The 55,258-nt window shown below is 68.0% G+C and carries 57 protein-coding genes and 2 pseudogenes (1 of these 59 cut by a window edge); 44 read left to right on the plus strand and 15 right to left on the minus strand.

Going from position 1 to position 55,258, the window contains the following annotated elements:
- Positions 1 to 77 precede the first annotated feature (77 nt).
- The 13 genes and pseudogenes from AWC17_RS02480 to rplO all read left to right on the plus strand — a co-directional run bounded on the left by AWC17_RS02480 (position 78) and on the right by rplO (position 7,308).
- Positions 78 to 1,592 (plus strand): HNH endonuclease signature motif containing protein, encoded by a 1,515-nt coding sequence (locus AWC17_RS02480; protein ID WP_085164207.1) that lies wholly within the window; start codon positions 78 to 80, stop codon positions 1,590 to 1,592.
- A gap of 73 nt (positions 1,593 to 1,665) precedes the next feature.
- A pseudogene (locus AWC17_RS33260) lies at positions 1,666 to 1,819 on the plus strand (PPE domain-containing protein); the annotation flags it as partial.
- Positions 1,820 to 2,327: 508 nt separating this feature from the next.
- Positions 2,328 to 2,864: a DinB family protein gene (locus AWC17_RS02490; RefSeq protein WP_046185981.1), complete on the plus strand. Its 537-nt coding sequence runs from the start codon at positions 2,328 to 2,330 to the stop codon at positions 2,862 to 2,864.
- A 190-nt stretch (positions 2,865 to 3,054) separates the two neighbouring features.
- Entirely contained in the window at positions 3,055 to 3,423 is a 369-nt protein-coding gene (gene rplN / locus AWC17_RS02495) for a 50S ribosomal protein L14 (RefSeq protein WP_003403649.1), read from the plus strand.
- A complete protein-coding gene (gene rplX, locus AWC17_RS02500; protein ID WP_046185982.1) occupies positions 3,424 to 3,741 on the plus strand; it encodes a 50S ribosomal protein L24 in 318 nt (105 codons plus the stop codon).
- A complete protein-coding gene (rplE, locus tag AWC17_RS02505; protein ID WP_046185983.1) occupies positions 3,741 to 4,304 on the plus strand; it encodes a 50S ribosomal protein L5 in 564 nt (187 codons plus the stop codon). The genes rplX and rplE overlap by 1 nt, the downstream gene beginning before the upstream one ends.
- A 4-nt stretch (positions 4,305 to 4,308) precedes the next feature.
- Positions 4,309 to 4,494, plus strand: coding sequence for a type Z 30S ribosomal protein S14 (locus AWC17_RS02510; protein WP_007167851.1), 186 nt, complete (start codon positions 4,309 to 4,311; stop codon positions 4,492 to 4,494).
- A gap of 84 nt (positions 4,495 to 4,578) precedes the next feature.
- Positions 4,579 to 4,977 carry a 30S ribosomal protein S8 gene (gene rpsH, locus AWC17_RS02515; protein WP_046185984.1) on the plus strand — a complete coding sequence of 133 codons (399 nt, stop codon included), beginning with the start codon at positions 4,579 to 4,581 and terminating at the stop codon, positions 4,975 to 4,977.
- Between the two features lie 10 nt (positions 4,978 to 4,987).
- Positions 4,988 to 5,527, plus strand: a complete 540-nt coding sequence (gene rplF / locus AWC17_RS02520; protein WP_046185985.1) for a 50S ribosomal protein L6 — start codon at positions 4,988 to 4,990, stop codon at positions 5,525 to 5,527.
- 41 nt (positions 5,528 to 5,568) lie between these two features.
- Positions 5,569 to 5,937: a 50S ribosomal protein L18 gene (gene rplR / locus AWC17_RS02525; RefSeq protein ID WP_052742823.1), complete on the plus strand. Its 369-nt coding sequence runs from the start codon at positions 5,569 to 5,571 to the stop codon at positions 5,935 to 5,937.
- A 38-nt stretch (positions 5,938 to 5,975) separates the two neighbouring features.
- Positions 5,976 to 6,659, plus strand: coding sequence for a 30S ribosomal protein S5 (gene rpsE, locus AWC17_RS02530; RefSeq protein WP_046185987.1), 684 nt, complete (start codon positions 5,976 to 5,978; stop codon positions 6,657 to 6,659).
- Positions 6,656 to 6,871: a 50S ribosomal protein L30 gene (rpmD, locus tag AWC17_RS02535; protein ID WP_046185988.1), complete on the plus strand. Its 216-nt coding sequence runs from the start codon at positions 6,656 to 6,658 to the stop codon at positions 6,869 to 6,871. The genes rpsE and rpmD overlap by 4 nt, the downstream gene beginning before the upstream one ends.
- Entirely contained in the window at positions 6,868 to 7,308 is a 441-nt protein-coding gene (rplO, locus tag AWC17_RS02540; RefSeq protein ID WP_046185989.1) for a 50S ribosomal protein L15, read from the plus strand. The genes rpmD and rplO overlap by 4 nt, the downstream gene beginning before the upstream one ends.
- Here the strand turns inward: rplO and AWC17_RS02545 are convergent, their stop codons facing one another.
- A complete protein-coding gene (locus tag AWC17_RS02545; protein ID WP_046185990.1) occupies positions 7,309 to 8,235 on the minus strand; it encodes an LLM class flavin-dependent oxidoreductase in 927 nt (308 codons plus the stop codon).
- A gap of 39 nt (positions 8,236 to 8,274) precedes the next feature.
- On the opposite strand from AWC17_RS02545, the gene sppA reads away from it, so the two are divergent.
- Positions 8,275 to 10,047 carry a signal peptide peptidase SppA gene (gene sppA / locus AWC17_RS02550; RefSeq protein WP_085164211.1) on the plus strand — a complete coding sequence of 591 codons (1,773 nt, stop codon included), beginning with the start codon at positions 8,275 to 8,277 and terminating at the stop codon, positions 10,045 to 10,047.
- Positions 10,048 to 10,051: 4 nt separating this feature from the next.
- Here the strand turns inward: sppA and AWC17_RS02555 are convergent, their stop codons facing one another.
- The 3 genes from AWC17_RS02555 to AWC17_RS02565 are packed head-to-tail and all read right to left on the minus strand — an operon-like array spanning position 10,052 to position 12,864.
- Positions 10,052 to 10,966, minus strand: coding sequence for a class I SAM-dependent methyltransferase (locus AWC17_RS02555; protein WP_046186834.1), 915 nt, complete (start codon positions 10,964 to 10,966; stop codon positions 10,052 to 10,054).
- Between the two features lie 22 nt (positions 10,967 to 10,988).
- Positions 10,989 to 11,897, minus strand: coding sequence for a class I SAM-dependent methyltransferase (locus tag AWC17_RS02560; protein ID WP_046186833.1), 909 nt, complete (start codon positions 11,895 to 11,897; stop codon positions 10,989 to 10,991).
- A gap of 16 nt (positions 11,898 to 11,913) precedes the next feature.
- Positions 11,914 to 12,864 carry a class I SAM-dependent methyltransferase gene (locus AWC17_RS02565; protein ID WP_047322588.1) on the minus strand — a complete coding sequence of 317 codons (951 nt, stop codon included), beginning with the start codon at positions 12,862 to 12,864 and terminating at the stop codon, positions 11,914 to 11,916.
- Between the two features lie 97 nt (positions 12,865 to 12,961).
- Between AWC17_RS02565 and AWC17_RS02570 the strand changes: the two genes are divergently transcribed.
- Both AWC17_RS02570 and AWC17_RS02575 read left to right on the plus strand, forming a co-directional pair.
- Positions 12,962 to 13,729 (plus strand): SDR family NAD(P)-dependent oxidoreductase, encoded by a 768-nt coding sequence (locus tag AWC17_RS02570; protein ID WP_085164213.1) that lies wholly within the window; start codon positions 12,962 to 12,964, stop codon positions 13,727 to 13,729.
- Positions 13,726 to 14,958 (plus strand): zinc-dependent alcohol dehydrogenase, encoded by a 1,233-nt coding sequence (locus AWC17_RS02575; RefSeq protein ID WP_046185943.1) that lies wholly within the window; start codon positions 13,726 to 13,728, stop codon positions 14,956 to 14,958. The genes AWC17_RS02570 and AWC17_RS02575 overlap by 4 nt, the downstream gene beginning before the upstream one ends.
- Here the strand turns inward: AWC17_RS02575 and AWC17_RS02580 are convergent.
- Entirely contained in the window at positions 14,955 to 15,593 is a 639-nt protein-coding gene (locus AWC17_RS02580) for a class I SAM-dependent methyltransferase (protein ID WP_372517372.1), read from the minus strand. The two genes, AWC17_RS02575 and AWC17_RS02580, sit on opposite strands and share 4 nt — an antisense overlap.
- 74 nt (positions 15,594 to 15,667) lie before the next feature.
- On the opposite strand from AWC17_RS02580, the gene AWC17_RS02585 reads away from it, so the two are divergent.
- On the plus strand, positions 15,668 to 16,522 hold the full coding sequence (locus AWC17_RS02585; protein WP_046185941.1) for a helix-turn-helix transcriptional regulator: 855 nt from the start codon (positions 15,668 to 15,670) through the stop codon (positions 16,520 to 16,522).
- A gap of 10 nt (positions 16,523 to 16,532) precedes the next feature.
- Here AWC17_RS02585 and AWC17_RS02590 read toward each other — a convergent pair whose 3' ends face one another.
- The 4 genes from AWC17_RS02590 to AWC17_RS02605 are packed head-to-tail and all read right to left on the minus strand — an operon-like array spanning position 16,533 to position 20,138.
- Complete coding sequence (locus AWC17_RS02590) at positions 16,533 to 17,570, minus strand: NAD(P)H-dependent amine dehydrogenase family protein (RefSeq protein ID WP_046185940.1); 1,038 nt, start codon at positions 17,568 to 17,570, stop codon at positions 16,533 to 16,535.
- Positions 17,571 to 17,572: 2 nt separating this feature from the next.
- Positions 17,573 to 18,490: an MBL fold metallo-hydrolase gene (locus AWC17_RS02595; RefSeq protein ID WP_046185939.1), complete on the minus strand. Its 918-nt coding sequence runs from the start codon at positions 18,488 to 18,490 to the stop codon at positions 17,573 to 17,575.
- A complete protein-coding gene (locus AWC17_RS02600) occupies positions 18,490 to 19,152 on the minus strand; it encodes an L-fuculose-phosphate aldolase (RefSeq protein WP_276038114.1) in 663 nt (220 codons plus the stop codon). The genes AWC17_RS02595 and AWC17_RS02600 overlap by 1 nt, the downstream gene beginning before the upstream one ends.
- Entirely contained in the window at positions 19,149 to 20,138 is a 990-nt protein-coding gene (locus tag AWC17_RS02605) for an NAD(P)-dependent oxidoreductase (protein WP_046185945.1), read from the minus strand. The genes AWC17_RS02600 and AWC17_RS02605 overlap by 4 nt, the downstream gene beginning before the upstream one ends.
- Before the next feature lie 30 nt (positions 20,139 to 20,168).
- On the opposite strand from AWC17_RS02605, the gene AWC17_RS02610 reads away from it, so the two are divergent.
- Both AWC17_RS02610 and AWC17_RS02615 read left to right on the plus strand, forming a co-directional pair.
- Positions 20,169 to 21,530, plus strand: coding sequence for a xylulokinase (locus AWC17_RS02610; RefSeq protein ID WP_085164215.1), 1,362 nt, complete (start codon positions 20,169 to 20,171; stop codon positions 21,528 to 21,530).
- A 9-nt stretch (positions 21,531 to 21,539) separates the two neighbouring features.
- Positions 21,540 to 22,205, plus strand: a complete 666-nt coding sequence (locus AWC17_RS02615; protein WP_046184795.1) for a GNAT family N-acetyltransferase — start codon at positions 21,540 to 21,542, stop codon at positions 22,203 to 22,205.
- A 32-nt stretch (positions 22,206 to 22,237) separates the two neighbouring features.
- Here AWC17_RS02615 and AWC17_RS02620 read toward each other — a convergent pair whose 3' ends face one another.
- The gene (locus tag AWC17_RS02620; protein ID WP_046184794.1) at positions 22,238 to 23,146 is read right to left on the minus strand and encodes a class I SAM-dependent methyltransferase; all 909 of its coding nucleotides are present in this window, start codon (positions 23,144 to 23,146) and stop codon (positions 22,238 to 22,240) included.
- Positions 23,147 to 23,366: 220 nt separating this feature from the next.
- On the opposite strand from AWC17_RS02620, the gene secY reads away from it, so the two are divergent.
- From secY to AWC17_RS02660, 8 genes are read left to right on the plus strand one after another with little or no spacing between them, the layout of a single operon-like run.
- Positions 23,367 to 24,692 carry a preprotein translocase subunit SecY gene (gene secY, locus AWC17_RS02625; RefSeq protein WP_046184793.1) on the plus strand — a complete coding sequence of 442 codons (1,326 nt, stop codon included), beginning with the start codon at positions 23,367 to 23,369 and terminating at the stop codon, positions 24,690 to 24,692.
- Positions 24,689 to 25,234 (plus strand): adenylate kinase, encoded by a 546-nt coding sequence (locus tag AWC17_RS02630; protein WP_046184792.1) that lies wholly within the window; start codon positions 24,689 to 24,691, stop codon positions 25,232 to 25,234. The genes secY and AWC17_RS02630 overlap by 4 nt, the downstream gene beginning before the upstream one ends.
- A 2-nt stretch (positions 25,235 to 25,236) precedes the next feature.
- Positions 25,237 to 26,037, plus strand: coding sequence for a type I methionyl aminopeptidase (map, locus tag AWC17_RS02635; protein WP_046184791.1), 801 nt, complete (start codon positions 25,237 to 25,239; stop codon positions 26,035 to 26,037).
- Between the two features lie 52 nt (positions 26,038 to 26,089).
- Entirely contained in the window at positions 26,090 to 26,635 is a 546-nt protein-coding gene (locus AWC17_RS02640) for a sigma-70 family RNA polymerase sigma factor (RefSeq protein ID WP_082123064.1), read from the plus strand.
- Between the two features lie 41 nt (positions 26,636 to 26,676).
- Positions 26,677 to 27,405 carry an anti-sigma factor family protein gene (locus AWC17_RS02645; protein ID WP_141224429.1) on the plus strand — a complete coding sequence of 243 codons (729 nt, stop codon included), beginning with the start codon at positions 26,677 to 26,679 and terminating at the stop codon, positions 27,403 to 27,405.
- A gap of 9 nt (positions 27,406 to 27,414) precedes the next feature.
- On the plus strand, positions 27,415 to 28,617 hold the full coding sequence (locus AWC17_RS02650; RefSeq protein WP_046184788.1) for an FAD-dependent oxidoreductase: 1,203 nt from the start codon (positions 27,415 to 27,417) through the stop codon (positions 28,615 to 28,617).
- 23 nt (positions 28,618 to 28,640) lie between these two features.
- The gene (locus AWC17_RS02655; protein ID WP_046184796.1) at positions 28,641 to 29,207 is read left to right on the plus strand and encodes a DUF4389 domain-containing protein; all 567 of its coding nucleotides are present in this window, start codon (positions 28,641 to 28,643) and stop codon (positions 29,205 to 29,207) included.
- A complete protein-coding gene (locus tag AWC17_RS02660) occupies positions 29,204 to 29,830 on the plus strand; it encodes a class I SAM-dependent methyltransferase (RefSeq protein ID WP_046184787.1) in 627 nt (208 codons plus the stop codon). The genes AWC17_RS02655 and AWC17_RS02660 overlap by 4 nt, the downstream gene beginning before the upstream one ends.
- Here the strand turns inward: AWC17_RS02660 and AWC17_RS02665 are convergent.
- Together AWC17_RS02665 and AWC17_RS02670 are read right to left on the minus strand one after the other, a co-directional pair.
- Positions 29,817 to 32,216 carry an ABC transporter permease gene (locus AWC17_RS02665; RefSeq protein ID WP_244193463.1) on the minus strand — a complete coding sequence of 800 codons (2,400 nt, stop codon included), beginning with the start codon at positions 32,214 to 32,216 and terminating at the stop codon, positions 29,817 to 29,819. The genes AWC17_RS02660 and AWC17_RS02665 overlap by 14 nt on opposite strands.
- Positions 32,217 to 32,305: 89 nt before the next feature.
- Positions 32,306 to 33,001 (minus strand): ABC transporter ATP-binding protein, encoded by a 696-nt coding sequence (locus tag AWC17_RS02670; protein ID WP_046184785.1) that lies wholly within the window; start codon positions 32,999 to 33,001, stop codon positions 32,306 to 32,308.
- Positions 33,002 to 33,125: 124 nt separating this feature from the next.
- On the opposite strand from AWC17_RS02670, the gene AWC17_RS02675 reads away from it, so the two are divergent.
- The 5 genes from AWC17_RS02675 to AWC17_RS02695 are packed head-to-tail and all read left to right on the plus strand — an operon-like array spanning position 33,126 to position 38,092.
- A complete protein-coding gene (locus tag AWC17_RS02675; protein WP_085164218.1) occupies positions 33,126 to 34,871 on the plus strand; it encodes a thiamine pyrophosphate-binding protein in 1,746 nt (581 codons plus the stop codon).
- Entirely contained in the window at positions 34,852 to 35,499 is a 648-nt protein-coding gene (locus tag AWC17_RS02680; protein ID WP_046182366.1) for a hypothetical protein, read from the plus strand. The genes AWC17_RS02675 and AWC17_RS02680 overlap by 20 nt, the downstream gene beginning before the upstream one ends.
- A gap of 4 nt (positions 35,500 to 35,503) precedes the next feature.
- Complete coding sequence (locus AWC17_RS02685; protein WP_046182365.1) at positions 35,504 to 36,523, plus strand: 3-oxoacyl-ACP synthase III family protein; 1,020 nt, start codon at positions 35,504 to 35,506, stop codon at positions 36,521 to 36,523.
- Positions 36,523 to 37,578 (plus strand): pyridoxal phosphate-dependent aminotransferase, encoded by a 1,056-nt coding sequence (locus AWC17_RS02690; RefSeq protein ID WP_046182364.1) that lies wholly within the window; start codon positions 36,523 to 36,525, stop codon positions 37,576 to 37,578. Before AWC17_RS02685 ends, AWC17_RS02690 begins: the two co-directional genes overlap by 1 nt.
- 7 nt (positions 37,579 to 37,585) lie before the next feature.
- A complete protein-coding gene (locus AWC17_RS02695) occupies positions 37,586 to 38,092 on the plus strand; it encodes a MarR family winged helix-turn-helix transcriptional regulator (RefSeq protein WP_046182375.1) in 507 nt (168 codons plus the stop codon).
- On the opposite strand, the pseudogene mmsB reads toward AWC17_RS02695, so the two are convergent.
- The 3 genes and pseudogenes from mmsB to AWC17_RS02710 form a co-directional block, all read right to left on the minus strand.
- Positions 37,992 to 38,970: pseudogene (gene mmsB / locus AWC17_RS02700) on the minus strand (3-hydroxyisobutyrate dehydrogenase). The gene AWC17_RS02695 and the pseudogene mmsB sit on opposite strands and share 101 nt — an antisense overlap.
- A 10-nt stretch (positions 38,971 to 38,980) precedes the next feature.
- Positions 38,981 to 40,141 carry an isobutyryl-CoA dehydrogenase gene (locus AWC17_RS02705; RefSeq protein ID WP_046182363.1) on the minus strand — a complete coding sequence of 387 codons (1,161 nt, stop codon included), beginning with the start codon at positions 40,139 to 40,141 and terminating at the stop codon, positions 38,981 to 38,983.
- A 6-nt stretch (positions 40,142 to 40,147) separates the two neighbouring features.
- Positions 40,148 to 41,668, minus strand: a complete 1,521-nt coding sequence (locus AWC17_RS02710; protein WP_046182362.1) for a CoA-acylating methylmalonate-semialdehyde dehydrogenase — start codon at positions 41,666 to 41,668, stop codon at positions 40,148 to 40,150.
- 210 nt (positions 41,669 to 41,878) lie between these two features.
- Between AWC17_RS02710 and AWC17_RS02715 the strand changes: the two genes are divergently transcribed.
- The 12 genes from AWC17_RS02715 to AWC17_RS02770 all read left to right on the plus strand — a co-directional run.
- Positions 41,879 to 43,105: a flavin-containing monooxygenase gene (locus AWC17_RS02715; protein WP_082122870.1), complete on the plus strand. Its 1,227-nt coding sequence runs from the start codon at positions 41,879 to 41,881 to the stop codon at positions 43,103 to 43,105.
- Positions 43,106 to 43,135: 30 nt separating this feature from the next.
- The gene (locus tag AWC17_RS02720; RefSeq protein WP_046182361.1) at positions 43,136 to 44,476 is read left to right on the plus strand and encodes an FAD-binding oxidoreductase; all 1,341 of its coding nucleotides are present in this window, start codon (positions 43,136 to 43,138) and stop codon (positions 44,474 to 44,476) included.
- Positions 44,477 to 44,793: 317 nt separating this feature from the next.
- Positions 44,794 to 45,558, plus strand: coding sequence for a hypothetical protein (locus AWC17_RS02725; protein ID WP_372517373.1), 765 nt, complete (start codon positions 44,794 to 44,796; stop codon positions 45,556 to 45,558).
- Positions 45,559 to 45,612: 54 nt separating this feature from the next.
- On the plus strand, positions 45,613 to 47,370 hold the full coding sequence (locus AWC17_RS02730; RefSeq protein ID WP_046182360.1) for a thiamine pyrophosphate-binding protein: 1,758 nt from the start codon (positions 45,613 to 45,615) through the stop codon (positions 47,368 to 47,370).
- Positions 47,351 to 48,022, plus strand: a complete 672-nt coding sequence (locus tag AWC17_RS02735) for a hypothetical protein (protein ID WP_046182359.1) — start codon at positions 47,351 to 47,353, stop codon at positions 48,020 to 48,022. Before AWC17_RS02730 ends, AWC17_RS02735 begins: the two co-directional genes overlap by 20 nt.
- Positions 48,019 to 49,038, plus strand: a complete 1,020-nt coding sequence (locus AWC17_RS02740) for a 3-oxoacyl-ACP synthase III family protein (protein WP_046182358.1) — start codon at positions 48,019 to 48,021, stop codon at positions 49,036 to 49,038. Before AWC17_RS02735 ends, AWC17_RS02740 begins: the two co-directional genes overlap by 4 nt.
- Positions 49,038 to 50,081 (plus strand): pyridoxal phosphate-dependent aminotransferase, encoded by a 1,044-nt coding sequence (locus tag AWC17_RS02745; protein WP_046182357.1) that lies wholly within the window; start codon positions 49,038 to 49,040, stop codon positions 50,079 to 50,081. The genes AWC17_RS02740 and AWC17_RS02745 overlap by 1 nt, the downstream gene beginning before the upstream one ends.
- 306 nt (positions 50,082 to 50,387) lie before the next feature.
- A complete protein-coding gene (locus AWC17_RS02750) occupies positions 50,388 to 51,596 on the plus strand; it encodes an FAD-dependent oxidoreductase (protein WP_046182371.1) in 1,209 nt (402 codons plus the stop codon).
- Positions 51,589 to 52,692 carry a methyltransferase gene (locus AWC17_RS02755; RefSeq protein WP_046182356.1) on the plus strand — a complete coding sequence of 368 codons (1,104 nt, stop codon included), beginning with the start codon at positions 51,589 to 51,591 and terminating at the stop codon, positions 52,690 to 52,692. The genes AWC17_RS02750 and AWC17_RS02755 overlap by 8 nt, the downstream gene beginning before the upstream one ends.
- Positions 52,693 to 52,734: 42 nt before the next feature.
- Positions 52,735 to 54,174, plus strand: coding sequence for an NAD(P)-binding protein (locus tag AWC17_RS02760; RefSeq protein WP_046182355.1), 1,440 nt, complete (start codon positions 52,735 to 52,737; stop codon positions 54,172 to 54,174).
- A 33-nt stretch (positions 54,175 to 54,207) separates the two neighbouring features.
- Positions 54,208 to 54,756: an RNA polymerase sigma factor gene (locus tag AWC17_RS02765; protein ID WP_046182354.1), complete on the plus strand. Its 549-nt coding sequence runs from the start codon at positions 54,208 to 54,210 to the stop codon at positions 54,754 to 54,756.
- On the plus strand, positions 54,753 to 55,258 hold the 5' portion of the coding sequence (locus AWC17_RS02770) for a QcrA and Rieske domain-containing protein (protein WP_046182353.1). It continues 196 nt past the right edge of the window; only the first 506 of its 702 coding nucleotides appear in the window; the start codon lies at positions 54,753 to 54,755; its stop codon lies off the right edge, out of view. Before AWC17_RS02765 ends, AWC17_RS02770 begins: the two co-directional genes overlap by 4 nt.

The raw sequence follows: 55,258 nt of genomic DNA on the forward strand, positions 1-55,258 counted from the left end.
TGCTTTAGAAGCCTTGCCTAGCAACATATTTGGAGAATTCTAGGCCGCTAGTCCACTTAAGCAGATAAGCAGTACACATGTTCGAAGCAAAGGCCTCGTCGCCGGAGGTGATCGCCGGGTTTGATGAGGTGTTCGAGCGGCGGTATCCCTCGAAGACGGCGGAGTCGGCGGGATTCCTGGCCGAGGCCGGCGGATGCGTGCGTGCGGAGAATCGGGCGGTGGCCGGGCAGTTGGCCGCGATCGGGCGGTTGTTCGCCTATCGGCTGTCGCGGTGTGCTGAGACCGAGGACTGGGCGGTGGACACCGAGGCGGCGGTGGCGGCCGAGGTGGCCGCGGAGTTGCGGATCAGCCAGGGGTTGGCGGCCAGCCGGGTGCGTTATGCCCGGGCGCTGCGCGAGCGGCTGCCGCAGGTGGGGGAGGTGTTCGCCGCCGGGGACATCGATTTTCGGATGGTGGCGACGTTGGTGTTTCGCACCGATTTGATCACCGATGCCGAGGTGTTGGCGGCCGTGGACGCCACGCTGGCCGCCAAAGTGGGGCGGTGGCCGTCGTTGACCCGGGCCCGGTTGGCCGCCCAGGTGGACAAGGTTGTGGCGGGCGCGGATGCCGACGCGGTGCGCCGGCGCCGGGAACGCGCGGCGGGCCGCGAGGTTTGGATCGGCGATATGGGGGAGGGGTTGGCGCGCATCGAGGGCGCCCTGTTCAGCCCGGACGCCCACGCGTTGGATGAGCGGCTGAACGCGTTGGCGGCCACCGTGTGTGCCCATGATCCGCGCAGCCGCGAACAGTGCCGCGCCGATGCGTTGGGGGCCCTGGCCGGCGGGGCCGACCGGCTAGCCTGCCGCTGCGGAAGGGCTGACTGCGCGGCCGGCACCCGGCCAGCGGCCAGTCCGGTGGTGATTCATGTGATCGCCGAGCAGGCCACCCTTGATGGCGGCGCGGCGCCGGCCTCCGAACTCAACGCTGACGGGTTGATCCCGCCCGAGCTGATCGCCGAGTTGGCCGCGTCGGCCAGACTCACGCCGTTGGTCCACCCCGGCGACGCCCCACCGGAGAAGGGCTATGTGCCCTCCCAGGCGTTGGCCGATTTCGTGCGGTGCCGGGATTTGACCTGCCGCTGGCCGGGCTGTGACTGCCCGGCGGTGGCCTGCGACATCGACCACACCATCCCCTACGGCACAGGCGGTCCCACGCATGCCTCCAACCTCAAGTGTTATTGCCGCACTCATCATTTGGTGAAAACGTTTTGGGGCTGGAGCGAACAGCAGCTGCCCGACGCGACGCTGATCCTGACCTCACCGGCCGGGCGCACCTATGTCACCACCCCGGGCAGCGCGCTGCTGTTCCCCAGCCTGTGTCGGGCCACCGGCGCGATCGCGGCCCCCGAAGCCGACCTGGCGCCGGACTACTGCGGCCAACGCACCGCCATGATGCCGCGACGACGCCGCACCCGCGCCCACGACCGCGCCACCCGCATCGCCGCCGAACGCCGCCACAACCGAACGGCCCGCCAAGCACGCCAACAAGCAAGCCACACCACCCAATACCTGCCACGCGACGCCACTGGCGACGAAGACCCACCACCGTTCTAGTTCCGTTCGGCCTGAGCGCAACCAGAAGCGGTACCGTCGCGCCTCGGCGACCGTCTATATAAGGCCGTGACCGCAGCAGGCTCAGCAAATGGCCACCTCGGCCGGAAGCCGCCGCGACGGCATTTACCTCCGCGGCGGTGGTCAATCCCGCGCAGACCAGCGCTAACAGGACGCGGCTGGTGCAGTTGCTGGCCACCGACCGGTTTGGGAGCAGCACGGCGGCGATTCCTCTTAGGCGGGCCGGTGAAAGCGCCCGATTTGATGAGCTCTTCGAGCGGCTTTGGCGGTACGATATGTGCCTAATCTTGGAGAGCATGATCGTGAGATGCGTCGCTAAAGGTGTTGCGTTACTCGCCGTTTGCGTCCCGGCCGTCGGCGCGCCGGAGGCCGCGTTGGCCGACACCGTCGACCCAAACCACCTAGCTTCGGTGCAAAGCTGGCCGGACAACACATGCGGCGGCTTTTTTTCCTGGCACGTGATCAACGACTTGAAGGATGCTTCGATCCGCGCGACCGTGGCGGTTCAACGCAATAAGGGTACTGAGGAGTTCGACGATCGATACGTCTACAACCTGGCCCCTGGCACGTCGAGTTTTGTCTCGTGCAAAAGAATAACGGCTACTGACGGCCCTACTTCTTACGACGTAACCGCCTGGTTGGTGGGCGCAGAAAAAGCTTAGGAAACGGCCCACCGGCGACGAAGACCCACCACCCTTCTAGGTGGAAGATTGCTCCATGCCCGCGTCGCTGCCCCCGTTGGCTGACGAAGACCACGTCTGTGCTGCCTGTGGGTTGAGTTATTCGGACACTCGGGTCGACGACGCGGTCGGCGTCATCGCCGATCTGCCCGACGCCGTTCGGGAGGTGGTCTCCGCGATCTCGCCTGAGGTGCGACGGATACGGCCCGGTCCCGACGTGTGGTCGGTCGCCGAGTACCTCTGCCACCTGCGCGATGTCTACATCAGCTTCACCATCCGGCTGCACCGCGTCCGCACCGAGCACCGGCCCGCCCTGGAGCCGATGTTCAACGATCTGCGGGCCCGGCGCTTCCGGTACAACGATTGCGACGTCGATGCCACGCTCGACGAGCTGGCGGCCGCCGTGGCGGGCTTCCGCGACGAAGTCGCGCGCATCGGAGATCACGACTGGGACCGCACCGCGACCCGGTTGCCGGGCGAGCAGCGCACAGCCCGCTGGTTCGTGCGCCAGGCGATGCACGAAGGTGTGCACCACCTGGGCGATATCCGGAGAATCGGAGAAACGGCTCCTTGAACCCGCCTCGGCCGCGAATTTGGCTCTGAGCTGGTCGTCCCCTAGACTCTAGGGGTTGCCTTGGGCAGACCTCGGCCGGTGCGAATCGGCCCCGCGTGCCCTTCGGTGACAAAGACCGCGCATGTCAGGTTTTTTTGGTGGGCTGTGGCTTGCCTCCTGCCGTGCACACGTAACCAGGTCAGGAGATCGAGTGATTCAGCAGGAATCGCGGCTGAAGGTCGCCGACAACACCGGCGCCAAGGAGATCTTGTGCATCCGGGTGCTCGGCGGTTCGTCGCGACGCTACGCCGGCATCGGAGATGTCATCGTCGCCACCGTCAAGGACGCCATTCCCGGGGGCAACGTCAAGCGTGGGGATGTCGTCAAGGCCGTCGTGGTACGCACGGTCAAGGAGCGTCGCCGCCCGGACGGCAGCTACATCAAGTTCGACGAGAACGCCGCGGTGATCATCAAGCCCGACAACGACCCGCGCGGTACGCGCATTTTCGGCCCCGTCGGCCGCGAACTGCGTGAGAAGCGGTTCATGAAGATCATCTCGCTTGCCCCGGAGGTGTTGTAAATGAAGGTCCGCAAAGGCGACACCGTCTTGGTCATTGCCGGCAAAGACAAAGGGGCCAAGGGCAAGGTCTTGCAGGCCTACCCGGAACGCAACCGGGTGCTGGTCGAGGGCGTCAACCGGATCAAGAAGCACACCGCGATCTCGAGCAACCAACGCGGAGCCCAGTCCGGCGGAATCGTCACCCAGGAAGCCCCGATCCACGTCTCCAACGTGATGGTGGTCGACTCGGACGGTAAGCCCGCTCGCGTCGGTTACCGGGTCGACGAGGAAACCGGCAAGCGGGTCCGCATCTCCAAGCGCAACGGCAAGGACGTCTGATGACTACTGCAGAGAAGGTTCAGCCGCGCCTGAAAGAGCGCTACCGCAACGAGATTCGTGATTCGTTGCAGCAGCAGTTCGGCTACGCCAACGTCATGCAGATCCCGACCGTGACCAAGGTCGTTGTCAACATGGGCGTCGGCGATGCGGCGCGAGACGCGAAGCTGATCAACGGCGCGGTCAGCGACTTGGCGGCGATCACCGGGCAGCGGCCGGAGATCCGCAGGGCGCGCAAGTCCATCGCGCAGTTCAAGCTGCGTGAGGGCATGCCCATCGGCGCCCGGGTCACCCTGCGGGGGGACCGGATGTGGGAGTTCCTCGACCGTCTCACCTCGATCGCGCTGCCGCGTATCCGCGACTTCCGCGGGCTTTCGCCCAAGCAGTTCGACGGTGTCGGCAACTACACGTTCGGGCTGGCCGAGCAGTCGGTATTCCACGAGATCGACGTGGACAAGATCGACCGGGTCCGCGGCATGGACATCAACGTCGTCACCTCGGCGACGACCGACGACGAAGGACGAGCGCTGTTGCGGGCCCTCGGCTTTCCCTTCAAGGAGAACTGAGCAGATGGCGAAGAAGGCACTGGTCAACAAGGCCGCACGCAAGCCGAAGTTCGCGGTGCGCGGCTACACGCGCTGCAACAGGTGCGGCCGCCCGCGCGCGGTCTTCCGCAAATTCGGCCTGTGCAGGATCTGCCTGCGCGAGATGGCGCACGCGGGCGAGCTGCCCGGCGTGCAGAAGAGCAGCTGGTAACAGCCAGGACCCCAAGACCAACCCAAAACAGGCGCGCGACAGGCCCGGACCGGGAACCACCGCGAGGAAGGTACCAACGCTGTCATGACCATGACGGACCCAATCGCAGACTTCTTGACACGTCTGCGCAACGCCAACTCGGCGTATCACGACGAGGTGACGTTGCCGCACTCCAAGATCAAGGCCAACATCGCCCAGATCCTCAAGACCGAGGGCTACATCAGCGATTACCGGACCGAAGACGCTCGGGTGGGCAAGTCGCTGATCGTTCAGCTCAAGTACGGCCCGAGCCGGGAGCGCAGCATCGCCGGGTTGCGGCGAGTGTCCAAGCCCGGTCTGCGGGTGTATGCGAAATCCACCAACCTGCCGCGCGTTCTCGGCGGCCTGGGCGTGGCGATCATCTCGACCTCCTCGGGCCTGCTGACCGATCGTCAGGCAGCCAGACAGGGCGTGGGCGGCGAAGTCCTCGCGTACGTGTGGTGAGGGAGTAGACATGTCGCGCATTGGTAAGCAGCCGGTTCCGGTTCCCACCGGAGTCGACGTAACGATCGAGGGCCAGCACGTCTCGGTGAAGGGGCCCAAGGGCAGCCTGAATTTGACGGTCGCCGAGCCGATTGCGGTGGCGCGCAACGACGACGGCGCGATCGTGGTCACCCGCCCGAACGACGAGCGGCGCAACCGCTCGCTGCACGGGCTGTCGCGCACCCTGGTCTCCAACCTGGTCACCGGCGTGACCGAGGGGTACACCACCAAGATGGAGATCTTCGGAGTCGGTTACCGCGTGCAGCTCAAGGGCGCCAACCTCGAGTTCGCGCTGGGCTACAGCCATCCTGTGGTTATCGAGGCGCCCGAGGGCATCACGTTCGCGGTCCAGTCACCGACGAAGTTCTCGATCTCCGGGATCGACAAGCAAAAGGTCGGCCAGATCTCGGCGAACATCCGCCGCCTGCGCCGCCCCGACCCGTACAAGGGCAAGGGCGTGCGCTACGAGGGTGAGCAGATCCGCCGCAAGGTCGGAAAGACAGGTAAGTAGTCATGGCGCAAAAACAAGCTGACACCGCCGCGCGAAAGCCCGTGGGGCAGAGCGTATCCGCAACTCGCCGGGTCTCTCGGCTGCGTAGGCATGCCCGGCTGCGCAAGAAGGTCACGGGCACCCCGGAGCGCCCGCGGCTCGTCGTCAACCGATCCGCACGACACATCCACGTGCAACTGGTCAACGACGAGAACGGCACCACGGTGGCCGCCGCCTCTTCAATCGAGGACGACGTGCGCGGGCTGCAGGGTGACAAGAAGGCCCGCAGCGTGCGGGTGGGCCAATTGATCGCCGAGCGCGCCAAGGCCGCCGGCGTCGACACCGCGGTGTTCGACCGCGGCGGGTACACCTACGGCGGACGGATCGCGGCGCTGGCCGACGCCGCACGCGAGAACGGATTGAGTTTTTAGATGATCGAGACCTCGAACAAGACTGGAAGGACCGCATAATGGCGGAACAGTCGGCCGGCGGGCAGGGCGCCCCAGACAGCCGCGACTCGCGCGGTGACCGCGGTGACCGCGATAGCCGCGGTCGGCGCGATGGTGGCGGGCGTGGTGGCCGCGACCGCGACGGCGACAAGAGCAACTACCTCGAGCGGGTCGTCGCCATCAACCGTGTCTCCAAGGTGGTCAAGGGTGGTAGGCGCTTCAGCTTCACCGCACTGGTCATCGTGGGCGACGGCAACGGCATGGTCGGCGTCGGCTATGGCAAGGCCAAGGAAGTTCCGGCCGCCATCGCCAAGGGCGTGGAGGAGGCGCGCAAGAGCTTCTTCCGCGTGCCGTTGATCGGCGGCACCATCACGCACCCGGTACAGGGTGAAGCGGCCGCCGGCGTGGTCCTGCTGCGCCCGGCCAGCCCGGGTACCGGTGTGATCGCCGGCGGCGCGGTGCGTGCGGTGCTGGAATGCGCTGGGGTCCGCGACATCCTGGCCAAGTCATTGGGCAGCGACAATGCGATCAACGTGGTGCACGCCACCGTCACCGCGCTCAAGCTGCTGCAGCGTCCCGAGGAGGTGGCCGCCCGGCGCGGACTGCCCATCGAGGACGTCGCCCCGGCCGGAATGCTGAAGGCGCGCAGGGAAAGCGAAGCGCTGGCCGCCAGTGCCGCGCGAGAGGGAACGGCACAGCAATGAGCCAACTGAAGATCACCCAGGTGCGCAGCACCATCGGGGCCCGTTGGAAGCAGCGGGAGAGCCTGCGCACCCTGGGCCTGCGGCGGATCCGCCACTCGGTGATCCGTGAGGACAATCCACAGACCCGCGGCCTGATCGCGGTGGTCAACCACCTCGTCGAGGTGGAGCCGGCCGAGGCGCAAGCCGCCGGGACCGGAGGGAAGAAGAAATGACGATCAAGCTGCACGACCTGAAGCCCGCGCCCGGCTCGAAGACCGCCCGCACCCGAGTCGGTCGCGGTGAGGGCTCGAAGGGCAAGACGGCCGGCCGCGGTACCAAGGGCACCAAGGCGCGCAAGAATGTGCCGGCCACTTTCGAAGGTGGGCAGATGCCGATTCACATGCGGCTGCCCAAGCTCAAGGGATTCCGGAATCGGTTCCGCACCGAGTACGAGATCGTCAATGTCGGTGACATCAACCGGCTGTTCCCGCAGGGCGGTTCCATCGGCGTGGACGAGTTGGTGGCCAAGGGCGCGGTCCGCAAGAACGCGTTGGTCAAGGTCCTCGGCGACGGCAAGCTGACCGTCAAGGTCGACCTGACCGCGCACAAGTTCAGCGGCAGCGCCCGCGAGAAGATCACCGCCGCGGGCGGATCGGCCACCGAGCTCTGATCAGCCCAGCCGCGGAATGACCTCCGCGGCAAGGCGTTCCATCTGCTCGCGGTTCTCTCCGACGTCGACGCCGACGGGATTCAGCAGCAGGTACTCGGCGCCGGCGTCGATCACCTCACGCAGCCCGCGCACGACGTCGTCGGGTGTGCCCGAAACCGGAACGTCTTCGACGCCCGGCATCTTGCCGTAGATGCGCCGCAGCCCGGCGAGCACTCGCTCGCGGGCCCGCGCCTCGTCGTCGTCGACCATGAGGTAGACGCGTTTGCCGATGGTGAAATGTGCCTGGTCCTTTCGCTGTTCGTCGAGTTCACGGCGCACCACGGTGACGGCTCCGGCGAAGGCCTCGGTGGTCGACGAACCGGCGCCCAGGAACGAGTCGCCGAGCCGGACCGCCCGGGCCAGGGCCTTCGGGGCCAGGCCGCCGAACCAGATGGGCGGGTGCGGCCGCTGCACCGGCTTGGGCGCAATGGGCAGGTCGTCGACGTCGCGGAACCGGCCATGGAAGGTCACCCGGGGTTCGTCGGACCAGGCCGCCTTCATCAGTTTCAGGCCCTCGGTGAAATACGAGATGTACGTGTCCTTTTCGACGCCGAACGCGGCGAACCTGCGGGAGCCGCCGCCGGTTCCGACGCCGAGGTCCAACCGGCCGTGGCTGAGCCGGTCGACCGCAGTGACGGAAGAGGCCAACTGCAGCGGATCGTGCAGTGACGTCACCAGGACGGCGACCCCCAGGCGCAATCGCTCGGTGCAGGCCGCGCAGTAGGCCAGCAGCTCCAGCGGCGCCAGCAGCGGGGCGTTCCCGATGATCTGCTCGAGCACCCAGCCGCCCTCGAACCCGAGCTCCTCGGCGCGGGCCAGGTACCCGCGCAGCCCGTCGGCGTCGAACCGGTCGTAGTCGAATTGGGGGATGGCGATGGAGAACCTCACCCCACCACCGTACGGCGGCGGTGTCGGTACGCTGCAGACATGTTCGCCTTCCTGCCCTCGATTCCCGGAGTCGACGACGTCCGCGCGCTGGCCGACCGAGTCGACACCGCCCGCCACCACGGCGTGCCCAACGGCTGTGTGCTCGAGCTCGACCTGCGTACGGCGCCGCCGGAGGCGACGGGGTTCGACCCGCTGGCGATCTTCACCGGCGGGAGGCCGATGGCGCTGCGCGACGCGGTCGCCGCCCTCCACCGCGCGGCCGAGGACCCGCGGGTCGCCGGCCTGATCGCCCGGGTGCAACTTGCGGCGTCGCCGCCGGCGGCGGTGCAGGAGCTGCGCGAGGCGATCGCCGCGTTCAGCGCCGCGAAGCCGTCGCTGGCCTGGGCCGAAACCTACCCGGGCACGCTGTCCTACTACCTGGCCTCGGCGTTCCGCGAGGTCTGGATGCAGCCGTCGGGAAGCGTCGGGCTGATCGGCTTCGCGAGCAACGCCACCTTCCTGCGTGACGCCTTCGACAAGGCGGGGATCGAACCCCAATTCGTCGCGCGCGGCCAATACAAGTCGGCGGCAAATCGTTTCACCGAGCACGGCTTCACGACGGCGCACCGCGAGGCCGTCACCCGGATGCTGGAAAGCCTGCAGGAGCAGGCGTGGCAGGCGATCGCCGAATCGCGCAAGCTCGACCCGGGAGCGCTCGATGCGCTGGCCGACCGCGCCCCGCTGTTGCGCGACGACGCCGTGGCCGCCGGCCTGCTCGACCGGATCGGATTCCGCGACGAAGCCTACTCTCGCATAGCGGAACTGGTTGGTGTAAAAGATGTTTCGGATGACACCGCGCCGCGGCGGCTGTACTTGGCGCGCTACGCGGGTGCGGCCCGCTCCCGGCTGGCGCCGCCCAAGCCGTCGGTTCCCGGCCGTCGGCCCAAGCCGACCCTGGCCGTCATCACCCTCGACGGCATGATCGTCGACGGACGCGGCGGGCCCCAGTTCCTGCCGTTCGGTGCCGCTACCGCCGGTGGCGACACCATCGGGGCGGCACTACGGGAGGCAGGCGCCGACGACTCGGTGTCCGCGATCGTGCTGCGGGTGAACAGTCCCGGCGGCACGATCACCGCGTCGGAGAGCATCTGGCGCGAGGTGACCAGGGCCCGCAACCGCGGCAAGACGGTGGTGGCTTCGATGGGTGCGGTCGCCGCTTCCGGCGGTTACTACGTCTCGATGGGGGCCGACGCTATCGTCGCCAACCCGGCGACGGTGACCGGTTCGATCGGTGTGATCACCGGCAAGCTGGTGATCCGCGATCTGCTGGAACGGTTGGGGGTCGGGTCGGATACCGTGCGCACCAACGCCAATGCCGACGCCTGGTCGATCGACGCGCCGTTCACGCCGGAGCAGCAGGCCCATCGAGAAGCCGAGGCGGACCTGTTCTACGCGGACTTCGTGCAGCGGGTCGCCGAAGCCCGCAACTTGACGGCCGAGGCCGTCGATCGTGTTGCGCAGGGACGAATCTGGACCGGCGCCGACGCGTGCAAGCACGGCCTGGTCGACGAACTCGGCGGGTTCCGCACCGCGGTGCGCCGGGCCAAGGTCCTGGCCGGCTTGGACGCGGACAGCGATGTCCGCATCGTCAGCTATCCGAGCTCCTCGCTGCTGGACCTGGTGCGACCCCGGGCCTCGTCCCAACCGGCCGCCGCGTCACTGCCGGACGCGCTGGCCGCCCTGCTGGGCCGCACGGTCAGCGGCATTGTGGACAACATCGAACAGTCGATGAGCGGCGCCAGCGTGCTGTGGCCGGGGCAGTCGCGGTTTTAAAAAACTACCCGGTGAGCCCGCCGCTGATGAAGATGATCTCGCCGAGCGGGTCGTCGTTTTCCGGCGCGGGCGCCTCGATGCCCTGGCGGCGGAAGAGTTCCGTTCGGGTCGTGCCTTCGACGTCCCACCCCTTGGACCGCAGATAGTGTACGACGTGGTTGCGCTCGCCGGCGTAGACCAGTGACGCCATGTCGATGTCCACGCCGTGCTCGCGGAACGAACCGGACATCTCCCGCACCCTGTCGGCATCGAAATCGACTATGCCGGGCACGAATTCGGTGGCGATCGTGCTTCCGGGCGCGCTGAGTGCGGTGATGTTGTCGAACAATCGGTCCTGGGCCTCCGGCGGCAGGTAGATCAGCAGACCCTCGGCCAGCCAGGCGGTCGGTGCCGTTGTATCGAACCCGGACGCTCGCAGGGCGGTCGGCCAGTCGGCGCGCAGATCGATGGGCACGGTGCGCCGCGTCGCGGTCGGCTCCGCACGGATCCCGGCCAACGTGCTCGTCTTGAATTCGATCACGCGGGGCTGGTCGATCTCGTAGACCACCGTGCCGTCCGGCCAGGGCAACCGGTAGGCGCGCGAGTCCAACCCGGATGCGAGGATCACCACCTGCCGGATTCCACCGCCGGTGGCGTTGAGGAAGTAGTCGTCGAAATACTTGGTGCGCACCGCCATTCCGTCGACCATCGCCTGCACACGCACCAGCGAAGCGTTCTCGATCGCGTCGAGGTCGAGCTCGCCGTCCATCATCTTGGTGAAGAAGTCCACCCCGACCGCGCGCACCAGCGGTTCGGCGAACGGGTCGTGGATCAGGCCGCGGGGGTCCTTCGTCGCCATGGCGCGCCCGGCGGCCACCATGGTCGCGGTCGCGCCCACACTGGACGCCAGATCCCACTCGTCGTCGTGAGCGCGTGACATAGTCGAAACCCTAGCCAACCCGCTACGCCAGCGTTGCGGCGACGTAGCTCAGCTCGCCGAAGGTGGCCGACATCTCGTCCTCGGGGAATTCGAAACCGTTCTGCGCGAACAACTCCCGGGCCGGATGGGTGGTCACCTGCCAGCCGTGGGTCCTCAGGTAGTCGACGACGACGTTGCGTTCGCCCCGGTAGAACAGGTCGGCCGCGTTGAGGTCGAAACCGAAGCGCTGCCACCGTTCGCTGATGCGCTGCAGCCGCTCGTCGGAGAACGCGTTGGGATCGGGCACGTGTTCGGTGGCCACCCGGCTGCCCGGCGCGCTGAGCGCGGTGATGTTGTCGAACAACCGGTCCTGGGCCTCGGGCGGCAGGTAGGGCAGCAGCCCTTCCGCGCTCCACGCGGTCGGCCGCGTCACGTCAAATCCGCCTTCCCGCAATGCCGCCGGCCAGTCGCCGCGCAGGTCGATCGCGATCGCGCGGCGCTCGGCTGTCGGGGCTGCGCCGAGGCCGGCCAGCGTGTCGGTCTTGAACCCGATGACCTGCGGCTGGTCGATCTCGTAGACCACGGTGCCCGCAGGCCAGCGCAAGCGGTAGGCGCGGGTGTCCAGGCCGGAAGCCAGGATCACCGCCTGCCGCACACCGTCTTCGGTGGCGCCGGTGAAGAAGTCGTCGAAAAACCGGGTGCGAACCGTGATCTGCTCGGCCCGGGCCTTGCGGTTGAACAACGGGTCGTCCTCGAAATCGACCTGTCCGTCGACGATGCGGATGAAGGGCTCCAGGCCGACGGCCCGGACGAGCGGGTCGGCCAGCGGATCGTCGAGGAGCGCATCGGGGCCCTGCGACGCCACCGCGCGGGATGCCGCGACCATGGTGGCCGTGGCACCCACGCTGGAAGCGGGTCCCCAGCTGTCGCCTTCCGTACGTCCCGATTCCATAGTCATGCGATGGTTCCTATTTCTTGTCCAGCGTGCCGCTCACATAGAGCATCTCACCCATACGCACGTCGTCGTCCTCGAGCGGCGGAAGCCCGTTGGCCGAGAACAACTCCCGGATGCTGACCCCGTGCAGCGACCAACCGCGCTCGCCGAGGTAGGGGGCCGCCTCGTTGCGATCGCCGAAGTAGACGAGGCCCGCCATGTCCAGGTCGAAACCGTGCGCACGCCAGCGTTCCGAAATGTGCTGCATGCGTTCGCGCATCTTGTCCTCGTCCCCGGGCTCGGGGTTGGGCGCGCTTTCGACCGCCAACCGGCTGCCCGGCGCGCTGAGGTCGGTGATGGTGTCCAGCAGGCGGTCCTGGGCCTCCGGGGGCAGGTAGCCGAGCAGGCCCTCGGCGCTCCACGCGGCCGGCCGGGACGGGTCGAATCCGGCCGCCCGCAGCGCGGCGGGCCAGTCGTCGCGCAGGTCGATGGCCACCACGCGCCGGTCGGCGGTGGGTGCGGCGTCCAGCTCGGCCAGGGTGCGCGACTTGAAGTCGATCACCTGCGGCTGGTCGACCTCGTAGACCACGGTCCCGGCGGGCCACGCCAGCCGGTAGGCGCGGGCGTCCAGCCCCGAGGCCAGGATCACCGCCTGGGTGATTCCCGCGCGCGTCGCGTCCAGGAAGAACTCGTCGAAGAACTTGGTGCGCACCGCCATGTTGTCGGCCATGCGGGACATCGCGCCGGCGGACCCGGTCGCGCCGTCGTGCACGTCGTTCAGCTCGTCCGGCTTCACTTCGCCGGTCGCCAGCCGGGTGAGCAGGTCCACGCCGACGGCCCGGACCAGCGGCTCGGCGAACGGATCGTTGATCAGCGGACGGTCGGCGCGGGAGGCCACCGCACGGGCGGCGGCGACCATCGTCGCGGTCACGCCGACGCTGGATGCCAGGTCCCAGGTGTCGCCCTCATACCTGGTGGAAGTCATAGTTCTCCCCTGTTCAGAAGTAGTTAGGCTAATATTTAGCTAATATAACAAGCCTCCACTACTGTACGCTTCCCCCGATTCGCGGCAACCTTGACTGATGGCTGCGGGTGACCGGGTACTCATCACGGGCGCTTCGTCGGGACTGGGGGCGGCCCTGGCGCGACAGCTGGCCGGGCGGTGGGCGGTGGTGGGGCTCGTCGCGCGCCGCCGGGACCGGCTCGAGGAGGTGCTGGCCGACTGCCGGCGCACCTCGCCTGGGTCGGCGATGTGGGTGGCCGATCTGGCCGACACGGCGGCCCTGGGTGACCTGGCCGCGCGGGCCTGGGATGCGCTCGGCGGGATCGACGTGCTGATCAACAACGCCGCCGTTCCGAAGCGGCGGCCCGTCACCGCGCTGGCCCCGGACGAGGTCGAGGACGTCATGCGGGTCAACTTCTTCGCCCCGATGCGGCTGACGCTGGCCTTACTGCCGCGGATGCTGGCGCGCCGATCCGGCCTGATCGTCAACGTGTCGAGCGTCGGGGGACGGCTCGGAATCATCCACGAATCCGCCTATTGTGCAAGCAAGTTCGCGTTGTGCGGGTGGAGCGAGGCGATGGCCGTGGACCTGCACGGCTCCGGGGTGTCGGTGAAGCTGATCGAACCGGGTCCGGTCGACACCGAGATCTGGGACCAGCCGGGCAGTGAGGAACCCCTTTACCGGGGGCCGAAGGTGGCCGCCGAGGTGGTGGCCGACGGCATCATCGCGGCGCTGGACGGCGATGGCTTCGAGCACTACGTGCCCGATCTGAAAGCGGTCGTCGACGCCAAGAACGCCGACCTCGATGCGTTCATTGCGGGCGCGGCGGGGCTGACGCAGCGATGAAAGCGCTGGTGTACGGCGTGCCGCCGGAGCCTTTCGCGGTTCCCGACGGCGCCAACACGCTCACGGCGAACCTGGGCCGAACCCCGACCGCCCTGCGGCAGGTGCCGGAACCGCAACTGCCGCACGATGATTGGGTGCTGACTCGGCCGCGGCTGACCGGCATCTGCGGCTCGGATTCCAAGCAGATCCTGATGGACTTCGGCGAGGGCGACGCCGACAACGCCATGTCGTCCTTCTGTTCCTTCCCGCAAGTCATGGGCCACGAGGTGGTCGCCGACGTGGTGGCGCTGGGTCCCAAGGCCCGCGGGCTAGAGGTGGGGCAGCGGGTGGTGCTCAACCCGTGGCTGTCCTGCGGGCCCCGCGGCATCGAGCCGCCCTGCCCGGCGTGCGAGGACGGCGATTACAGCCTGTGCTGGAGCTTCACCGACGGGGACATCAAGCCCGGCATCCACACCGGGGTATCCGCCGATGTGACCGGCGGTTACGCGGAATGGATGCCCGCCCACGACAGCATGCTCTTCGGTGTGCCGGATTCGATTCCGGACGAGATGGCCGTGTTCGCCGATCCGTTTTCGGTATCCCTGCACGCGATCATCCGCCACCCGCCCCCGCGCTCGGGCCGCGCCCTGGTGTACGGGGCCGGCTCGCTGGGGTTGTGCGCGGTCGCGATCTTGCGGGCGCTCTACCCCGACGTGGCCGTCGCGGTGGTGGCGCGCTTTTCGGCCCAGGCCGAGCTGGCCCGGTCGTTCGGGGCCGCGTTGGTGCTCGAGCACGAACCCCGCCTGGCCGTCATCGAGGAGCTGGTCGCCTGGGGCGGTGGCCGGCTCCGGCAGCCGCTGCTGGGGCTGCCGATGGCCCACCCCGGCGCGGTCGATGTCGTCTACGACACGGTCGGCAAGCCGGAGACGTTCGAAGTCGGGGTCCGGGTGCTGCGCTCGCGCGGGACGCTGGTGAAGGCCGGTGTCCATGCGCCAGGCCGGTGGGAGTGGAGTCCCTTGTATTTCAAGGAGATCGCCCTGGTGGGGTCGAATGCCTTCGGTGTCGAGGAGGTTGCCGGGCAGCGCAAGCACGCCATCGCCCACTACCTCGACCTGGTCGCTGCCGGCCGGGTGGACCTGCGCCCGATGCTGACGCACACCTTCTCCCTCGAGCGGTGGCGCGACGCGTTCCTGGCGATCGCCAACCAGGGCGACAGTGGCGCGGTGAAAGTCGCTATCGATCAGCGCTAGGCGGGGCGCGTGGCTCGGTAGTAGTTCAACCGCCCGAGAATGCGGTGCCGGGTCGATGCGACCTCGGTGCAGTCAAATCCGGCCGCGGTCAGCAGTCGAGGAATCGCGTCACCGAGGTTGCCGGCCGCGTGGGGACTGCGCCGGATGAGCCGTGCCATCAGGCCGTGGTCGGCGGTCATGTCGCCGCCGATGTCGACCAGGTGCAGCCTGCCGCCGGGACGCAGGACCCGGAAGATCTCTTGCGCCGCGGCGGTTTTCGCCTGGCTGTCGACATGGTGCAGCATCATCGACGACAGCACCCTGTCGAATTCGCCGTCGGCGTAGGGCAGCCGCTCGGCGTAGCCGCGCTCGAAACGGACGTCGTTCGCCTTCCGCCGCGCCCGGTCGAGCGCTCGCGGATCGGGGTCGCAGCCGACCGCGTCCAGGTGGGGATGGTCGCGTTTGGCCCGAATGATGAGATTCCCCGTGCCGCAGCCGATTTCCAGGACCCGACGGCAGTCGGTGAGCTCGGCCTGCGCGATGAGGGCCTGGTGAACCCTTTTGATACCCAGCAGGCGTGAGATCAGGTCGTAGCAGGGCAGCAGCGCGTCGTGGCCGGCGGCGGGCAAGTAGTCATGTGGATGATGTTTCGTCACATCATCCATGGTGAAGCGATGGACCGTGGAAGAATTGGGTGATCATCGGTGAAAATAGGACTATCTTTGGCAACATGACGCGGCCAGCTCGGATGGTTCGGCGGCGCGCGGGGGTGCCGATCTACGAATACCGCGTCGATCCGGACACGCCCCCGGTGTCGGTGGTGCGTTCGGGTCCCGAGGATTTCATCGAGCGCGGCCGCCACATTCACGACTTCCCGGCGCTTTGGTACCTCCCTGCCGCCGGGCTGGTCTACGTGGCGGCCGCGGGCCAGGTGCTCGACCCCGGGCGGCTGGAGCTTCGCGACGCCGGTGTGGCGGTGTTCTTCGACCCCGCCGCGCTCGGGGAGGACGCGCGATCGCCGTGGCCGGCGTGGCGGGCGCACCCGCTGCTGTTCCCGTTCCTGCACGGACAGGTCGGCGGGATCCTGCGCCTGGACGTGCCCGCGGCCCGACGGTCGGCGTGGGATGCCGCGATCCGTTCGATCGAAACGGAGCTGGGCGCGCGGCAGGACGGTTATCGGCAGGCGGCGCTGGCGCACCTGACCCTGTTGTTGATCGACCTCGCGCGCCTGGCCGGGCCGGTGGTGGCCGAGCTGCGGCGCAGCGGCGAACCGCTGCTGGCCGAGGTATTCGACGTGATCGACCGGCGGCACGCCGAGCAGTTGTCGCTGCGCGACGTGGCGGGCGAACTCGGCATCACCCCGGGACACCTGACCACCGTGGTGCGGCGCCGCACCGGACGCACCGTGGGGGAGTGGATCACCGAACGTCGCATGGCCGAGGCGCGGACGTTGCTGGCCGAGACCGACCTTCCGATCGCCGAGGTTGCCGGGCGGGTCGGGATTGGCGACCCGGGCTATTTCAGCAGGCTCTTCGGCCGGACCCACGGCGTCTCGCCACGCGAATGGCGCGGTCGGGCAGCCTGACCGCCGCGACTCAAACCGTCAGTGCCCCACGGGATCCGGTGATCGGCAGGTCGGTCGGGGTGATGACGCCGGGCTGCGCGTCGCAGACGAACGGTATGGCGTTGACCGCGGCCACGGCGGTGCTGTCCATCAACACGGTCATCGCGTCCTGCCCGGGCTCGCCGAACCGGATCGTCGCGTCGACGCGGGGTTTGCCCTCGATCACCACGCTGAAGCCCTCGGGGTCGGTCCATTGCGGGTCGAGCGCGTCGTTGCTCATGGTCCAGCAGATGGCGAGCTCGACCACCGGCCTGCCGCCGCGAAGGCCGCGATAGGTGCGGCGCTGACCCCCGATGGTGCCGGCGGTGAAGTCCACCCACCCCAGATGCAGATCCCGGGTCAGCACCGCGGGCTCGACGAACGCCTCCTTGGAGTCGAGTTCGGCACCGAGCATGGTGGCGATCATGTCCAGCGTCTCGAAGTAACCCAGGCCGTATCGTTGCGTCGCCGGGTCGATCTGCGTTACCGGCTCCCGGGGTGTCTTGCCGAATCCGAGCACTTTCCACACGTCCCACACGGGATAGGTGGTGCAGTCCAACGTCTCGACGAGCGTGACTTTGTCAACCCGTCGGCATGCGCCGGTGAGGAAGCCGGCGACGACGTTGATGAAGCCCGGTTCGAACCCCGTCCCCAGGAAGGTCGCATCCCCCTGTTGCGCCGCCTCCTCGAGCGCGGGGAGTTCGACCGGGTGGTGGCTGCCGGTCAGGAAGTCGCCCGTGGTGACGACGTTGATGCCGGCGCGCAGCATCCTGAGCACCAGGTCGTAGTCGATGACGCGGGGCATGTAACACACGCAATCCGGTCGAAGTTCGAGCAGCGCGTCGGCATCGCCGGTTGCGGCGACACCGACCGGGGCCTGGTCCGCCAGTTCGCCCGCGTCGCGGCCCACCTTGTCCGAACCGAACGCGTGGACGCCGACCACGTCGAAGTCGTCGCGGTCCAGCAGGACGCCGAGCGCTCGCTTGCCGATGTTGCCGGTCGACCACTGGACCACTCGGTAGGGCGCCATGCTCACACCGTATCGAAATCCAGCCAATGGTCGACGTCGAACTGGTCGGCAACAGCGCGGATCGTCGCGCCGCCGGAACCGGGGTAGTGCGCGGGTATCACGGCGGCCTTCGCCTGGACCGCCTCGGTGAAGATCCGCTGGCGGGTCACCGCGGCGGCCGACGCGTCGACGTCGAAGGCGCAGGCGTCGGCGGGCCGGCGCAGTTGCAGCGGGCTGTGGGTGAGATCGCCGACGAAAACGGCCGGCTGGCCCGCGTCCAGCCACAGCACCGAGGAGCCCGGCGTGTGTCCGGGGGCCGGCCGCAGCCGCAGCGACGGGCTGATCTGGTAGTCATCCGACCATTGGACGAGCTGCCCCGCTTCGGCGATGGGTGAGACGCTGTCCGCGAACACGAGCTGGTCGCCGCGTTGTTGAGCCGCTTCTTCCTCGCTGCGCGGCGTTTGCCTGGCCGCGGGCCCATCGGGTGCGAAGTGGCGGTAGTCGGCGGCCGGGACGATGTATCGGGCGTTGGGGAAGGTGGGGACCCACGCGCCGTTCTCTCCCATGGTGTTCCACCCGACGTGGTCGGAGTGGACGTGGGTGTTGACCACCACGTCCACGGCGGTGCGGTCGACGCCCGCGGACCGCAGTGCGGCCAGGAACCCGGTGTTGAGGTGGTCCAGGGGTGGCATGTGCGGGCGTTGGCGGTCGTTGCCGACACCGGTGTCCACGACGACGGTCAGCCCGTCGACCTCGATGACCCAGCTTTGGATCGCGATGTGCCACTGGTCGGTCGAGGCGTCGAAGAAGTGCGGCACCAGCAGGTCGGCGTTGTCCCGCCAACCGGACGGCGGCGTGTGCGGGAAAAGGCGTGTCCCCAGGTCGAATTGAAGTTCCAGCACCCGCGCCACGCTCGCCTGGCCGAACCGGACCGGGCGCATCAGGCGTTCGCGCGCAGGTAGCCGTAGACGCTGGCGAAGTTGCGGTTCACGTCCTCGGGAATGGGCACCGGACCACCGAGGGCCCTTGCACCCCAAACGATTTGGGCGGTGCGCTCCACCAGGGCGGTGATGTGCAGCACCTTGTCCGGCCGGGGCCCCACGGCCACCAGGCCATGGTTGGCGATCAACGCGGCGCCCCGGCCGTCGAGCGCCTTGACGGCGTTCACCCCGACGTCGGGCGTGCCGGACGCGGCGTAATCGGTGCACCGAACGTCCCCGCCGCAGTACACCGCGAACTCGTCGATGCAGGCCGGAATCGATTGGTGGGCAATGGCGAACATGGTCGCCCACACCGGATGGCTGTGGATGACGCTGCCGATGTCGTCGAACGCGTGGTAGCAGGCCAGGTGTAGCTGCATCTCAGACGACGGCGAGCGACCGTCCGCGGCGTGCAGCACGGCGCCGTCCGGGTCGATCAGGACGAGGTCGTCGAGCTGCATGTCGCGGTAGTCGACCGATGACGGCGTGATGACGATGTTGCCGTCGGAGCGCCGCGCGGAGATGTTGCCCGCGGTTCCCTCGACCAGGCCCCGGCGCAGCATGTCCTTGGCCGCGTCCAGCACCGCGGTTTCGGGGTTGGCTACGTACTTCACGGATGTCATGGCCGTAGCACCTCCGGGTTGACGATGTGGGCGGGCGTGTCGCCGGCCAGCAGCGCTTCCAGGTCGTCGGCCACCATCTGCGCCTGCCGCGCCTCAGTGTTCCACGTGGCGCCGCCGATGTGGGGTGTCAGCACGACGTTGGGCATGCCGACCAGCGGGTGGTCGGTGGGCAGCCACTCGCCGACGAAGTGGTCCAGTCCCGCGGCGGCCACCTTGCCGCCGCGCAGCGCGTCGACGAGCGCGTCGGTGTCGTGCAGCTGGGCGCGGGCGGTGTTGAGGAAGACCACGCCGTCGCGCATGGCGGCGAACTGCGGCGCCCCGATCATGCCGACCGTGTCGTCGGTGACCGGCGCGTGCAGGGAGACGACGTCGGCCTCGGCCAGCAGCTCGTCGAGGCTATGGCGCGCTTCGTCGTGGTACGGATCGTGGGCGATGACCCGCAGGCCCAGCCCCGACAGCCGCCATCGGGTGGCGCGGCCGACGGCGCCGAGGCCCACCAGCCCGGCGGTGCGCCCGGCGATTTCCCAGCCGCGGAACCGCTGATAGGGGATGCTGCCGTCACGAAAGATGTTGCCGCTGCGGACATCCGCGTCCGCGGGCAGCAGCTGGCGGGTGGCGGCCAGCAGCAGGGCCACCGTCATTTCGGCGACCGCGTCGGCGTTGCGGCCCGGGGTGTTCAGCACCGGGATGCCGGCCGCGGTGGCCCCCGCGATGTCGACGTTGTTGGGGTCCCCGCGGGTGGACGCGATCGCGCGCAGCCCCTGCTCGAACACCGGGCCGCCCACCGAGTCGCTCTCCACCACAACGACATCGGCGGCTTCCGCGGAGATGCGGTCGGCCAGTTGTTCGGCGCTATAGATCCGCAGCGGGGTCTGCTCTAGCTCGCTTATCCATGGGTCGTACACCACGTCGGCCAGTTCCCGCAGCTTGGCGAACCCCGGCCCCCGCAGCGGGGCGGTCACCAAGGCGCGCGGTCTTGACGTCACGAACCCCAATGCTGGCGTACGGTGACGCCCGTGTCACGTGAAGGCGTCACAATCGGCATCGACGTCGGCAGCACCGCGGTCAAGGCGGTCGCCGCGGACGCCGACGGCCGGGTGGCGGCGCGGGCGCGGATCCCGCACCAGTTGCGGGTGCCGGCACCCGACCGGCTCGAGCACGACGCCGACGAGGCGTGGCGGCGGGGACCGGTGGCGGCGCTGGAAAGGCTGGGCGCCGTACCGGACGTCCGCGCCGTGGCCGTGTCGGCGATGGTGCCGTCGCTGACGGCCGTCGACGCCGCGGGCGTGCCGATGACGCCGGGGCTGCTGTACGGAGACGAACGGGGCCGAACACCGGAACAACAGGCGCAGCCGCTGCCGGCGCTGGGCGAGGCCGCCGAGTTCCTGCGCTGGACCGCGGCGCAGGCGCCGGACGCGGCCGGGTACTGGCCGGCGCCGGCGGTGGCCAACCAAGCGTTGGCGGGCGAGCCGGTGATCGACTTCGCCACCGCCGCCACCGCGTTCCCGCTGTTCGACGGGACGGGCTGGAACCCCGAGGCGTGCGCCGACCGCGGCGCGCGGCCCGACCAGATGCCGCGCGTGGAGAGCATGGGGGCCGCCGTGGGGCAGGTGCACGGCAGCGGCGCCACGCTGGCGATCGGCGCGATCGACGCGCTGTGCGAGCAGATGGTGTCCGGCGCCGACCGCGACGGCGACGTGCTGGTGCTGTGCGGCACCACCTTGATCGTCTGGACCACCATCCCGGAGGCCCGGCAGGTGCCGGGTCTGTGGACGATCCCCCACACGGCCGCGGGCAAGAGCCAGATCGGCGGGGCCAGCAATGCCGGCGGGCTGTTCCTCGGCTGGGTGGACCGCGTGGTCGCGCCCGGCGACCCGGCCGCCGCGCAGCCCGGACGGGTGCCGGTGTGGTCGCCCTACATCCGCGGGGAGCGCACCCCGTTCCACGACCCGGATCGCCGGGCCGTGCTCGACGCCCTGGACCTCACCCACGACGCGGCAGCGCTGCGGCGGGCCGCCTACGAGGCGTCGGGCTTCGTGGTGCGCCAGCTCATCGAGCTGAGCGGGGCGCCCGTGGCGCGCATCGTCGCCACGGGCGGCGGCACCAGGGTCGGACCGTGGATGCAGGCCATCGCCGACGCCACCGGGCGGCCGGTGGAGGTGTCCGGGGTACCCGAGGGGGCGGCGCTGGGCGCGGCCTTCCTCGCGCGCATGGCGGCCGGCCTGGAAACCTCGATCGCCGACGCCGCCCGCTGGGTCTCCACCGAGAGTGTCGTCGAACCCGACCCCGCCTGGGCGCACGCGGTCGAGGACCGCTACCGGCGGTTCCTGGAGCTGGGAAACCGACGATGTAGCGCGCTGCCCCCGCCGGCGTTCTAGGCTGGTGCAATGACCGACCAAGACCGCAAAGCCGCCCGCCGCGAAATCGCCGATGCCCTGTTGAAAGCCCTTGAGCGGCGGCATGAAATCGCCGATGTCGTGGTGGAGTCCGAGAACAAGGCGGCCGCGGTCGAGGCAATCGTCGGGCTGCTCGACACCTCTCACGTCGCCGCCGAGGCGGTGATGGGGATGTCGTTCGACCAACTCACCATCGACTCGCGCCGGAAGATCCTGGCCGAACTCGAGGACCTGAACAAACAGCTCAGCTTCACCCTTGGCGAGCGACCGGCGAGCTCGGGGGAGACCCTGGAGCTGCGGCCCTTCTCCGCCGAGAAGGACCGGGACATCTTCGCCGCCCGCACCGAGGACATGGGCGCCGCCGGCGACGGCTCCGGCGGGCCGGCCGGCAACCTCGACGACGAGATCGGCGCGGCGCTGGCGCGTCTCGACGACGAGGAGGCCGCGTGGTTCGTGGCCGTCGATTCCGGCGAGAAGGTCGGAATGGTGTTCGGCGAGTTGCTCGGCGGCGAGGTCAACGTGCGCATCTGGATCCACCCCGAGCACCGCAAGAAGGGGTACGGCACCGCCGCGCTACGCAAGTCGCGCACCGAGATGGCCTGGTGCTTCCCCGCCGTGCCGATGGTGGTGCGCGCGCCGTCCGCCAGGCCCGCCTGAGCTACAGCAGGACGGCCGCGCCACCTGGTCTCCTAGCCCAGTGTCGCGGTGACGGCGACGATGTTGCGCAGTTGCGACGTCTCGTCGTCCGGGAAGACAAGGCCGTAGTCGGCGAAGTACTCCCGTCGCTCCCGGGTGGTCACGTGCCAACCCCGACCGGTCAGGTAGTCCACGACGTTGCTGCGCTCGCCGTCGAAGAACAGCCCCGACAGGTCGATGTCGCATCCCAAGTTGGCCCACCGCTCGTTGAACTGCTTGGCGCGCTCGGTCATCGTCCGGCCGGAGTCGCCGTGGAATTCGGTGGCTAGCTTGCTTCCGTGTGCGCTGAGCTCGGTGATGTTGTCGAAGAGCCGGTCCTGGGCCTCGGGCGGCAGGTACATCAGCAGGCCCTCCGCACTCCACGACGTCGGTTGCGTCGGGTCGAAGCCGCTGCGGCGCAACGCTTCCGGCCAATCATCGCGCAGATCGACGCTGACGGTCCGCCGGTCGGCGGTGGGGGTGGCGCCCAGCTCCGCCATGGCGGCGGTCTTGAATTCGACGACCTTGGGTTGATCGACTTCGTAGACGATGCTCCCGGGCGGCCAGCTCAGCCGGTAGGCGCGGGCGTCGAGGCCGGCGGCGAGGATCACCGACTGGCGGATTCCGTCCCGGGCGGCGTTGAGAAAGAAGTCGTCGAAGAAGCGGGTGCGCACCGCGATCGAATCCGTTTCCAGCTGCAGGTCCCGTTCGCCGGCGTCCTGCGCATCCGCGGGTGACACTTCGCCGTCGACCAGGCGGCGGAAGAACTCCAGGCCGACGGCTCGCACCAGCGGGGCCGCGAACGGATCGTCGATGATCGGGTCGGTGCCCTCGCTGGCCAGCGCGCGGGCCGCGGCGACCATCGTGGCCGTGGCACCGACGCTGGAGGCCAGGTCCCAGCTGTCTTGGTCAGTGCGTGTCATGGTGCTCCCATTTACTTAGCAAATGCAACGAACCAAGAGCACTCTACGCCGCACGGCTTGCGGCTTCCTGTGCATTTATCGGTCGTCGTTGATGGCCCTGGGCGGACTTGCCCAGACCAGCTGTTAGTCTCGTACACGGTTTGACGCGCGACGCCGTACGTCCTGGCCTGCGGGGTGTTGGGCGCGTAATGCAGGAGATCCCCGGCTCGCAGGAGGAAGAGTGCTTTCGACTTTCATCTCAGCGCTGCGGACAGTCGACCTGAGACGGAAGATCCTCTTCACGCTGGGAATCGTCGTTCTCTATCGGCTGGGCGCCGCTTTGCCGTCCCCCGGCGTCAACTTCCCGAACGTCCAGCAGTGCATCAAAGAGGCCAGCGGCGGCGCGGCCGGACAGATCTATTCGCTGATCAACCTGTTCTCCGGTGGTGCGCTGCTGAAACTGACGGTGTTCGCGGTCGGGGTGATGCCCTACATCACCGCCAGCATCATCGTGCAGCTGCTCACGGTGGTCATCCCGCGGTTCGAGGAACTGCGCAAGGAAGGCCAGTCCGGCCAGGCCAAGATGACCCAGTACACGCGCTACCTGGCCATTGCGCTGGCTATCCTGCAGGCGACCAGCATCGTGGCGCTGGCGGCCAACGGCGGGCTGCTACAGGGCTGCTCGCTGGACATCATCGCCGACCAGAGCATCTTCACGCTGGTCATCATCGTGATGGTGATGACGGCCGGCGCGGCGCTGGTGATGTGGATGGGTGAGCTGATCACCGAGCGCGGCATCGGCAACGGCATGTCGTTGCTCATCTTCGTCGGTATCGCGGCGCGCATTCCATCCGAGGGCAAGACCATCCTGGACAGCCGCGGCGGGGCCATCTTCGCCGCGGTCTGCGTGGCCGCCCTGGTCATCATCGTCGGCGTGGTGTTCGTCGAGCAGGGTCAGCGCCGCATCCCGGTGCAATACGCCAAGCGCATGGTGGGCCGGCGCATGTACGGCGGAACGTCGACGTACTTGCCGCTCAAGGTCAACCAGGCCGGCGTCATCCCGGTCATCTTCGCGTCGTCGCTCATCTACATTCCGCACCTGATCACGCAGCTGATCCGCAGCGGCAGCGGCGGAGTGGGCAACAGCTGGTGGGACAAGTTCGTCGGCAGCTATCTGTCCGACCCCAGCGACCCGATCTACATCGGCATCTACTTCGGGCTGATCATTTTCTTCACGTACTTCTACGTGTCGATCACGTTCAACCCCGACGAACGTGCCGACGAAATGAAGAAGTTCGGCGGGTTCATTCCGGGCATCCGGCCCGGCAAGCCCACCGCCGACTACCTGCGTTATGTGCTGAGCCGGATTACCCTGCCGGGCTCGATCTACCTCGGCGCCATCTCGGTGTTGCCCAATTTGTTCCTGCAAATCGGCAATGGCGGAGCGGTTCAGAATTTGCCGTTCGGCGGTACCGCGGTTTTGATCATGATTGGTGTTGGCTTGGATACGGTCAAACAGATCGAGAGCCAGCTCATGCAGCGCAACTATGAAGGGTTCCTCAAGTGAGAGTCGTTTTGCTGGGACCGCCGGGGGCGGGTAAGGGGACGCAGGCCCAGAAGCTCTCCGAAAAGCTCGGAATCCCGCAAATCTCCACCGGCGAACTGTTCCGCAGCAATATCGAGAACGGGACCAAACTCGGCCTGGAGGCCAAGCGCTATCTGGACGCCGGCGACCTGGTGCCGTCGGACCTGACCAACCAGCTCGTCGACGACCGCCTGAACGATCCCGACGCGGCCAACGGTTTCATCCTCGATGGGTATCCGCGGTCGACGGAACAGGCCAAAGCGCTGCACGAGATGCTGGAACGCCGGGGCACCGACATCGACGCCGTTCTGGAGTTCCGCGTCTCGCAGGAGGAGTTGCTGCAACGGCTCAGGTCGCGTGGCCGCGCCGATGACACCGACGACGTCATCCTGAACCGGATGAAGGTCTACCGCGACGAGACCGCGCCGCTGCTGGAGTATTACCGCGACGAACTCAAGACGGTCGACGCCATCGGCACGATGGACGAAGTGTTCGCCCGCGCCCTGCAAGCGCTGGGCAAGTAACCATGAGGCCGCTGACGCGCCTGCGGAGTCGGAAAGTCGTGCCGCAGCGCACCGCCGACGAACTCGACGCGATGGCGGCGGCGGGGGCAGTGGTCGCAGCCGCGCTGCAGGCGGTGCGGGCGGCCGCGGTGTCCGGGGTGTCGACCCTGGGCCTCGACCAGATCGCCGAGTCGGTGATTCGCGAGGCCGGCGCGATACCGTCGTTCCTGGGCTATCACGGGTACCCCGCGTCGATCTGCGCGTCGGTCAACGAGCGGGTGGTGCACGGGATCCCCTCGGCCGCAGAGATCTTGGCGCCCGGCGACCTGGTGTCCATCGACTGCGGAGCGGTGCTGGACGGCTGGCATGGTGATGCCGCGATCACGTTCGGCGTCGGGAGCCTCGACGCGGCCGACCAGGCTCTCTGCGACGCCACCAGGGAATCGCTGGAAGCCGGGATCGCGGCGATGGTTCCCGGCAATCGGCTGACCGATGTCTCGCACGCCATCGAAACGGGCACGCGCGCGGCCGCGGACCGGCACGGGCGCGCGTTCGGGATCGTGGAGGGCTACGGCGGCCACGGCATCGGGCGGCACATGCACATGGACCCGTTCCTGCCCAACGAGGGCTCGCCCGGGCGCGGCCCGGTGCTGGCCCCCGGGTCGGTGCTGGCCATCGAGCCGATGCTCACCCTCGGGACGGGCAAGACCGTGGTGCTCGACGACGCGTGGACCGTCACCACCTCCGACGGATCCCGTGCGGCACACTGGGAACACACCGTCGCGGTCACCGACGCCGGACCGCGCATCCTGACCCTGAGTTAGCCGGCTGAACTAAACACCCGTTCGACTCGTTTCAGTAGTCGGAGGTGATGGAGTGGCTCGTGTGGCAGGTACTTGGAGGGCGTCCGGGGCTGCCGAAGCCGCCCTGATGAAGGCGCTCTACGACGAGCACGCGGCCGTCTTGTGGCGTTACGCGCTCCGCCTGACGGGGGACGCGAGTCAGTCCGAGGACGTCGTGCAGGAGACGTTGCTGCGGGCCTGGCAGCATCCGGAGGTGATCGGGGACACGGAACGCTCGGCGCGGGCCTGGCTGTTCACCGTTGCCCGCAACATGATCATCGACGATCGGCGCAGCGCACGATTCCGCAACGTCGTCGGTTCGACGGACGAGCCGGGCGCGCCGGAACGGTCGACGCCGGACGAGGTGAACGCGGCGCTGGACAGGCTGCTGATAGCCGACGCGATGGCGCAACTGTCCGCCGAGCATCGGGCCGTGATCGACCGGTCCTACTACCGCGGATGGACCACCGCGCAGATTGCCGCGGACCTCGGGATCGCCGAGGGAACAGTGAAGTCGCGATTACACTACGCCGTGCGGGCGTTGCGACTCACTCTGCAGGAACTTGGGGTTACCCGTTAAAGGGCTCCGAATGCTTGAAGGGTGCGAAAGAAATGGATGACATGAAGACGCCGCTACGGGGCATCGGGCCGCCCGACGATCCCTACGTGATGTGGGATGCCGCATACGTATTGGGCTCGTTGTCGGCCGCCGAGCGACGCGAGTTCGAGGCGCACTTGGCGCACTGCCCGGCCTGCCGGGAGGCCGTAGCCGACCTCAGTGGCGTGCCGGCCCTGCTCTCGCAGCTCGGCCGGGACGAAGTGGCCGCGATCAACGACTCCGGCCCGGCCGCCGGGATGCCGGCACCGGAGATGTCGCCGGAGCTGTTGACGTCGTTGCTGGCCCAGGTGAGCTGGCGCCGGCGCCGCACGCGGATAGTGACCTGGGTGGCCTCGTCGGCCGCGGCCGTGGTGCTGGCGATCGGCGTGTTCGTCGGGGTGCAGGGGTATTCCTCCTCGTCCTCGTCGCAGCAGGTGACCGCGTCCTCGGCGCCGATGGCACAGGTGGGCACCACCCTGCTGACCTCGACGGTGCAGCTGTCCAGCCAGCACTGGGGGACGTCTATCAACCTGCGGTGCGTGTGCCTGGCCCCGCTCAATGCGCACCACGACACGCTGGCGATGGTCGTGGTGGGGCGCGACGGCAGCCAGACCCGGCTGGCGACCTGGGTGGCCGAACCCGGCCACACCGCGACGCCCGCGGGCAGCATCTCGACGCCGGTCGATCAGATCGCCGCCGTGCAGGTGGTCGCCGCCGATAGCGGCCAAGTTCTGCTGCAGCGTTCGATGTAGGGCCGTGACGTGTCTGGCCACGGGCGCTCCCTTCGGGTCCTGGTCGTGGGCGCGGGGGTGGGCGGCATCTCGGTTGCCCGGGGATTGTTGCGCGACGGGCATGACGTCACCGTCTTCGAGCGCCGACCGGATGTGTGCGCGGCCGGCGGTGCGGTGACCATCTGGTCCAACGGTGAGACGGTGCTTCGGCAGCTGGGCGTCGACACGGACGGGGCCGGCCAGCTGCTGTCCACCGTGCGGGCGGTGACGTCCACGGGCCATCCGCTCGCCACGCTCGACGTATCCACGATGGCGGATAGGCTGGGCGCGCCCGTTCGGATGGTTCCGCGTCGGGTTCTGCTGGAACGGTTGCTGGACGGCTTTCCGACCGAGCGCATCCGGTGCCACTCCCGCGCGATCGCGTTGGCCGGCACGCGCGACGGCGTGCGGGTCGAGTTCGACGACGGCAGCTCGGCCGAGGGAGACCTCTTGATCGGCGCCGACGGCCTGCACTCGATGGTCCGGGACAGCCTCGGCGGGCGGGCGGCGAAGCCCACCGGCTGGTGTAGTTGGCAGGGACTGGTCACCCTTGCCGAGATCCCGGACAAGGACACCGCACTCATGGTCATCGGCGCGCATGGAAACCTCGGCCTGTGGCCGGCGGGAGGTTCCGATGTGCAGTGGTGGTTCGACCTGCCGTGGTCGTACGATTTCGTGCGGCCGCAACGTCCGATCGAGACGATCCGGTCGCATTTCACCGGATGGTCTCAAGCCGTCGATCGGGTGTTGGCGACCCTCACCGACGACGATCTGGCGCCTTCGCCGTACCCGCATTTTCGGCATCCGGTCCCCCCGGCGGGCCAAGGCCCGGTCACGTTGCTCGGCGATGCCGCCCACACCATGCCGCCCACCCTGGCGCAGGGGACCAACCAGGCTCTGCTCGACACCATGGTGCTGTGCAGGGCGCTGTCGGATTCGGAAGCCAACGGCGGCGTGCCGAGCGCGCTGCGCTGGTATGAGAAGACCCGCCGGCGCAAGGTGATGGCCGTGTCCCGGGTGGCGTCGCTGCCGGTCTCGCACGGTGAGTTCGTGCTGCGACCGGCCGCGCTGATCCCCGACCGGCTGCAGGCCGGCGCGCTGACGATGTTTCTGCGTTGGACGAGTCACCGCCGGATGTCCGCGGAGATCAGCCGGGAGATTGGGGCAGCGACGACCAGCCGATCCAGCCCGTGAACAATCCGGACGAATCCATAAGGGTGCGAGGCGATTTCGATGCTCCTTCGCGCTGGCTCTGGCTGGTGAAGTGGTGCGTGCTGGCGGTCCCGCACTACCCCATCTTGATCGGGCTCTACCTGATATATCCGCTGTCGACCGTCGTCGCCGGTGTCGTCATCTTGTTCACCGGGCGGTATCCGCGGGCTATATTCGACTTCAACGTCGGTGTGCTGCGCTGGTCGTGGCGGGTCATGAATTTCAGGTTTCCGATGAACAGCACGGACAGGTATCCGCCTTTCACGCTCGCGTCGCGGCCCGAATACCCGGGTGATCTGCAGGTCGACTATCCGGAGCGGCTGAGTAGGTGGGCCGTGCCGGTGAAGTGGCTGCTGGCCATCCCTCAGGTACTCCTCTGCTGGTCGATGGAGCCGCTCCTGCAGGTGCTGTGCGTGATCGCCGCGGTGTCGTTGCTGTGCACCGGAACCGTCCCGGCGGGCATGTTCGATCTCCTGCTGGGCATCGTCCGTTGGCGCTATCGGGTGGCCGTGTACGTGTCGCTGATGCGCGACGAGTACCCGCCGTTCCGAATGGATCTGGGCGGCCGGTGACGCGCCGAAATCCCTTGTTCCCATATGTGTATCGGTTCGGCCAGCCGGTCTTCGACCGGCTGTTCTATCACCGGTATCGGCGCGAGGCGCTGAGCAACGCGACCGGCCGGCTGCTCATGCTCGGCCTGGGCCCGGGTACCGACCTGCGGTTCCTGCCCGCCACGGTGACGTCGGTCGCCGCGGTGGAGCCGGAGGCGCCCTTCCGGCGGATGGCGTCCCGCCTTGCGAATCGCCACGGCATCGCCGCCGACATCGTCGAGGGGACGGGTGAGTCGATCCCCTTCCCGGACAACAGCTTCGACTCGGTGCACATCGGCCTGGTGTTGTGTTCGGTCGACGACGTTGCCGCCACCCTCGGTGAGATCCGCCGCGTGCTCGCACCGGGCGGCAGGCTGGTCGTCCTCGAGCACGTGCGCGGGGACGGCGCGACGGGCCGGTTCCAGGACCTGGTCGCGAAGCCGTGGTCGTGGGTGGCCGCCGGTTGCGAGCCGAACCGGCGAACCCTGGATGCCATCGCCGCGGCCGGGTTCGACACCACGGCGCTGCGGACCATCCCGCGCACACCGGTCCCGTTCCCGTGCAAGCCCCATCTGCAAGGTTTCGCCGTGCTCATTCCACGCTGACGGCCTCGATGATGTTCAGCCGTGCCGCACGCCGCGCGGGTGGCAGCGAGCCGAGCAGACAGATCGCCAGCGCCCCTGCGGTGAAGGCGAGGGCCATCGGGCTCAGGCGGAAACCGACTCCGAAATTCATGATGTCCCCGCTGATGAGACTGAACAGCCACTGGTCGGTCAGGCCGAACAGCAGCCCCAAGAGGCCGCCGACCAAACCGATTCCGGCCGCCTCGGCCAGGACCATTCGCAGGGTGAACCGGCGGCTGGAGCCCATGGCGCGCAGCACACCGATCTCGCGGCGGCGTTCCAGCACCGAGAGCGTCAGCGTGTTGAGGAGCGCGACCGCGGCCACGGCCACGACGATGACCCACACCGCGTCGGCGATGAACATGCTCTGATGCAGCGGCGCTTCGAGCCCCGCCAGCGCCGTGCGACCGTCGTACACGTGGTTCGGCGCCGGCACCACCCGGCGGACCTCGGCCAGAAGGCGCCGCGGGTCTACGCCCGGGGCCGCGCTGATTTGCAGGGTTGTCGCCGCCGGTCGATCGAACCAAGCCCGCAGGTGATCGAGGTCGATTCCGACCGTCCCGATGACGGTCGAGAAGAACGGCACCAGGGCCAGCACGGCCGTCTGCCGCGGGCCGTGTGGTGTCTGCAGCTGCAGCCGATCGCCGGCGCGAACGTGCAGGGTGCTGCCGAGATTCTGCGTGAGCACCACGCCCCGGCCGGCGAGCACGTCGGCCCGCAGGTGTTCGTCGAGCGCGCGGAACAGCGAGTCGTGCGTTCCGTCGGAGAAGCCGTCGAGCAGGACACGCGTGCCGCCGACGACGGCGAACCCGAATGCCCCCTCGGTCACCCGCGCCACTCCGGGCAGCGCGGCCACCTTTTCGGAAAGGCCTTGCGGCAGAACGTCGGTGGGGTAGCTGTCAGGGGGATCCGCGCTCACCCACACGTCGACGTCGGCGGCGGGGGAGAAAATGTCGCGGGCCGAGCGGATCATGTCGGCGTTGGTGCCGGTTATCACCACGGTGGTGACCACCCCGATGAGTACGGTCATCACGGTGGCCCACACTCGTCGCGGGGCGCGTTCGATGGTGGCTGCCGCGAGTGCCCCGAACGATCCGAACAGGCGAGCAGTCGCGGCGGTGGCCTTGACGATGGGTGCGGTGAGCGCGAAGCCGAGCGCGATCTCGGCGCTCAGCAGGGCGGCCATCGCGACGAACGCGAAGGCGCCGCGTTGGCCGATGACGACCCAGATCGACACCGCGAAGACCGCGACGGCGCCCACCCCGGCGGCGACCCGCAGCCATCGCGGCACGACGTCGGCCGCCGAGGCCCCGACGGGTGCCAGCGCCTCGATCGGTGCGACCTTGTACACCTGCCGCGCGGCCATCGCCGATGCGACCACGCTGGTGAGCGCCGTGGCCGCGACGGCCAGCGGGATGGCGTAGCCGGGCAGCCAGTACTGGAGGCGGGCCTCGAGCCCCTGGGTCATCGCCGGCGGCAACCGGCCAATCGCCATGCGCCCGGCCAGGATTCCGATGCCCGACCCGATGGCCCCGCCGATGAGCCCGAGGATCGCCGCCTCCCCGAGCATGTCGCCGACGATGGTGACGCGCCGGCCGCCGATCGCGCGCAGCAAGGAGATGACCGGCCGGCGCTGGGTGATCGCCATGGTCATCGTGGTGTAGATCAGAAACGCGCCCACCACCAGCGCGACCGCCGCGCCCAGCAGGGCCATGTAGTTCATCAGCTTGACGCCGTCGCCGGCCCGGGCCGCCCGCACGCTCGGGGCGGCGACGATGGCGCGGCCGTTGACCGCGGCGGTGATCGCGGCGCGAACGGCGGCCAGATCGGCGCCCGGATTGGTGGTGATCAGTATCGAGTCGAGCTGACCGGGGCGGCCGGTGACGTTCTGCGCCAACGCAAGTGGGGCAAGGACGTAGTGCCCGCCGTTGAGGTCCGCGAACTGCTGGCCCGCGAGCACCTCGCTGACGGCGACCGAACCCGAGCCCAGTTGCAGCGTCTGGCCCTTCGCATAGCCCACCCGCGGCCCGACCTGGACGCCGTTGGGCGTCGAGGACAGCTCCTGCACCGGTCGTGTGACCGCATCCTTCAGGGCCCCGCCCAGCGCGGCGGTGCGCTCATCCGCGCCGAGCAGCAGCACCGGTCCCGTCGCCGTGGACGCGGAGGTTCGGATCATCGGCGCCGCGGTGGCGACGCCGGGAACCGCGGCCACGTCGGTCAGGATCGTGTCGGGAAATCCGGCGTCGGTGATACCCGACACCTCCAGCGCGGCCACGCCGGCGATGCCGTCGGCCAGCCGGTTGACCGATCCGGTGATCGACCCGAAGATGCCGAATATCGCGACCAGATACGTTGCGGAGACCGCCATTACGGCGATCGACGCGAGCGTGCGGCGGCGATGCACGGCGAGCTCACGCAGGCTGAACACGCGCAGTCGGCTCGCCGCCGCCGTGATCCTCACGCAGGGACCGCCGGTATGTCGGAACCCACCTGCCCGTCCTGCAGCGTGATCACCCGGTCGGTTGCCGCGGCGGCGTCCGAATTGTGGGTCACCATCACCACGAGCCGGTCGCGGCCGTCCTCGTGCGCCACCTCGGCAAGCAGCGCCAGGATCGAGGCGCCCGTCGCGGAGTCGAGGTTGCCGGTGGGCTCGTCCGCGAGGATCAGCGGCGGGTCCATCATCAACGCGCGCGCCACCGCGACCCGCTGCATCTGACCGCCAGACAGTTCCGCCGGCCGGTGCTCGGTCCGGTTGCCGAGTCCGACGCGGTCCAGCAACCGAATCGCATCCGGTTTGGCCCTGCCCAGCCGGACGCCGTCGAGCAGTTTGGGGACCGCCACGTTCTCCCAGGCCGACAGCGTCGGCAACAGGTTGAAGAACTGGAAGATGAAACCCACCCGGTGATGGCGGAACTCCGACTGCTGCTCATCGCCCAGGCGGCCGATCTCCTCGCCGTCGAAGCTGATGGAGCCGGAATCGGGGGAGTCCAGCGCGCCGAGCAGATGCAGCAACGTGCTCTTGCCCGCGCCGGAGGGTCCGACCACCGACACGAACTGACCGCCACCGAGGCGCAGGCTTATCCCGTCGAGCGCCCGGACCGTCTGACCGCCGACCCGATATTCGCGCACCACGTTGCGCAGTTCGATGGTCATCTAGACACCACGAGGGCTGCCGGGAAACGGTTCACCCGCCGGGGTGAACCGATCACGTGCCCGGCTCGTGTCCTCGCAAAGGGTGAATCCACCGCCCTTTGTGGCGTCAGGAGAGCGTCAGCGCATGTTCGGCAAGTATCGGGTGGTCGATCACATCGTCGGGCACCTCGCGGCGCTCGGGGTGGATCACGTCTTCGGTGTCGACGGCGCCAACATCGAGGATCTGTACGACGCCGCGCACTTTCGGCCCGAGGTCACCGCGGTGCTCGCCAAACACGAGTTCTCGGCGGCCACCATGGCCGACGGTTACAGCCGGAGCGGTGCCGGGCTCGGCGTGGTGGCCGCGACCTCGGGTGGTGCAGCGCTGAACCTCGTCGCGGGCCTGGGTGAGTCCTTCGCTAGCCGGGTTCCGGTGCTGGCCCTGGTCGGCCAGCCCGCCACCGCGATGGACGGCCGGGGCAGCTTCCAGGACACCAGCGGCCGCAACGGATCGCTGGATGCCCAGGCGCTGTTTTCGGCGGTATCGGTGTTTTGCGAGCGGCTGCTCGCACCGGCCGACATCGTTTCGGCGTTGCCCCGGGCCGTCTCCGCGGCGCGCACCGGTGGCCCGGCGGTGTTGTTGCTGCCCAAGGACATTCAGCAGGCATGCATCGCCCTCGATGACCGCGCCGAGCATCCGAACGGTTCCGGCCCGTCGATCGGCAACCCGCATCTCATCGCCCGGGAGCTGCGCCGCGCAACCGGTCAGGTCACGATCATCGCCGGCGAGCAGGTGGCCCGCGACGACGCCCGGGCCGAGCTCGAGCACCTGCGCGCGCTGCTGCGCGCCCGGGTGGCCACCGTCCCGGACGCCAAAGACGTCGCCGGCACACCGGGTTTCGGGTCGTCGTCGGCACTCGGGGTGACCGGCGTCATGGGCCATCCGAGCGTGGCCGAAGCGGTGGCCGCCAGCTCCGTATGCCTCATCGTCGGCACCCGGCTGACGGTCACCGCGCGCGGCGGCCTGGACGACGCGCTGGCCGCGGTGCGAACGGTATCGATCGGGTCGGCGCGGCCGCATCTGCGCTGCACCCACGTGCACACCGACGACCTGCGTGGCTCGCTGCGCCTGCTGAACCAGGCGCTGCGCGGTCGCGGGCGCCCGAGCGGCCTGCGCGTGCCCGATCTGGTGCGGCGCACCGAGCTGAGGCCCCCGGACTGCGGCGGACCGGGGCTGCGGTACCGCGACGCCATGGCGGTGCTGGACCGTGCCCTGCCCGACGGGACCGACATCGTGGTCGACGCGGGCAACACCGGCGCGGCTGCGATCCACCACCTGGCGGCGCGGCGCGGCGGCAGGTTCGTGGCCGCGCTCGGCATGGGCGGCATGGGTTACAGCTTCGGGGCGGGGATCGGGATGGCGTTCGGGCGTGCCAACGGCGGCCGGCCCGGCGGCCGCACCGTGGTGATCGCCGGGGACGGCGCGTTCTTCATGCATGGCCTAGAGGTGCACACGGCGGTGCAATACGGGCTCCCCGTGACGTTCGTGTTGTTCAACAACAACGCCCACGCGATGTGTGTCACCCGCGAGCAGCTGTTCTATGAAGACCGCTACAGCTACAACCGCTTCCGGCCCAGTTCGCTGGGAACCGGTCTGGCAGCGATGTTTCCCGGGCTGACATCGGTCGATGTCAGTGACCCCACCCAGCTTGCCGCGGCGCTTCGGGTGGCGCTCGACATTGAGGGCCCGGCGGTGGTCAGCGTCGAGTGCGACGCTGACGAAATCCCGCCGTTTGCCCCATTTCTCACCGCGCTGTCAGGCAACGCGGCTGTCACAGAACAGGTTCCGACCGCGAAGGAGAACAGGGCCGATGTCGCTGCCAGCGCTTGAGGACATCCCCATTCCGATCGACGGGGTGGTCCGCATCGAAACCAGTCCACGGGAGAAGGCGACCCCGATCATCATGGAGATGATGCGGTCGGTGTACCCGCACGATCGGGTCTTCGGGGAGTACTGCACGGTCAACGATTACGTCGACTGCCCGCCCGATGAGTTGTACGAATATATGGCGGACACCCGCAGCCTCGAGGAGTGGACGTACAGCCTGCGCGGTTTCACGCCCACCGACGAACCGGGCCTGTGGCTGGCCTACGACCGGCTCGGCTCGGAGACCGAGATCTACACGCGAACCGTCGCCAACGCCCAGGCGCGGACCGTCGACTACCACTGCGCGTGGGACCAGGGCAAGCACCTGTGGATGGTCTATCTGATGCGCGTCGTCGACGCGCAGGTCGTTCTCGACAAGCCGGGATCGGTGGTGCTGTGGACCAATTGCCATCACCCGTTCTACGACCACAACCCGTATCCGGAGACCGCACCGGCGCAGCGCCCGGTGTGGGTGGGCGACTTCTGGGACATGTTCGGCGCCGGCCATGCGCTGGAGCTGCAGAACCTCAAGGCGATCGCCGAATACCGGCACCGCAACGGCCTGCCGGTGACGCCGAAATGGATGAGGTAGCAACATGAGCCAACCGAGCGTGAGCCTGATCGACGTTTCCACCTATCTGCCCGGTGCGCCGATCGGCGCCGACTACTACGCGCAATTCGCCGAATCCGACGACCTGCGCGAGAACGTCATGTTCCGCGCCCCGAAGTTTCGTCATCACGTCGGGCCGGACGAGAGTTCCATCGACATGATCGAACGTGCGGCGCAGGGCCTGATCGAGCGGCACGGCCACGATGTGGTCGAGGGCGCCGACGTGCTGATCACCCACACCCAGGTGCCCGACATGGCCTTCTACGGCCAGGGCGGCGGCATCGCGCACCGGCTGGGGATGCGACCGTCCTGGGTGCTCGACCTCAACAACGGCGGCTGTGCGGCTTTCGTGTTGGCGCTCAACGTGGCTCGCAAGCTGCTGGCGTCCGGCGACGGGCACACCGCGCTGATCGCCATCGCACAAAACGCGGCCGGGCAGTTCTTCGATCAGCCGACCATCCGGCGTAAGGCGCAGTCCGCGGTGCCCGGGGACGGCGCGGCGGTGGGCCTGGTCACGCTGGGCGACCAGTCGCCGATCCTCGACGTGGAGTGCCGCACCTACGGTGCGTACGCCGGTGAGATGACGCTGTCCTACGACCCGCCCCGCAAGTGGTGGCAGGCTGGGTCCGGTGAGGGCAGCATCGGCTTCACCGAAAGCAAGATCACCAAGGTGCTGGCCCGTGGCAACCGGCAGGTTCCCGAGGTGGCGCTGGCGGTATGTGACCGAATAGGCCTGCCCGCCAAGGACATCGATCTGCTGGTCACCAACCAGCCCAACCGGGTGTTCCTGCGCAATTGGCGTGAGGCGCTCGAGTTGCCACCCGAACGCCATCGAGACACCTTTGATGAGTGCGGCAACCTGTTCGGCGCCGGGATCCCGATCAACCTGGACCGCGCGATCTCCGACGGTCAGGTCGACGCGGGGGATGTCGTCATGATGGCGGCGTTCGCGCATGCCGGCGATTTCGCCGGTGCGGCGGCGGTGCGCTGGGGCGGGCGAGGCTGATGCAGCCCGCCGCGAGCCCGTCGACCGGCGACATCTGCGACGCGTTGCCCAACGCGGTGGATCCGCATGAGTTGTCGCTCAACGAGAATCCGTTCCCGCCGCTGTCCGCTGTGCAGTCGGCGTTGGTTCGGTCCGTCCACGTCATGAACCGCTACCCGGAGTTCCTGCCCGAGCGGCTGCGCGGCGTGATCGCCGACCACATCGGGGTTTCCCCCGAGCTGGTGCTGCCGGGCGCCGGCGCGACGGGCGTCGTGCTGCAGGCCCTGCGGGCGCTGACCGCTCCGGGCGACACGATGGCGATGGCGACGCCCACCTTCGACGGTTACCCGATCCTCGCGCGGATGGCGCGGCTGAAGACGCTTACTGTGCCCCTCGATAAGGACGGGCACAACGACCTCGACGGGTTGGCCCGCGCCGCCGCCGACGCCCGGGTGGTGGTCCTGTGCCGGCCGCACAACCCCACCGGAACGCTGGAGTCCGCGGCTGCCGTTTCGGATTTTCTGCGCCGCGTGCCGCGCGACACCGTCGTCCTGCTCGACGAGGCGTACATCGAGTTCACCGCGCCCGAGCACCGCATCCCCGTGTCGGCGTTGGTCGCGCGCTTTCCCAATGTGCAGGTGGTGCGGACCTTCTCCAAGGCGTATGGCCTGGCGGGGCTGCGGATCGGTTACGGGGTGGCGTCGCCGGATCTGGCCCGGGCGCTGTGGTCCCATCAGCCGCCGTTCGGGGCCCCGATCACCAGTTTGGTCGCGGTCGCCGCGTCGTACGGCGCGGAAGACCAACTACTGCAACGGGTTCAGTTGATCAACGCCGAGCGCTGCTATCTCCGCATGCGGCTGAGCGCGATGGGGATCTACACGACAGACGCGCACGCGAACTTCATGTACCTGCCTCCGAGGGGTGGGCCGTGGCATGAGGTTTTCGCCGACGGCGGCCTCCGGGTGCGGTGTTACCCGGACGGCGGTGCGCGGATCACCGTGGGCAACCGCACCTCGACACTGGCGGTGCTCTCAGCGGTGGGGAAAGGCCGCGCTCGCGCGCCAAGTGCGGTATGAAGGGGCCGTGGCTGCCTCACGACCGCCGAAGCGTGACCCGATCGCCGCGGCGCGCGACAACTGGGAACGCTCCGGTTGGACCGACGTGGCGCAGGGCATGGTCGCGGTGACGTCGGTGATGCGTGCGCATCAGATCCTGCTGGCCCGCGTCGAGACCGCCCTGCGTCCCTACGACCTGAGTTTCTCCCGCTACGAGTTGCTGCGGCTGCTGGCTTTCAGCCGGACCGGCGCGCTGCCGATCACCAAGGCCTCCGACCGGCTGCAGGTCCACGTCACCAGCGTGACCCACGCGATCCGCCGGCTGGAGGCCGACGGACTGGTGCAGCGGGTGCCGCACCCCACCGACGGGCGCACCACGCTGGTGCAGATCACCGATTTGGGCCGCTCGACCGTCGAGGACGCCACGATCACGCTCAACGAGCAGGTGTTCGCCGATATCGGGATGTCCGAAACCGAAGCGCAGGCTCTGGTTTCATCGATCGAGACGCTGCGCCACGACGCTGGCGACTTCTAGCGTCAGCTCTCCCGCAGCATTTCGATCACCGCGCTGAAGTCCTTGTCGGCGTGGTCGGCCGCGAACTTGGCGTAGATCTCGGCGGCGTGCCTGCCCAGCGGCGCCGCCGACCCGGTGGAGGTCACCGCGTCCATGGCCAGGCCCAGGTCCTTGTTCATCAGCGCGGTGGCAAAACCCGGCTTGAAGTCGTTGTTGGCCGGCGATGTCGGCACCGGGCCCGGCACCGGGCAGTTGGTGTGCACGGCCCAGCAGTTGCCCGTCGCGCCGGTGATGACGTCGAAGAGAGACTGCGCCGACAGTCCGAGATTCTCGGCCAGGACGAACGCCTCGCCGATGGCGATCTGCTGCACCGCCAGCACCATGTTGTTGCACACTTTGGCGGCCTGCCCGGCCCCGGCCGCGCCGCAGTGAATGACCTTGCCCGCCATGGGTTCCAGCACCGGCCGGGCGCGCTCCAGGGCGGCGTCGTCGCCGCCGACCATGAACGCCAGCGTCCCGGCGACTGCGCCCTTCACCCCACCGGAGACCGGTGCGTCCAGCTGGGAAACCCCGTGCGATTCCGCGAGCGCGTGCACCTCGCGGGCGTCGTTGACCGAGATCGTCGAGCTGTCGATGAACAGCGCGCCGGCCTTGGCGGCCGGCAGAATGTCGGCGTAGCAACGCTTCACCAGGTCGCCGTTGGGCAGCATGGTGATCACCACGTCGGCCCCGGCCACCGCGTCGGTCGCGCTGTCGAACGTGGTGACCCCGTTGCCGGCCGCGGCGGCGACGGCCGCGGGCACCGGGTCGAACCCGCGCACGGTGTGGCCGGCCGCCACCAAATTCGCCGACATCGGCCCGCCCATGTTGCCCAGACCGAGAAAAGCGATGCTCGTCATGGTCGCCTTTCTACGCGCTCGCACGCACTCGCGCGGCCTCGGCCCGGCCGATGACCACCCGCATGATCTCGTTGGTCCCTTCCAGGATTCGGTGCACCCGCAGGTCGCGAACGATCTTCTCCAGACCGTACTCACGCAGATAGCCGTAGCCGCCGTGTAGCTGCAGGGCCTTGTCGGCCACCTCGAAGCAGGTGTCGGTGACGTAGCGCTTGGCCATCGCGCACAGCTCGACCTTGTCGGGGTCATCGTTGTCCAGCGCATCGGCCGCCCGCCACAACATCATTCGCGACGTTTCCAGCCCGGTGGCCATGTCGGCCAGGGTGAACCTGATCGTGGGCTCGTCGAGCAAGGACTTGCCGAACGCCTCGCGCTCCCGCACATAGGCGCCCGCCTTGTCGAAGGCGGATTGCGCGCCGCCCAACGAGCATGCCGCGATGTTGAGCCGGCCGCCGTTGAGGCCGTTCATCGCGATGCCGAACCCGGCGCCCTCGCCATCGGCCCCGCCCAACATGGCGTCGGCGGGCACCCGCACGCCCTCCAGGATCACCTGCGCGGTGGGCTGGGCATGCCAGCCCATCTTATCTTCCAGCGCCCCGAAACTCAGTCCCGCGGCGCCTTTTTCGACGACAAAGGCCGAGATGCCGCGCGGGCCCTGACCGCCGGTCCTGGCCATCACCACGTAGACGTCCGAGGCCCCGGCACCGGAGATGAACTGCTTGACGCCGTCGAGCACAAAGTCGCCGCCCTCCCGGACGGCCCGGGTGCTCAACGCGCTGGCGTCCGACCCGGCGCCCGGCTCGGTGAGGCAGTAGCTGGCGATGACGTCCATCGATGCCAGCCGCGGTACCCAGGCCTTGCGCTGTTCGGCGGTGCCGAACGAGTCGATCATCCACGCGCACATGTTGTGGATGGACAGGAATGCGGCTGTGACCGGGTCGGCGATGGCCAGCTGCTCGAAGATGCGGACCCCGTCGAGCCGGCGCAGCCCGCTGCCGCCGACGTCCTCGCGGCAGTAGATCGCCGCCATGCCGAGCTCGGCGGACTCGCGCAACACGTCGGTCGGAAAGTGCTTGGCGGCGTCCCATTCCAGGGCGTGCGGGGCCAAGCGTTTGGCGGCGAACGCGGCGGCCGTCTCGGTGATCACCCGTTCGTCGTCGTTCAGGGTAAACATGGGGCCCTAATCCATTGTGGGGATGACGAACTCGGCGCCATCTTTGATGCCGGACGGCCACCGCGACGTGACGGTCTTGACCTTGGTGTAGAACTGGATCGACGCCGGGCCGTGCTGGTTGAGGTCGCCGAAGCCGGAGCGCTTCCAGCCCCCGAACGTGTGGTAGGCCACCGGGACCGGGATCGGCACGTTCACACCGATCATGCCCACCTGCACCCGGGAGACGAAGTCGCGGGCGGCGTCGCCGTCGCGGGTGAACACCGCCACGCCGTTGCCGTACTCGTGCTCCGACGGCAACCGCAACGCCTCTTCGTAATCGTGGGCGCGCACGATGCACAGCACCGGCCCGAAGATCTCGTCGGTGTAGATCGACATGTCCGGGGTGACGTGGTCGAACAACGTTGGGCCGATGAAGAATCCGCCTTCGAGGCTGGCGTCGTCGAATGTCAGGTCGTCGCTGCCGCGTTCGCGGCCGTCGATCACGATTTCGGCACCGGCGGCCACACCCTGGTCGATGTAACCGCGCACCCGGGCCAGCGCGGCCTCGGTGACCAACGGGCCGTAGTCGGCCTTCGGGTCCAGGCTGTGCCCGACGCGCAGGTTGTTGATCCGGTCAATGAGCCTGGCGCGCAACCGTTCCGCGGTCCGCTCGCCGACTGGCACCGCGACGCTGATCGCCATGCATCGTTCGCCGGCGCTGCCGTACCCGGCGCCGATCAGCGCGTCGATGGCTTGGTCGAGGTCCGCGTCGGGCATCACGATCATGTGGTTCTTGGCGCCGCCGAAGCACTGCGACCGCTTGCCGTTGGCCGCGGCCGTCGAGTAGATGTACTGGGCGATGTCGGAGCTGCCGACGAAACCCACCGCCTGGATGTCGGGGTGTTCCAGGATCGCGTCGACCGCTTCCTTGTCGCCGTGCACCACCTGGAAGACGCCGGGCGGGAGGCCGGCCTCGAGGAAGAGTTCGGCCAGCCGCACCGGAACCGACGGGTCACGCTCGCTGGGCTTGAGGACGAACGCGTTGCCGCACGCCAGGGCCGGTCCGGCCTTCCACAGCGGGATCATGGCCGGGAAGTTGAACGGGGTGATGCCGGCGACCACGCCCAGGGGCTGGCGCAACGAGTAGACATCGATGCCCGGGCCGGCGCCCTCGGTGTACTCGCCCTTGAGTAGGTGCGGAATCCCGATGGAGAACTCGATGACCTCGATCCCGCGCTGGACGTCGCCCCGCGCGTCGGCCACCGTCTTGCCGTGCTCGAGGGACAGCAGCTCGGCGAGCTCGTCCATGTGGTCGTTGACCAGGTCGACGAAGCGCATTAGCACGCGGGCGCGCCGCTGCGGGTTCCATGCCGCCCAACCCTTCTGGGCCTCGACGGCCGAGGCCACCGCGGCGTCGATGTCGGCCTTGCCGGCCATCGGGACCTTCGCCTGCACCTCGCCGGTGCTGGGGTTGAAGACGTCGGCGGTGCGGGTGGACCGGCCGGCGGTGCGCTGCCCATCGATGAAGTGGGGGATCTGTGTGGTCATGGTGCCCTCGAGTGTCGTTGATCCGCGAATACTTGGATATCCTAGTAAATGTGGACGGGGATTCGCAAGTTGTTGAGAACCCGGGCCCACGGACCGCCGATGGTGCGGCCGTTCCGATCCGCCCTCATGAACCGCAGGCGGTTCCGGATCGTGTCAGTGCTGGGGGCCCGAGGTCCGTGGCACCCGAGTATCACGACAGGAGAAGCGCGGATGACGACGCAGACCCGGGTCCGCCCCGACGCGGTTGTCATCGGCGCGGGGCCCGCGGGTCTGGCTGTCGCACGCCAACTCGATCATCAACATGGCATCAAAGCGCTCGTCGTCGACCGCGCGGCGGCGCCGGCGATTTCGTGGCGCACGCGCTATGACAACTTCCGCCTCAACACGACAGGGTTCTTGTCGCACCTTCCCGGACAACGGATTCCCTGGACCGCGGGACGCTGGCCGACCAAGGAGGACATGGTCCGCTATTTCGATAACTACGTCGCGCGCCAGAACATCGCGATCATGCTCGGATGTGAAGTCCACCGCATCGACCGTGCCGGAGGAGTCTGGCAACTCGACACGTCGTCGGGTGAAATCCGAACCCCGGCAATCGTCCTCGCGACGGGCAACTACGGTGCACCCAGCATCCCCGCATGGCCGGGACTCAGTCAGTTCAACGGCGAGATCGTTCATTCCGGCGGCTTCACCAACGCGTGGCCCTACCGCGGCCGCGACGTCCTCGTCGTCGGTGCAGGCAATTCGGCCGCCGACATCGCTGTTCAGCTCGCTAACGACGGCGCGCGGCGGATCTGGCTTGCGGTGCGCACACCGCCGCACCTCGTGCGGCGGGCCATGGGACCGCTTCCGTCGGATATCTTTCTTGAGCTGTCCTCGAGAGTCCCCGCGCGGATGATCGATCCGCTGATCGCGCGGATGACCCGCCTGATGTGGGGCGACCTGTCGGCCTACGGCTTCCAGCGTCCGACGCTGGGGCTGAAGGCGACGGTGGAAACACGAGGCCGCATCCCGACGCTGGCCGACGAGCTCATCGACGTCGTGCGACTCGGGCGCGTCGAGGTCGTCGGCGCCGTCAAGGCCGTCGAATCCGACGGCGTGATCCTTGCCGACGGCACGTCCGTAACGCCGCAGGTGATCCTCGCCGCCACCGGGTTCGGCACGGATCTCGGCGGCTTGGTGGGACATCTCGGCGTCCTCGATGAGCACGGCAACCCGCACGGCGGCTTTGCCTCGCACGTCGGCGACGGAATGTTTGCGATCGGATACGGCATTCCGCCCAATGGCCCGCTGCGGGCGATCCGCATCAACGCGACGCCACTGGCCCGGGAGATCGCGGCCTACCTGGCGCGGATTGGTCCATCCCTCCGTGCGGAGTTTGGCTGTGCGCCCGCTGGTCTCGCAGCATCTGGGCAGCTCCTTGGCGATGCACGCTGAAATCGCGAGCGCGAAAAGCAAAGGAACACAATGATTTTACTTTCCGCAGAAAAGACCTTCTTCCGAGGCGCCGACGGGTACGAACTGGCCCGTCGGGAAACGGTATGGAACGGTCTTCTGCCGGAACGCTTTCCCGAGGTAATCGTGCAGGCGCACGACACCGACGATGTGGTTGCGGCGATCCGTTATGCGCGGACCAACGGATACCATGTCGGCGTTCGTTCGGGCGGGCACAGCTGGACCGCCAGTCACCTACGCGACGGCGGTCTGCTGCTGGACGTGAGCCGCCTCGACCACTGCACCGTCGAAACGGATCGGATGACGGCAGACGTCGGCCCGGGCAAGGTCGCCAGTGTTTTCGCGGCGGAATTGGACGCCCAAGGACTGTTCTTTCCTGCCGGCCATTGTGAAGGTATTTGCCTCGGTGGCTATCTTTTGCAGGGCGGATACGGCTGGAACAGTCCGGTGCTCGGACCGGCTTGCGAGAGCGTCCTCGGACTGCAAGTCGTCACCGCCGACGGCGAAGAGATCTACTGCGACCCCGAAAACCATCCAGACATGTATTGGGCGGCGCGCGGCGCTGGACCGGGGTTCTTCGGTGTGGTCACCGCCTTCAAACTGCGAATTCACCCACGTCCCGCGGTCTGGGGCACCTGCCTGTACATGTATCCGATCGAGGTCGCCGACGAGGTGTTCACCTGGGGACGCTCGATCGTTTCCGAGATCGACGACCGGGTCGAACTGCAGATCCACACCGCGCGCAGCTTTCCGGGAGCCGGGCTCGACCAACCTGGCATCACGATCGCCTCGCCGGTATTCGCCGACTCGGAGGACGAGGCCATGAAAGCCCTTGCCCCGCTTAGCACTTGCCCGGTCGTCGATAGAGCTATCGTCAACCTTCCCTACGCCCCGACAACTTTGGCCAATTGGTACACCGCCGTGATGACCAGCTACCCGAAGGGTTACCGCTACATCGCCGACAACATGTTCACGTCGGCTTCCGCCGAAGAACTACTGCCGGGAATCCGCAAAATCATCGAAACCATGCCACCGCACCCCTCACACTTCATTTTCACGGGCTGGAACACGTCCCCGGAGCGCGCGGACATGGTGTACGGCTTGGAAGACGAGATCTACATGGCGCTCTACACCATCTGGCAGGACCCGGCCGACGATGACCGGTACCGCGACTGGGCCGCGTCCAACATGGCAGCGATGTCGCACTTGGCGACCGGCAGCTCGCTCGCCGACGAGAATCTGTGCCGGCGTCCGGCGCGGTTCATCACCGAATCGAACATGGCGCGCCTCGACAAGGTGCGCTCGGCCTACGACCTGGATGGTCGATTCCATAGCTGGATGAGCGGCGTCTGAGGCCTACCCAACTAACAGTGGTCGGTGTGCCACGTGTGAACCAAACAGGGCCCCCGATCGTTTCACCAGCAAGGAGGTGAATGGAGTGCCTATTCCAGCCAGATCGGGGGGACGGAAGTCCCGGCACGGGCCCGGCCGTTCACCGTCGTCCGCAACATAAATCATTTTCCAGAGCCGCACCGAACGGGCTGCAAGCAAGTCAGCCCCGCATTGCCGGCCTATCGCCGATGCTACCGGCCATCCGAACGCCCGCCGGCTACGAATACCTAAGCGGAATACCCTACGCGCCAAAACTTTCCCAGGAGGGAACTTACACGATGATGCCGCAATGGCGGCCCGGGACGCCGATCGGCGGTGACTCATCCGGGCATGACGAGTACGCGATGTGGGATGCCGCATACGTGCTGGGATCACTGTCGTCCGTCGAACGGCGGGAATTCGAATCACACCTGGCCGACTGCCTGTTGTGTCGTAACGCCGTTGGCGAGCTCAACGGCATGCCGGCCCTGCTGTCGCAACTGGACCGCTACGAGATCGCGCCGATCGACCAGACCGACATCCGGGCCGCGACACCGTCACCGTCTAATGCCTTGCTGCCGTCACTGCTGGCCAAGGTGAGCTGGCGGCGGCGCCAGCAACGCATCGTGGGTTGGACGGCCGGGACCGTCGCCGCCACGGTGCTGGCGGTCGGTGTGTTCGTCGGCCTTGCGGGTCAATCCTCGACATCCGAGCCGATGCCGCCGCAGGCGAGCGTGTCGGTTCAGCCCATGGTGCAGGTCGGGACGGACAAGCTGGCCTCGACGGTCTCGCTCGTCAGCCAGCGGTGGGGAACCTCAATCTCGATGAACTGTGTCTGTCTGGCCCCGCTGAACGCTCATCACGACGCGTTAGCGATGGTCGTGGTAGGTCGCGACGGCAGCCACACGCGGTTGGCAACCTGGGTGGCGAATCCGGGCCATACGGCATCGCCCGCTGGCAGTAGTTCTACACGTGTCGATCAAATCGCCTCTGTGCAAGTGGTTTCCGCTGACGACGGCCAAGTTCTCCTGGAGCGTTCACTGGGAGTTGTCGAACCCCGGTGAACTGAAGTCACTCGCGCCTCGTGTTACTGGCAGCTACACGAGTTAGGTGAGCAGATGCCCAGGCAACACAGAGTGGTCGACCATATCGTCGAGCACCTCGCGAGGATCGGCGGCGATTACATATTCGGTGTCGACGGCGCCAACATCGAAGATCTTTACGATGCAGCGCATTTCAGTTCGGACATCACCGCGGTGTTGGCCAAGCACGAGTTTTCTGCGGCCACGATGGCCGACGGGTACAGCCGCGCCGGCGCCGGTTTGGGGGTGGTGGCGGCGACGTCGGGCGGAGGTGCACTCAATCTCATTCCGGGACTTGGCGAATCATTGGCCAGCAGGGTGCCGGTGTTGGCATTGGTGGGTCAGCCGGCGACCACGATGGACGGTCGGGGCAGCTTTCAAGACACCAGTGGCCGCAACGGATCGATGAATGCCGAGGCGTTATTTTCGGCGGTGTCGGTCTTTTGCCGGCGGGTCCTGACGCCCGCCGACATCGTTTCGGCGTTGCCGAGCGCTATAGCGGCAGCGCGAACCGGGGGCCCGGCGGTTTTGTTACTACCCAAGGATATTCAGCAAGCGAAGATCGGCATCAACGGGTACGGCGGTAATGACCGGCATGGCTTCGCGCGCCCGGGGCGAAGGATCGGGGATCCGCACGCGATCGTGCGCGCCCTGCGCCGAGCGACTGGACCCGTCACAATCATCGCCGGCGAGCAGGTCGCGCGTGATGACGCCCGAGCCGAACTCGAGGAGCTGCGGGCCCTGCTGCGCGCACGGGTGGCGTGTGTGCCCGACGCCAAAGATGTTGCCGGCACACCGGGTTCCGGTTCGTCGTCGGCGCTCGGTGTGACCGGTGTGATGGGCCATCCCGGCGTGGCCGACGCGGTGACGGCTTGCGCCGTGTGCCTGGTCGTCGGCACCCGACTGTCGGTGACCGCCCGCACCGGCCTCGACGACGCGCTTGCGGCGGTGCGGACGATCTCCATCGGCTCGGCAGCGCCGTACCTGCCGTGCACGCATGTGCACACCGAAGATTTGCGAGGGTCGCTCCGGCAGCTGACCCGGGCGTTGTCCGGGCCGGGTCGGCCGAGGGGGCTACGCGTGCCCGATTTCGTCGCAGGCACTGAACTCAGCCCACCCCCCTTCGCCGGCGCGGGTGTGCGCTACCGCGATGCCATGGTCGTGCTCGATCGCTTGTTGCCGGACGGAACCGACATCGTCGTCGATGCCGGCAACACCGGAGCGGCCGCGATCCATCACCTGCCCGTTCGCCGGGGCGGTCGGTTCGCGGTCGCACTCGGGATGGGCGGCATGGGCTATAGCTTCGGTGCCGGTATCGGGATGGCCTTCGGGCGTGCCAACAGCGGACGCAGTCGCGGTCGCACCGTGGTGATCGCCGGGGACGGTGCATTCTTCATGCACGGCATGGAGGTGCACACCGCGGTGCAGTACCGGCTTCCGATGACTTTCGTGTTGTTCAACAACAACGCCCACGCCATGTGCGTCACGCGCGAGCAGCTGTTCTACGACGACCTGTACAGCTACAACCGGTTCGCTCCCAGCCGGCTGGCGGCCGGGCTGGCGAGCATGTTCCCCGGGCTGTCTTCGGTCGACGTGGCCGACATCGCCGCACTGCCCGCAGCCCTGGAACGGGCGCTGGGCGTCGACGGTCCGTCCGTGGTCAGCGTCGAGTGCGCCGCCGACGAAATCCCGCCATTTGCGGCATTCCTGAACAGAAAACCCACCAACCATGTTGTCGAACAACAGATCACAACGCAGAAGGAGAACCGATCCCATGTCCGTAGCAGCGCTTGACGATATCGCCGTCCACAGCGGCACCACCGAACCGATCGAGGGAGTGGTCCGTATCGAGACCTCACCGCTCGAGGAGACCGCCCCGATGTTCATGGCGAAGATGCGGTCGGTGTACCCCCACGACGAGGTCTTCGGCCAGTACTGCACGGTCAACGACTACGTCGACTGCCCGCCCGACGAGCTGTTCGAGTACCTGGCCGACACGCGCAGCCTCGAGGAGTGGACCTATACCCTGCGTGACTTCACCCCGACTGAGGAGCCCGGGCTGTGGCTGGCCTACGACCGGTTGCTTCCGGACACCAAGATCTACACGCGCACGGTGGCCAACGCGCAGGCCCGCACCGTCGACTACCACTGCGCCTGGGACCAGGGCGAGCACCTGTGGATGATCTACCTGATGCGGGTCTTCGACGCGCAGGTGGTGCTCGGCAAGCCCGGTTCCGTTGTGCTGTGGACCAATTGCCGCCACCCGTTCTACGACCACAACCCGTATCCCGAGGCCGCCCCGCCGGAGCGCACGGGCTGGGTGGGTGACTTCTGGGACATATTCGGTGCCGGCCATGGGCTGGAACTGAACAACCTCAAGTCAATCGCCGAATACCGGCACCGTAACGGGCTGCCCGTCACGCCGGCCTGGATGAGTACGTCATGAAACAACCCAGCGTCAGCCTGACCGACGTTTCGACCTATCTGCCCGGCGAACCCATCGGCGCCGACTACTACGCGCGGTTCGCAGGTTCGGACGACCTGGCGGCCAACCTGATGTTCCGCGCGCCGAAGTTCCGCCATCACGTCGGGCCGGACGAAACCGCGACCGACATGATCGAGCGAGCCGCACAGGGCCTGATCGAACGGCACGGCCAGGACGTCATCGCCAACGTCGACGTGCTGATCACCCACGCCCAGATGCCCGACATGCCGTTCTACGGCGGGGGCGGCGGCATCGCGCACCGGTTGGGCATGCGCCCCAACTGGGTGCTGGATCTGCACAACGGCGGCTGCGCCGCGTTCGTGCTGGGTCTCAAAGTGGCCCGCCAGCTGCTCGCGTCCGGGCAGGGGAGTACCGCGCTCATCGCGATCGCCCAGAACGCCGCCGGCCAGGTCTTCGACCAGCCCGGGGTGCGCCGCAAGGCGCAGGCCTCGGTTCCGGGTGACGGCGCCGCCGTCGGATTGGTGACGCTGTCGGATCGATCACCGATCCTCGACATCGAGTGCCGCACCTACGGCGAATACGCCGGCGACATGACGCTCGCGATCGACCCGCCCCGCAAGTGGTGGCAGCCCGGCCCCGGTGAGGCTTCCATCGGGTTCACCGAAACCAAGATCACCAAGGTGCTCGCGCGGGGCAATCGGCAGGTTCCCGAGGTGGCGCTCGCGGTCTGTGACCGGATCAACCTGGACTCCAAGGACATCGACCTGCTGGTCACCAATCAGCCAAACCGGGTGTTCCTGCGCAACTGGCGCGAAGCGCTCGACGTGCCGTGCGCGCGCCATCGTGACACCTTTGACGAGTGCGGCAACCTGTTCGGTGCCGGCATCCCGATCAACCTGGATCATGCGATATCAGACGGTCAGGTTACGGCCGGCGACGTCGTGATGATGGCCGCCTTCGCGCACGCAGGCGACTTTGCGGGCGCGGCGGCGATCCGCTGGGGCGGACGAAGCTGATGCAAGCCCTGCCGGAGCTGAGCCCCCTGACCGCGGAGATCCTCGATGCGCTGCCGAATGCGAACGATCCATTCGCGTTGTCGCTCAACGAGAATCCGTTTCCGCCGCTGCCCGCCGTGCGCTCGGCACTGATCCGCTCGATCGACGTCGCCAACCGGTATCCGGAGTTCCTGCCCGAACGGTTGCGCCGCTTGATCGCCGGTCATATCGGGGTCTGCGACGAGCAAGTGGTCTTGGGATCGGGTGCCAGCGGGGTGGCGATGCAGGTCCTGCATGCGGTGACGCGCCCCGGTGATCGGATCGTGCTCAGCGAGCCGACTTTCGACGGGTATCCGATCTTCGCCCGGATGGGCCGGCTCACATCGGTGACCGTTCCGCTCGACAGGCGCGGCCACCACGACCTGGAGGCGATGGCCGACGCGGCGGCGGACGCAAGCGTCGTCGTCTTGTGTCGGCCCCACAACCCGACCGGCACCGTCGAACCCGTCGCTGATGTGCAGCGATTCCTGCAGCGGGTGCCCGATCACACGGTCGTGTTGCTCGACGAGGCCTATATCGAGTTTGCCGCCCCCCAGCACCGCGTCGACGGGCCCGACCTAGTCCGGCGATTTCCGAATCTCGTTATTTTGCGGACGTTCTCGAAGGCCTATGGGTTGGCCGGACTTCGCATCGGGTACGGGTTCTCCTCACCAGAATTGTCCACGACGCTGTGGGGGATGCAATTGCCCTTCGGTATGGGCATTACCAGCCTGGTCGCGGTGGCGGCGTGCTACGACGCCGAAGACCAATTACGGCAACGCATTCTGCGAATCAACGGTGAGCGCGACTACCTGTGTCGGCGCCTTCGGGCAAAGGGCGTATACACCACCGACGGGCATGCCAACTTCGTGTACCTGCCAGCTGTCGGGCGAGGATGGCGAGAGGTTTTCGGCGACAGCGGGCTGAAAGCCCGCCACTACCCTGACGGCGCCGCTCGGATCACGGTCGGAAGTCGCGTGTCCACCCAAGCGGTGCTGGCCGCCGTGGCCAAGTCGCAAGGCTGACCCAAGGCGCGTGCCATGGCATTTCAACGAGCGACGCAGCAACGACGGGAACCACGATGGGCATTGTCGGCGCCCAGGGTGAACTTCCTGTCGCGGCCCCTCGTGTTAGCAGTAGGAGGTGTTGAAGATGAATCCTATGCTGACGCTTTGCTTTTCAGTGGTGATGACGGTCGCAGGAGTCGGCCTGACGCAGCTGCAGGCGCGACTCGAGCGATGGGCCTACGAACGGCACGCAGAGGACTGAAGTTGGGTCATTTTGCGAAGCTGAGGCCGGTGCTCGACGGGACGTCGACCCGGCCCCTTCGGATTCTCGTTGTCGGCGCCGGTGTGGGCGGCATTTCCATCGCCCGCGGATTATTACGTGATGGGCATGACGTCACCGTCTTCGAACGTCGGCCGGATGTACGGGCAGGCGGCGGTGCCGTAACCATCTGGTCCAATGGCTCGACCGTTCTGGGGCAGCTGGGGGTCGATATGGATGGTGCGGGTCAGTCGCTGTCCACCCTGCAGGTCGTGACAGCCACGGGCCGCCCGGTCACCACCGTGGATTTGGCTGCGATCGTGGACCGGCTGGGAGCACCAGTTCGGATGGTGCCACGGCGGGTCCTGCTGGAACGGCTGCTCGAAGGCTTTCCGTCCGAACGTATCCGGTGCAATGCCCGTGCGACCGGGGTCGTCGACACGGAAGACGGAGTTTCGCTCGAGTTTGAAGACGGCAGGTCTGCCGAAGGAGATCTGCTGATCGGTGCCGACGGTCTGCATTCGATGGTGCGAGGCATCGTCGGCGCGCAGCCGGCCGAGCCGACCGGCTGGTGCAGCTGGCAGGGACTGGTCACCCTTCCCCACGTCACCGACAAGCATGTCGCACAGATGATTATCGGCGAGCACGGCAGCATCGGCCTGTGGCCCACGGGAGGCTCGGACGTGCAGTGGTGGTTCGACTTGCCGTGGTCGCCCGACTTCGTCAGGCCGGGTTGCCCGATCGACATGATCCGGTCCCACTTCGAAGGCTGGTCCGACTCGGCCGATCGAGTACTCGCGACTTTGACCGACGAGGATCTGGCCCGTTCGCCGTTTCCGCATTTTCGGCATCCGATCCCCCGCTCGGGCCGAGGCGCGATCACGTTGCTCGGCGATGCCGCACACACGATGCCGCCCACGCTTGCGCAGGGGACCAATCAGGCGCTGCTCGACACGATGGTGTTGTGCAAGGCGATTTCGGATTTCGCAACGGGTGCCGATGGCATGCGCCGGGGGCACCGTGACCTCACGAGCGCGCTGCGCTGGTACGAGGACACCAGGCGACGCAAGGTCAAGGCCGTGTCCTGGTTGACCACGCAGCAAGTGTCCCGCAGCGAGACCGCACTGCGGCCGGCGGCGATGATCTCGGGCAGGTTCATGACCTGGGCATTGACAACGTTTCTGCGTTCGGTGAGTCACCGCAGGATGTCCGCGGAGATCAGCCGAGACCTCCGGGCCGCGACGACCACCCATCTCGTCGATGCCAATGACTAAACCGTTATCGGCGACCACCAAGTCGCCACCCGCTAAGCTGGCCCGCGCTGTCGAGTGGATGCGCCACTACCTGTATCGGTTGCACCAGCGGCTGACCCCCGCACCCGCGGCGATGATGGAGATGATCGTGGCCACCTGGACGTCGCAGGCGATCACCGTGGCGGCCCAACTCGGTGTCGCGGATGCCTTGACCGGCGGCCCGCTGCCAATCGAGGAGCTGGCCGCGCAGGTGGGCGCGGACGCCGACGCGCTACGCCGCCTGCTGCGGGCCCTGATCGGCAAGGGCATCTTCCGCCGTCGCCACGACGGGCGCTATGAGCTGAATTCCCTTGCCGGCACGCTGCGTTCGGATGCGCCGATCTCGATGACTTGGGCGGCACAGTTCTACGGCTTGGCCGAACAGCGCGAGCGCTGGACTCTGATGGCGGACTCGATCCGAACCGGGCGTTCGGTCGTCCCGGCATTGCGCGGCAAGGAGAGCTTCGACTACTTCGCCGGGCAGCCCGAGCTCGCCGAACTCTTCGACCAGACGATGACGAGCGTTTCGCAGCTCACGGACGGGCCGGTGGTCACCGGCTACGACTTCGGGGCCTACGCCACAATCGTCGACGTGGGCGGCGGACACGGTCCATTGCTGGCCGCTATCCTGGCGGGGGCGCCGGCTTCGCGGGGCGTGCTTTACGACCTGCCGCGGGTGGTCGCGAACGCCCCAACCCTGTTCCGCGAGCACAACGTTGCCGACCGGGTGCGTATCGCGGAGGGGTCATTTTTCGACAGCGTTCCCGACGGCGGTGATGCCTACATCCTCAAGAACATCATCCACGACTGGCCCGACGAATTGGCGGTGCAGATCCTGCGTAACGTTCACCGGGCAGCCGGTCCCGCAGCCACGGTGTTGCTGGTCGAATTGGTCATCCCCGACCACGATCGTGACTTCCCGGGCAAATGGGTGGACTTGGAGATGCTGCTCAATTTGGGGGCCCGCGAACGCACTGCCGCCGAATACCGAGACCTGCTCAGCCAAGCCGGATTCCAGCTGACACGGGTGGTGCAAACCGCCTCGCCCCTCAGCGTGATCGAGGCCCGAGCGGCGTAACCGTCACCAGCGCTGCGCCGGCCGGGTTAACCTTTATCCCGTATGCACACCATCGAGGCGGACTACCTGGTGGTCGGCGCGGGCGCCATGGGCATGGCGTTCGTCGACACGCTGGTGTCCGAAACGGACGCGCGCGTGGTGCTGGTGGACCGCTACCACCAGCCGGGCGGGCACTGGACCATGGCCTACCCGTTCGTCCGGCTGCATCAGCCCTCGGCGTTCTACGGCGTCAACTCGCTGAAACTCGGCGCCGACTCGATCGACCAAATTGGTTGGAACCAAGGGCTTTACGAGTTGGCCACCGCCGGGGAGGTGTGCGCCTACTACGACCACGTGATGCGCCGGCAGCTGTTGGCGAGCGGCCGGGTCTCCTACTTCCCGATGAGCGAATACCGTGGCCAGGAGGACGGTAAAGGCCGCTTCAGCACGCTCGCCGGCGCCGACTACGCCGTCAGCGTGTCGCGCCGCATCGTCGACGCCACCTACATGCACGTCACCGTGCCGGCGATGCGCCCGCCGCCGTACGCGGTCGCCCCCGGCATCGGCTGCGTGCCGCCCAACGACCTGCCAACCCTGGGCGCACACGAGCGCTACGTGATCGTCGGGGCCGGCAAGACCGGCATCGACACCTGCCTGTGGCTGCTGGGCCAGGGCATCGCGCCGGACCGGCTGACGTGGATCATGCCCCGCGACTCCTGGCTGCTGGATCGCGCGGCGATGCAGCCCGGGTCGTTTTTCGCCGACCGGATCAAAACCAGCTTCATCGCGCAGCTGCGCGCCATCAGTGACGCCACGTCGGTCGAGGACCTGTTCTCGCGGCTCGAGGAATCCGGCAATCTGTTGCGGATAGATCCGGCGGTGCGACCGACCATGTACCGCTGCGCGACCGTCACCCGCGCCGAATTGGAGCAGCTGCGACGCATCGGCGACGTAGTGCGAATGGGCCACCTGCTGCGCATCGACGCGGACCGGATGGTCCTCGACGGCGGCACGGTGGCATCCGACGGCGACGCGCTGTACATCGACTGCACCGCCGACGGCGCCGAAAAGCGTCCGGCCGCAATCATTTTCGATGAAAGCCAGATCACGCTGCAAAGCGTGCGCGGATGCCAGCAGATCTTCAGCGCCGCGCTGATCGCCCACGTCGAAGCCGCCTACCACGACGACGCGGTGAGAAACGGGCTGTGCGTGCCGTTGCCGCACCCCGACACCGACCTGGACTGGCTGCGGCTGGCGCTGGCCGACTACGCCAATCAGCTGCGCTGGCTCGACGACCCGGACCTGACCGCCTGGATGTCCGCGGCGCGCCTGGACCTGTTCGGTCACCTGATCGGCCACCTGCTGCCGCCGGCGTCGGCGAAGCCCCGGGTCCGCGACCGGATACTTGGCATCGCCAAGTCGGTGTTCTCGGCCACCGCCACCAAACTCGGCGAGCTGCTCAGTGAACAAACCTCGCCTGCCGCACCGTCATACCCGGTGTAACCCGACTCGATATTCATCGGGTGGAGGAGGCACGTGGCGGCACGAAACGAACCCGTCAAACGGCCGCTGCGGGCGGTGCCCGATGGTGGCTTTGACGCCGGCTATCCCGACTGGGAAGCCGTCTACCAGGACAACGCGTCCTGGGTATACCGCACGCTGTTTGCCCGGGTCGGCAACCGGGCCGACGCCGAGGACCTCACCGCCGAGGTCTTCCTCGCCGCGCTGCGGCCGCTGCGGCTGACTGCGAGCGTCGGGGAGGTGCGCGCATACCTGCGGGTGACCGCGCGAACGGTGCTGGCCGCGCATTGGCGGGAGACCCTGGGCCGGGAGATAACCTCGATCGACGACATCGAACAACCACCGGAGAGCGAGGAAGCGATCAGCACCGCGCCGCAGCGTGTCGCCCGGGTTCTCGACAACCTGCCGGACCGGTACCGGCAGATCCTGGAATTGCGTTTCCTGCAAGGGCATTCGATCAAGGACTCCGCCGCGGAACTCGGAGTCAGCGTCGCCAACGCCAAGGTGCTCCAGCATCGCGCGCTGCGACTGGCGGCGCAGGTCAACGATGGGGGCCCACCATGAACGCGCGAGGGTTACGCCGATACGTCGACGACCTGTTGCGGGGCCGGCGGCCCAGGCCGTTTGCTCCCGACGACTTCGAGGCGGCGCAGCTGCGCACCGCGATCGAATTGCGCGCGGCCGGACGCAGGGGCGATGCCCCGCGGCCGGAATTCCTCGACGATCTGCATCGTCGCCTCGCCGAGCAGATGTCCGACGCGCGAGGAGAGGCGGCGCCGAAGCACAGCAGCACCCGCCGGCAGATCATCGTGGGCACATCGGCCGCCGCGGCCGCCGCGGTCACCGCGGTGTCCGTCGACCGAGCCGTCATCACGGGTCAACCGGGCGGGGTCCCCGCCGCCGACAATGCGCCGCTCACGCCCAACGCCGGGGCCTGGCAGCGGGTGGGGGCCAGCTCGGACGTTCCGGACGGCATCATGCATCCCTTCGACCTCGGTTCGATCAGCGGGTTCGTCCGCCGCGTCGACGGCAAGCCGCAGGCCGTATCCGGGGTGTGCACCCACCA

The sequence above is a fragment of the Mycobacterium nebraskense genome (assembly GCF_002102255.1).
Lineage (GTDB): Bacteria > Actinomycetota > Actinomycetes > Mycobacteriales > Mycobacteriaceae > Mycobacterium > Mycobacterium nebraskense.

Excerpts from the sequence above, each read along its gene's own strand:
- AWC17_RS02480 (WP_085164207.1), top strand. The coding sequence starts at position 78 with ATGTTCGAAGCAAAGGCCTCGTCGCCGGAGGTGATCGCCGGGTTTGAT.
- AWC17_RS02490 (WP_046185981.1), top strand. The coding sequence starts at position 2,328 with ATGCCCGCGTCGCTGCCCCCGTTGGCTGACGAAGACCACGTCTGTGCT.
- rplX (WP_046185982.1), top strand. The coding sequence starts at position 3,424 with ATGAAGGTCCGCAAAGGCGACACCGTCTTGGTCATTGCCGGCAAAGAC.
- rplE (WP_046185983.1), top strand. The coding sequence starts at position 3,741 with ATGACTACTGCAGAGAAGGTTCAGCCGCGCCTGAAAGAGCGCTACCGC.
- AWC17_RS02510 (WP_007167851.1), top strand. The coding sequence starts at position 4,309 with ATGGCGAAGAAGGCACTGGTCAACAAGGCCGCACGCAAGCCGAAGTTC.
- rpsH (WP_046185984.1), top strand. The coding sequence starts at position 4,579 with ATGACCATGACGGACCCAATCGCAGACTTCTTGACACGTCTGCGCAAC.
- rplF (WP_046185985.1), top strand. The coding sequence starts at position 4,988 with ATGTCGCGCATTGGTAAGCAGCCGGTTCCGGTTCCCACCGGAGTCGAC.
- rpsE (WP_046185987.1), top strand. The coding sequence starts at position 5,976 with ATGGCGGAACAGTCGGCCGGCGGGCAGGGCGCCCCAGACAGCCGCGAC.
- rpmD (WP_046185988.1), top strand. The coding sequence starts at position 6,656 with ATGAGCCAACTGAAGATCACCCAGGTGCGCAGCACCATCGGGGCCCGT.
- rplO (WP_046185989.1), top strand. The coding sequence starts at position 6,868 with ATGACGATCAAGCTGCACGACCTGAAGCCCGCGCCCGGCTCGAAGACC.
- sppA (WP_085164211.1), top strand. The coding sequence starts at position 8,275 with ATGTTCGCCTTCCTGCCCTCGATTCCCGGAGTCGACGACGTCCGCGCG.
- AWC17_RS02555 (WP_046186834.1), bottom strand. The coding sequence starts at position 10,966 with ATGTCACGCGCTCACGACGACGAGTGGGATCTGGCGTCCAGTGTGGGC.
- AWC17_RS02560 (WP_046186833.1), bottom strand. The coding sequence starts at position 11,897 with ATGGAATCGGGACGTACGGAAGGCGACAGCTGGGGACCCGCTTCCAGC.
- AWC17_RS02565 (WP_047322588.1), bottom strand. The coding sequence starts at position 12,864 with ATGACTTCCACCAGGTATGAGGGCGACACCTGGGACCTGGCATCCAGC.
- AWC17_RS02570 (WP_085164213.1), top strand. The coding sequence starts at position 12,962 with ATGGCTGCGGGTGACCGGGTACTCATCACGGGCGCTTCGTCGGGACTG.
- AWC17_RS02575 (WP_046185943.1), top strand. The coding sequence starts at position 13,726 with ATGAAAGCGCTGGTGTACGGCGTGCCGCCGGAGCCTTTCGCGGTTCCC.
- AWC17_RS02585 (WP_046185941.1), top strand. The coding sequence starts at position 15,668 with ATGACGCGGCCAGCTCGGATGGTTCGGCGGCGCGCGGGGGTGCCGATC.
- AWC17_RS02590 (WP_046185940.1), bottom strand. The coding sequence starts at position 17,570 with ATGGCGCCCTACCGAGTGGTCCAGTGGTCGACCGGCAACATCGGCAAG.
- AWC17_RS02595 (WP_046185939.1), bottom strand. The coding sequence starts at position 18,490 with ATGCGCCCGGTCCGGTTCGGCCAGGCGAGCGTGGCGCGGGTGCTGGAA.
- AWC17_RS02600 (WP_276038114.1), bottom strand. The coding sequence starts at position 19,152 with ATGACATCCGTGAAGTACGTAGCCAACCCCGAAACCGCGGTGCTGGAC.
- AWC17_RS02615 (WP_046184795.1), top strand. The coding sequence starts at position 21,540 with ATGACCGACCAAGACCGCAAAGCCGCCCGCCGCGAAATCGCCGATGCC.
- AWC17_RS02620 (WP_046184794.1), bottom strand. The coding sequence starts at position 23,146 with ATGACACGCACTGACCAAGACAGCTGGGACCTGGCCTCCAGCGTCGGT.
- map (WP_046184791.1), top strand. The coding sequence starts at position 25,237 with ATGAGGCCGCTGACGCGCCTGCGGAGTCGGAAAGTCGTGCCGCAGCGC.
- AWC17_RS02645 (WP_141224429.1), top strand. The coding sequence starts at position 26,677 with ATGAAGACGCCGCTACGGGGCATCGGGCCGCCCGACGATCCCTACGTG.
- AWC17_RS02665 (WP_244193463.1), bottom strand. The coding sequence starts at position 32,216 with ATGGCGGTCTCCGCAACGTATCTGGTCGCGATATTCGGCATCTTCGGG.
- AWC17_RS02670 (WP_046184785.1), bottom strand. The coding sequence starts at position 33,001 with ATGACCATCGAACTGCGCAACGTGGTGCGCGAATATCGGGTCGGCGGT.
- AWC17_RS02675 (WP_085164218.1), top strand. The coding sequence starts at position 33,126 with ATGTTCGGCAAGTATCGGGTGGTCGATCACATCGTCGGGCACCTCGCG.
- AWC17_RS02680 (WP_046182366.1), top strand. The coding sequence starts at position 34,852 with ATGTCGCTGCCAGCGCTTGAGGACATCCCCATTCCGATCGACGGGGTG.
- AWC17_RS02685 (WP_046182365.1), top strand. The coding sequence starts at position 35,504 with ATGAGCCAACCGAGCGTGAGCCTGATCGACGTTTCCACCTATCTGCCC.
- AWC17_RS02690 (WP_046182364.1), top strand. The coding sequence starts at position 36,523 with ATGCAGCCCGCCGCGAGCCCGTCGACCGGCGACATCTGCGACGCGTTG.
- AWC17_RS02705 (WP_046182363.1), bottom strand. The coding sequence starts at position 40,141 with ATGTTTACCCTGAACGACGACGAACGGGTGATCACCGAGACGGCCGCC.
- AWC17_RS02710 (WP_046182362.1), bottom strand. The coding sequence starts at position 41,668 with ATGACCACACAGATCCCCCACTTCATCGATGGGCAGCGCACCGCCGGC.
- AWC17_RS02715 (WP_082122870.1), top strand. The coding sequence starts at position 41,879 with ATGACGACGCAGACCCGGGTCCGCCCCGACGCGGTTGTCATCGGCGCG.
- AWC17_RS02720 (WP_046182361.1), top strand. The coding sequence starts at position 43,136 with ATGATTTTACTTTCCGCAGAAAAGACCTTCTTCCGAGGCGCCGACGGG.
- AWC17_RS02725 (WP_372517373.1), top strand. The coding sequence starts at position 44,794 with ATGATGCCGCAATGGCGGCCCGGGACGCCGATCGGCGGTGACTCATCC.
- AWC17_RS02730 (WP_046182360.1), top strand. The coding sequence starts at position 45,613 with ATGCCCAGGCAACACAGAGTGGTCGACCATATCGTCGAGCACCTCGCG.
- AWC17_RS02735 (WP_046182359.1), top strand. The coding sequence starts at position 47,351 with ATGTCCGTAGCAGCGCTTGACGATATCGCCGTCCACAGCGGCACCACC.
- AWC17_RS02740 (WP_046182358.1), top strand. The coding sequence starts at position 48,019 with ATGAAACAACCCAGCGTCAGCCTGACCGACGTTTCGACCTATCTGCCC.
- AWC17_RS02745 (WP_046182357.1), top strand. The coding sequence starts at position 49,038 with ATGCAAGCCCTGCCGGAGCTGAGCCCCCTGACCGCGGAGATCCTCGAT.
- AWC17_RS02755 (WP_046182356.1), top strand. The coding sequence starts at position 51,589 with ATGACTAAACCGTTATCGGCGACCACCAAGTCGCCACCCGCTAAGCTG.
- AWC17_RS02760 (WP_046182355.1), top strand. The coding sequence starts at position 52,735 with ATGCACACCATCGAGGCGGACTACCTGGTGGTCGGCGCGGGCGCCATG.